Origin of the sequence: Paenibacillus filicis (assembly GCF_038070315.1) — a bacterium.
Classification (GTDB): Bacteria; Bacillota; Bacilli; order Paenibacillales; family NBRC-103111; genus Paenibacillus_G; species Paenibacillus_G filicis.
The window spans coordinates 115,344-173,014 of the sequence record NZ_JBBPCC010000004.1 but is presented as its reverse complement, the minus strand read 5'-3'; the positions used below and the strand labels follow the sequence as shown (position 1 = coordinate 173,014).

At 57.0% G+C, this 57,671-nt stretch carries 46 protein-coding genes and 1 riboswitch (2 of these 47 cut by a window edge); of the genes, 10 read left to right on the top strand and 36 right to left on the bottom strand.

Annotation, left to right across the window (positions count from 1 at the left end; genetic code table 11):
* From WMW72_RS08720 to WMW72_RS08640, 17 genes are all read right to left on the bottom strand, one after another.
* Positions 1-1,207 carry the 5' portion of an S-layer homology domain-containing protein gene (locus WMW72_RS08720; protein WP_341415044.1) on the bottom strand. 425 nt of this gene lie to the left of the window's left edge, so only the first 1,207 of its 1,632 coding nucleotides appear in the window; the start codon lies at positions 1,205-1,207; its stop codon lies beyond the left edge, outside the window.
* Positions 1,208-1,488: 281 nt separating this feature from the next.
* Entirely contained in the window at positions 1,489-1,902 is a 414-nt protein-coding gene (locus WMW72_RS08715; RefSeq protein WP_341415043.1) for a hypothetical protein, read from the bottom strand.
* 452 nt (positions 1,903-2,354) lie between these two features.
* The gene (locus WMW72_RS08710) at positions 2,355-3,443 is read right to left on the bottom strand and encodes a class I SAM-dependent methyltransferase (RefSeq protein WP_341415042.1); all 1,089 of its coding nucleotides are present in this window, start codon (positions 3,441-3,443) and stop codon (positions 2,355-2,357) included.
* Between the two features lie 60 nt (positions 3,444-3,503).
* Entirely contained in the window at positions 3,504-4,514 is a 1,011-nt protein-coding gene (locus WMW72_RS08705; protein WP_341415041.1) for an ABC transporter substrate-binding protein, read from the bottom strand.
* Complete coding sequence (locus WMW72_RS08700) at positions 4,511-5,317, bottom strand: ABC transporter ATP-binding protein (RefSeq protein WP_341415040.1); 807 nt, start codon at positions 5,315-5,317, stop codon at positions 4,511-4,513. Before WMW72_RS08700 ends, WMW72_RS08705 begins: the two co-directional genes overlap by 4 nt.
* Positions 5,318-5,334: 17 nt before the next feature.
* Complete coding sequence (locus WMW72_RS08695; RefSeq protein ID WP_341415039.1) at positions 5,335-6,417, bottom strand: FecCD family ABC transporter permease; 1,083 nt, start codon at positions 6,415-6,417, stop codon at positions 5,335-5,337.
* Positions 6,418-6,581: 164 nt separating this feature from the next.
* Positions 6,582-6,782, bottom strand: a riboswitch (cobalamin riboswitch).
* Between the two features lie 161 nt (positions 6,783-6,943).
* Positions 6,944-8,419, bottom strand: a complete 1,476-nt coding sequence (locus tag WMW72_RS08690; RefSeq protein WP_341415038.1) for a Sapep family Mn(2+)-dependent dipeptidase — start codon at positions 8,417-8,419, stop codon at positions 6,944-6,946.
* Positions 8,420-8,488: 69 nt separating this feature from the next.
* On the bottom strand, positions 8,489-9,334 hold the full coding sequence (locus WMW72_RS08685; protein WP_341415037.1) for a carbohydrate ABC transporter permease: 846 nt from the start codon (positions 9,332-9,334) through the stop codon (positions 8,489-8,491).
* A complete protein-coding gene (locus WMW72_RS08680) occupies positions 9,331-10,215 on the bottom strand; it encodes a carbohydrate ABC transporter permease (protein WP_341415036.1) in 885 nt (294 codons plus the stop codon). The genes WMW72_RS08685 and WMW72_RS08680 overlap by 4 nt, the downstream gene beginning before the upstream one ends.
* 93 nt (positions 10,216-10,308) lie before the next feature.
* Positions 10,309-11,589: an ABC transporter substrate-binding protein gene (locus tag WMW72_RS08675; protein ID WP_341415035.1), complete on the bottom strand. Its 1,281-nt coding sequence runs from the start codon at positions 11,587-11,589 to the stop codon at positions 10,309-10,311.
* Between the two features lie 31 nt (positions 11,590-11,620).
* Positions 11,621-12,952 (bottom strand): ABC transporter substrate-binding protein, encoded by a 1,332-nt coding sequence (locus WMW72_RS08670; protein WP_341415034.1) that lies wholly within the window; start codon positions 12,950-12,952, stop codon positions 11,621-11,623.
* Positions 12,953-13,091: 139 nt separating this feature from the next.
* Complete coding sequence (locus WMW72_RS08665) at positions 13,092-14,276, bottom strand: acyl-CoA dehydrogenase family protein (protein WP_341415033.1); 1,185 nt, start codon at positions 14,274-14,276, stop codon at positions 13,092-13,094.
* 120 nt (positions 14,277-14,396) lie between these two features.
* Positions 14,397-15,605, bottom strand: coding sequence for a response regulator transcription factor (locus tag WMW72_RS08660; protein ID WP_341415032.1), 1,209 nt, complete (start codon positions 15,603-15,605; stop codon positions 14,397-14,399).
* On the bottom strand, positions 15,602-17,359 hold the full coding sequence (locus tag WMW72_RS08655) for a cache domain-containing sensor histidine kinase (RefSeq protein WP_341415031.1): 1,758 nt from the start codon (positions 17,357-17,359) through the stop codon (positions 15,602-15,604). The genes WMW72_RS08660 and WMW72_RS08655 overlap by 4 nt, the downstream gene beginning before the upstream one ends.
* Positions 17,360-17,610: 251 nt before the next feature.
* The gene (locus tag WMW72_RS08650; protein ID WP_341415030.1) at positions 17,611-18,423 is read right to left on the bottom strand and encodes a WD40/YVTN/BNR-like repeat-containing protein; all 813 of its coding nucleotides are present in this window, start codon (positions 18,421-18,423) and stop codon (positions 17,611-17,613) included.
* A gap of 356 nt (positions 18,424-18,779) precedes the next feature.
* Positions 18,780-22,013 (bottom strand): bifunctional cytochrome P450/NADPH--P450 reductase, encoded by a 3,234-nt coding sequence (locus WMW72_RS08645; protein WP_341415029.1) that lies wholly within the window; start codon positions 22,011-22,013, stop codon positions 18,780-18,782.
* A 330-nt stretch (positions 22,014-22,343) separates the two neighbouring features.
* Complete coding sequence (locus WMW72_RS08640) at positions 22,344-23,240, bottom strand: LysR family transcriptional regulator (protein WP_341415028.1); 897 nt, start codon at positions 23,238-23,240, stop codon at positions 22,344-22,346.
* Between the two features lie 107 nt (positions 23,241-23,347).
* Between WMW72_RS08640 and aroA the strand changes: the two genes are divergently transcribed.
* The 3 genes from aroA (at position 23,348) to WMW72_RS08625 (ending at position 25,991) form a co-directional block, all read left to right on the top strand.
* Positions 23,348-24,724, top strand: coding sequence for a 3-phosphoshikimate 1-carboxyvinyltransferase (gene aroA / locus WMW72_RS08635; RefSeq protein WP_341415027.1), 1,377 nt, complete (start codon positions 23,348-23,350; stop codon positions 24,722-24,724).
* Positions 24,725-24,728: 4 nt separating this feature from the next.
* On the top strand, positions 24,729-25,784 hold the full coding sequence (gene aroC, locus WMW72_RS08630) for a chorismate synthase (protein ID WP_341415026.1): 1,056 nt from the start codon (positions 24,729-24,731) through the stop codon (positions 25,782-25,784).
* A gap of 75 nt (positions 25,785-25,859) precedes the next feature.
* Complete coding sequence (locus tag WMW72_RS08625; protein ID WP_341415025.1) at positions 25,860-25,991, top strand: hypothetical protein; 132 nt, start codon at positions 25,860-25,862, stop codon at positions 25,989-25,991.
* 41 nt (positions 25,992-26,032) lie between these two features.
* Here the strand turns inward: WMW72_RS08625 and WMW72_RS08620 are convergent, their stop codons facing one another.
* From WMW72_RS08620 to WMW72_RS08570, 11 genes are all read right to left on the bottom strand, one after another.
* Entirely contained in the window at positions 26,033-26,611 is a 579-nt protein-coding gene (locus WMW72_RS08620; RefSeq protein WP_341415024.1) for a histidine phosphatase family protein, read from the bottom strand.
* A 21-nt stretch (positions 26,612-26,632) separates the two neighbouring features.
* Positions 26,633-27,091, bottom strand: a complete 459-nt coding sequence (locus WMW72_RS08615; RefSeq protein ID WP_341415023.1) for a GNAT family N-acetyltransferase — start codon at positions 27,089-27,091, stop codon at positions 26,633-26,635.
* A 199-nt stretch (positions 27,092-27,290) separates the two neighbouring features.
* Positions 27,291-28,001 (bottom strand): TerC family protein, encoded by a 711-nt coding sequence (locus tag WMW72_RS08610; protein WP_341415022.1) that lies wholly within the window; start codon positions 27,999-28,001, stop codon positions 27,291-27,293.
* 51 nt (positions 28,002-28,052) lie between these two features.
* Positions 28,053-28,943 carry a ribokinase gene (gene rbsK / locus WMW72_RS08605; protein WP_341415021.1) on the bottom strand — a complete coding sequence of 297 codons (891 nt, stop codon included), beginning with the start codon at positions 28,941-28,943 and terminating at the stop codon, positions 28,053-28,055.
* A gap of 1 nt (position 28,944) precedes the next feature.
* Positions 28,945-31,002, bottom strand: coding sequence for an ADP-ribosylglycohydrolase family protein (locus WMW72_RS08600; protein WP_341415020.1), 2,058 nt, complete (start codon positions 31,000-31,002; stop codon positions 28,945-28,947).
* Positions 31,003-31,066: 64 nt separating this feature from the next.
* Positions 31,067-32,230: an ADP-ribosylglycohydrolase family protein gene (locus WMW72_RS08595; RefSeq protein WP_341415019.1), complete on the bottom strand. Its 1,164-nt coding sequence runs from the start codon at positions 32,228-32,230 to the stop codon at positions 31,067-31,069.
* Between the two features lie 78 nt (positions 32,231-32,308).
* Positions 32,309-33,775, bottom strand: a complete 1,467-nt coding sequence (locus WMW72_RS08590; protein WP_341415018.1) for an extracellular solute-binding protein — start codon at positions 33,773-33,775, stop codon at positions 32,309-32,311.
* Positions 33,776-33,803: 28 nt separating this feature from the next.
* Positions 33,804-34,688 (bottom strand): carbohydrate ABC transporter permease, encoded by an 885-nt coding sequence (locus tag WMW72_RS08585; RefSeq protein ID WP_341415017.1) that lies wholly within the window; start codon positions 34,686-34,688, stop codon positions 33,804-33,806.
* Positions 34,689-34,703: 15 nt separating this feature from the next.
* Positions 34,704-35,606, bottom strand: coding sequence for an ABC transporter permease (locus tag WMW72_RS08580; RefSeq protein ID WP_341415015.1), 903 nt, complete (start codon positions 35,604-35,606; stop codon positions 34,704-34,706).
* A gap of 196 nt (positions 35,607-35,802) precedes the next feature.
* Positions 35,803-36,648: an AraC family transcriptional regulator gene (locus tag WMW72_RS08575; RefSeq protein ID WP_341415014.1), complete on the bottom strand. Its 846-nt coding sequence runs from the start codon at positions 36,646-36,648 to the stop codon at positions 35,803-35,805.
* A gap of 233 nt (positions 36,649-36,881) precedes the next feature.
* Positions 36,882-37,784: an S-layer homology domain-containing protein gene (locus tag WMW72_RS08570; protein ID WP_341415013.1), complete on the bottom strand. Its 903-nt coding sequence runs from the start codon at positions 37,782-37,784 to the stop codon at positions 36,882-36,884.
* 172 nt (positions 37,785-37,956) lie between these two features.
* Here WMW72_RS08570 and WMW72_RS08565 point away from each other — a divergent pair, with 172 nt between their 5' ends.
* Positions 37,957-38,352 (top strand): VOC family protein, encoded by a 396-nt coding sequence (locus WMW72_RS08565; protein WP_341415012.1) that lies wholly within the window; start codon positions 37,957-37,959, stop codon positions 38,350-38,352.
* Positions 38,353-38,400: 48 nt separating this feature from the next.
* Here the strand turns inward: WMW72_RS08565 and WMW72_RS08560 are convergent, their stop codons facing one another.
* The 7 genes from WMW72_RS08560 to WMW72_RS08530 form a co-directional block, all read right to left on the bottom strand.
* Positions 38,401-38,595 carry a hypothetical protein gene (locus tag WMW72_RS08560; RefSeq protein ID WP_341415011.1) on the bottom strand — a complete coding sequence of 65 codons (195 nt, stop codon included), beginning with the start codon at positions 38,593-38,595 and terminating at the stop codon, positions 38,401-38,403.
* Positions 38,596-38,790: 195 nt separating this feature from the next.
* Positions 38,791-39,876 carry an LLM class flavin-dependent oxidoreductase gene (locus WMW72_RS08555; protein WP_341415010.1) on the bottom strand — a complete coding sequence of 362 codons (1,086 nt, stop codon included), beginning with the start codon at positions 39,874-39,876 and terminating at the stop codon, positions 38,791-38,793.
* Between the two features lie 60 nt (positions 39,877-39,936).
* Entirely contained in the window at positions 39,937-42,006 is a 2,070-nt protein-coding gene (locus tag WMW72_RS08550) for an ABC transporter ATP-binding protein (protein ID WP_341415009.1), read from the bottom strand.
* 18 nt (positions 42,007-42,024) lie between these two features.
* Positions 42,025-42,909, bottom strand: a complete 885-nt coding sequence (locus WMW72_RS08545) for an ABC transporter permease (RefSeq protein ID WP_341415008.1) — start codon at positions 42,907-42,909, stop codon at positions 42,025-42,027.
* Between the two features lie 19 nt (positions 42,910-42,928).
* On the bottom strand, positions 42,929-43,855 hold the full coding sequence (locus WMW72_RS08540) for an ABC transporter permease (RefSeq protein WP_341415007.1): 927 nt from the start codon (positions 43,853-43,855) through the stop codon (positions 42,929-42,931).
* 21 nt (positions 43,856-43,876) lie between these two features.
* Entirely contained in the window at positions 43,877-45,520 is a 1,644-nt protein-coding gene (locus tag WMW72_RS08535) for an ABC transporter substrate-binding protein (protein ID WP_341415006.1), read from the bottom strand.
* A gap of 221 nt (positions 45,521-45,741) precedes the next feature.
* Entirely contained in the window at positions 45,742-46,272 is a 531-nt protein-coding gene (locus tag WMW72_RS08530; protein WP_341415005.1) for a TetR/AcrR family transcriptional regulator, read from the bottom strand.
* 242 nt (positions 46,273-46,514) lie between these two features.
* Between WMW72_RS08530 and WMW72_RS08525 the strand changes: the two genes are divergently transcribed.
* Positions 46,515-46,922 carry a VOC family protein gene (locus tag WMW72_RS08525; protein WP_341415004.1) on the top strand — a complete coding sequence of 136 codons (408 nt, stop codon included), beginning with the start codon at positions 46,515-46,517 and terminating at the stop codon, positions 46,920-46,922.
* A 184-nt stretch (positions 46,923-47,106) separates the two neighbouring features.
* Here WMW72_RS08525 and WMW72_RS08520 read toward each other — a convergent pair whose 3' ends face one another.
* Entirely contained in the window at positions 47,107-47,799 is a 693-nt protein-coding gene (locus WMW72_RS08520) for a TetR/AcrR family transcriptional regulator (RefSeq protein ID WP_341415003.1), read from the bottom strand.
* A gap of 271 nt (positions 47,800-48,070) precedes the next feature.
* Between WMW72_RS08520 and WMW72_RS08515 the strand changes: the two genes are divergently transcribed.
* The 5 genes from WMW72_RS08515 to WMW72_RS08495 form a co-directional block, all read left to right on the top strand.
* Positions 48,071-49,240: an MFS transporter gene (locus tag WMW72_RS08515; protein ID WP_341415002.1), complete on the top strand. Its 1,170-nt coding sequence runs from the start codon at positions 48,071-48,073 to the stop codon at positions 49,238-49,240.
* A gap of 135 nt (positions 49,241-49,375) precedes the next feature.
* Positions 49,376-49,588: a hypothetical protein gene (locus tag WMW72_RS08510; protein WP_341415001.1), complete on the top strand. Its 213-nt coding sequence runs from the start codon at positions 49,376-49,378 to the stop codon at positions 49,586-49,588.
* Between the two features lie 439 nt (positions 49,589-50,027).
* Complete coding sequence (locus WMW72_RS08505; protein WP_341415000.1) at positions 50,028-51,347, top strand: DUF5689 domain-containing protein; 1,320 nt, start codon at positions 50,028-50,030, stop codon at positions 51,345-51,347.
* A gap of 280 nt (positions 51,348-51,627) precedes the next feature.
* Positions 51,628-56,388, top strand: coding sequence for an S-layer homology domain-containing protein (locus WMW72_RS08500; protein ID WP_341414999.1), 4,761 nt, complete (start codon positions 51,628-51,630; stop codon positions 56,386-56,388).
* A gap of 22 nt (positions 56,389-56,410) precedes the next feature.
* Positions 56,411-57,671 carry the 5' portion of a thermonuclease family protein gene (locus WMW72_RS08495; protein ID WP_341414998.1) on the top strand. The gene runs 1,445 nt beyond the window's last position, so 1,261 of the gene's 2,706 nt are visible here — the first part of the coding sequence; the start codon lies at positions 56,411-56,413; its stop codon lies beyond the right edge, outside the window.

Here is a 57,671-nt window from a genome sequence, read left to right as displayed (position 1 = left end):
GAATATAACCACGATTATCATCGGAGACTCCGACATCGACCACACTTGGATTGGAAGTCGTCATGGCCTGGATGATACCTGGCACGGCAACCTCTTCTCCCCCTGAAGTGACCTTCACTTTTATTTCTTTGGCAAATTTGCTCATCACCGGATTCTCGGCATTGGCCCGCGTTTCCAGGCCATTGTTGCCTGTAGCGGCTTCGGTCAGTCCGCTATCTCGAACATTGGCAATCTCATAGGTTTGGAGCGTGTCATAGTTAGTGCCGCCGGAGCTCACACCCCCCGATACGGTCAGCGTTCGGGTTGCCAGCTTGATCGCAGCCGCATCCAAACCGCCCAATGTAACGGTATAGTCTCCTGGCGTCAGTTCGGTCGAGACCGTTAAGGTGGCGGATTTTTTATCAATGGACCACGAGGTGACAGCAGATACGACGGTATCGCCTTTTTTCAAGGCCAGCGTCGCTTTGGCGGTGTCCACGGCGGTATCCAACTCAACCTGCACCTTCAGCTTGTCGCCGGATGCCGTCACAGAACTGATCGAAGCCGGAACGACCGGAGGCTTCGTTTGCTCTTCGTGGAGATCACGCGCCGCATAAGAACTGTTCACCAAATCCGCACGATCAGCCGCAATATCGCCGGTCTTGCCGATCGGATGGATACTGAGCGCAGCGGCTTGCTTCACGGCATCTGCAAACCAAGGAGTACCCGTGGCATCAACCTTTTTGCCAAGCCCCTTCAGTAGAATCGTATCCAATTGACCTGCCGTCACTTGAGCCCCAGGGGCGAAGGTTGTATCCGTCACGCCCTCGATCAGTCCTGCTTTTCTGGCCGCCTCGATATAAGGAATCGCCCAGCTGTTGGCTGAATCATCTGCACGGACGTCCGAGAAGCTGGACACCTTAACAGACGAATCGACCTTGATGCCGAAAATAAGCGTGGCAACCTTGGCGAACTGGGCGCGCGTCATTGGGTCATGAAGGCCGAAGGTATCGCTGGATACGCCATCGAAGATGCCATCTGCCAGCATTGCATTAAGTCTGGCTTTGAAGCTGGCGTCAATATTCTTCAGATCTTGGAAGCTGTCTGTCGTCTTGATCGCTTCAGCGGCCAAAGCCGTTCCGGCGGGCTGAAGCAAAGCCGCTGTCGTCGTGAACGAGAAAGCCATAGCGCCTGCAGCTACTAGAGCTGCTAGTTTCTTAGTATTCATAGTACCTCCTGAGTACGAACATGATGAGGAATTGTTGAAAAAATCCGGTAGCCTTAACTATACCTTGCAGCATGAAGACTGTCATTGTCAAATTGTTGGTCATGCGGTAATCCTATAGACGGGCGGCTATTCATTAAGGTTGCATGGGCGGCCATCCTAATTCTTCCTCCGTCCGGGTTGATAGGGTTCATCAGGAATGTTATATTGTTCATCTTAGCAAAAAAAGAGAGCGCCGGTCGCTCGGCAGCTCTCTTCTTCCATGCAGATCGTGTGATTAAAACTTACCACTGAATAGCAATTGTATTGGGGTTCTCATTTTCACTTAGATATACGTATTGAATAATACTATTTTTAATAAGAGTTCCTTGGCTATTGTAGGCGCCCACCCAAACCTTATAAGTCGTTCCGGCACTTCCGTCGAAAGAAAATGATCTGCTGCCATTTGTGTTTTGATTCACTTTTACATTATCAGTGACTGAATCTCTGATTGTAATTCTATAATCCGTAGCACCAGACACTGCAGGCCAGTTGATATTTAATCTTACAGTAGCCGCTAGAGCAGATACATCGAAAGCTTCGGCGCTAGTGCTGCTACTAGCGGCAGCAGGTACACCAGGCTCTTGAGCAAACGCGGAACCGGAACCGATAGACAACAACAGTGTTGCAGCGAGAGTAGGGATGAGTAGTTTTTTCATGAATTATTTCTCCTTTTTTGGATAAATTTTACTTCTCCTAGATAATACCATTATATTGAAATTAAATCCATATATTTGCAATAAAACATATTTATATAATAGATTCAAAGTTTTTATAATTTTACTAATATATGTTTATTGTTATTAACTAAATCAGCAGACTAGAGTAGCGACAGACCCAAGATAATCAAGGCATAGAACTCCCTAGATATGTCTGACCGAAGAGACAATGGACCGAACCCGATGGCAAACTAGGCTTAGCGGATTTTTCGATTTACAAAATAAGAAAAACTCCTTATCGGAGTTCTTCAGAGAGCCGGACCGTATTTGACTGCTGTTCAAAAAAGCGCTCGGGAGATAAGGGACATCGACTATGCCTCCCTATCTTCCGAGCGCTTTCAATGGACATACTTATTGTCTTACTTTGCAAAAGAACAGCGCTAACTGCCCGCTCAGCGCTTCCTCGCCATCACCGTGAAGGACACGGCGGCCGCGTGACCGTGCATACCGCTCTCTGCTCCCGCGTGCAAGCCTCCTGCCCGCCACGCGTCCGGCTTATAAAGCTTCGTGGACGTGCCGAGACGTCCCTCGGCCTCCAGCGTCTCCAGTGACTCATCCCGCTGCATGTCTGACACGGGATGGTCAAGCCCAGTCGGAAGCACCGTGCCCCATGGCTGGCTGGCGCCTTCATTCTCCACAAGGCCGACAACGTCGAAGCCCTCCGACTCCAGCAGCAGGACCAGTTCCTTGGGCGTCATAAGCGCCAGCTCCCGCTCTACGCGGTACCGGGGCTGCTCCAGGCCATCCACGAACGTTTCGAAGGTAGTGGTGACCCGGAACGTTTGACGCCGCCATGAAGTTTCCCCTTCTACGTGCCTGTAGACGATCTTGTCCTTCGGCAGCAGCTTGCGCTGCACCGTCTTCCAGCTCGCCTCAGCAGGAGGCAGCAGCAGCTCAACGGCAAGCAGCCCGTCCGGTGCCAGATGCTCCCGGATTCTCCGAAGCACCGTCCGATGCTCGCTCATCCGGGTTATATGCTGGAACACGCCCTGAAGACACAGGGCGTGTGTGAACGCCCTCTCCGCCAGCTCCAGCTCCAGCATCGGCTGCTCTGCCAGCTCCAGGCTGTCCGCGCGGCCCTTGAGCACGCGCTGGCGCTTCGCCTCCGCGAGCTTCAGCATCTCCCGGCTGCGATCCACACCGCATACCCGCATGCCGTGCTGCGCCAGCTCCACGGCGATCCGGCCAGTGCCCGTCCCGAGCTCCAGCACGCGGGGCGGCTCAGCAAGCCCCCCGCTGGTCGCCAGAACCCAGTCGCGGGCGAAGGCGATGCCGGCCTTACCGGCGAACTGATCGTACAGCTCCACCTCTATCCCCGCATACAGGGCATTGGCTTGCGGCTCATGCCGCACGCCCTGAAGACCGCACCGCGAACAGACCGTTCCGGCCAAGGCACCAATCGGCACGCCCGCAGGCACACCGTTGCGGCTATCCCCAAACCATTCGTCATATTTATAGTGGCAAAATGAACAATCCGTCATAGTCAATGCGACGACACCTCCGGGCCTCTTTCTCTCGACAGCTCCGAGAAGAGCAGGTCTTTATTTAAATTTCTCGGGATAGAAGCCCTTCGCCATCTTGTCCAGGGCCGTCATGTTCCGGACTCCCTCGAACACATCGGACAGCGGCATGATCACGAACCGGTTATTCTTGATCGCAGTCACATTCGCCAGAGCCGGATTGCTCTGCAGGGACTTGATCTTCTCTTGGGCCGTCGGCTTGTCGTAATCGAAGATCAGGATCACCTCCGGATCACGCGCCACAACCTCCTCCCAGCTCACCGTCGCCCAGCCCTTTTCGACATCGCCGAAAATATTCTTACCGCCTGCCAGCTGGACCAGATTCGTCGTTAACGATTTACCTGCTGTGTACGCCTTGTCATCTCCGCTGTCATAGGCAAATACCCGCAGCGGCTTCTCAGGCTGACCGATCTTCGCTTGAATCTCTTTCACTTTCGCTTTCATCGAATCGATCATCGCGTCGGATTTGGCCTTCACGTTGAAAATAGTTCCGATATTCGAGATATCCGCATACACGTCATCCAGCGAGCCGAACGGCACATAAGTTCCTTGGGCCACATAGGCCGTGATGCCTTTTTCCTTCAAGGCTTCTACAGTACCGACACCTTTCTCGGCAAAGGCGCTTTTGCGGCCGTAGACAAAGTCCGGATCAGCACCCAGCAGCACTTCCAGGGAAGGATACTTGGCAGCGAGCACCGGGATGGCGGCATACTTTTCCTTCAGCTCAGGGAGAATCTCGTCGTCCATGTAGGCGGTGCCGACCATCGACTTCTCCAGACCTAGCGCCAGCATAATTTCCGTCGTATGCTGGTTCAAGCTGACAGCCCGCTTGGGAGCTTCCTTGAAGGTCAGCGTACGGTCCATGTTTTGGATCGTGACAGGCGTATAAGCTGCCGCTTGCTCGGACGATGCTTTCTGCGGGCTGTCTCCGCCAGCCGCCGGGCTCTTCGAAGGGGTTTGACCGCAAGCGGTCAGGACTACCAACAGCGTGCTCATGAGCACAGATATCATCAGTGTTGAAAAACGTTTCATACGAGTAAGGCTCCTTTTGTCTTAAATTGAGATTGCAATGATTCAGGGAAATACGTAATGCTGAGCCTGCGGGTCACCGGATGCACGGCCAGCTCCGCACTCACGCCGAACACTTCTTCCAGCAGTTCGGGCGTTATCACTTCATCGGGCGTGCCCGAAGCGTGTACCTGACCGGCGTTCATCACGATGATCCGGTCGCAGAAATAACAAGCCATATTCAGGTCATGCAGTGCCGATAACGCGGTAATCCGCAGTGTGCGGACCAAGTCCATAATCTGCAGCTGGTACCGGATGTCCAGATGGTTCGTCGGCTCGTCCATGATGAGAAATTGCGACTGCTGAGCCAGCGCCCGGGAGATCAGCACGCGCTGCTTCTCCCCGCCGGACAGATTGGAGAAGCTCCGCCGCGCATAGTCCCCCATCCCTACACGGTCCAGTGCTTCGCGAACCAGGGCGTCGTCCCCCTTCGTATCTGCGGCAAACATCCCTTTGTGGGGATGGCGGCCCATCAGTACAATATCCCAGACTGTAAAATCAAAGACGGATGACGTCTCCTGACTGACCACCGCCATCCTCTGCGCAGCTTCCTTGTAGGACAGCTCGGACAGAGCCTGCCCGTCCAAGGAAATCCAACCCGCTTGGGGCTTCAGCACGCGGTAGATGTTTTTCAGCAGCGTCGACTTGCCGCTTCCGTTCGGACCGATGATGCCGACAAATTCGCCCGGATTCACCTGCAGGTCCACGTCTTGCACGATAGGGACTCCCTTGATGCCGTACGAGAGCCCCTGAACCTCCACCTTCATCGGTCGGTTCCCTCCCTCTAGAACGAGTATGAGCTGCGGCGCAGCAGCCAGATAAAGAACGGACCGCCGCACAGCGCCGTGACGATGCCGACGGGCAGCTCCTCTGGAGCCAGGACCAGCCGGGCGAACACATCCGCCCAGATCATGAAGGATGCCCCCAGCAGCATGCTGACCGGCAGAACGCGGCGATGGTCGGAGCCTACCAGCAGCCTCACCAGATGGGGGATCATCAATCCGATGAATCCGATCGCTCCGCTGACCGCGACGATCACCCCCGTCAGCAGGGAGGCCACGATCACCAGCACCTTGCGGAAGCGGTCCATGTGGACTCCCAGGGTGACAGCCGTCTCTTCTCCCATCAACAGCGCATTCAGTGAACGGTATTGCAGCATCAGGTACGCGGTACCGGCCACGACCAAGAAGGACGGAAGCGACAAGTAGCTCCATTTGGCCCCGGTCAGACTGCCCATCATCCAGAACATCGCCGACCGGATGCCTTCTTCCTTCGGCGCCATTGTCACGATAAAGCTGGTCAGCGCCGACAACATCATAGACACTGCGATACCCGCGAGCAGCAAGCGCGTATTGGACAACGAGCCGCCGACGCGTGCCAGCATGTAGACCAGCACGATGGCGAGCAGCGACCCAAGAAACGCCGACACGGATAGAGCATACGAGCCGAACACTTGAAACGCGCCGAATAAAATCACAAGCGTAGCGGCAGCGGACGCGCCCGAGGACACACCCAGAATGTACGGATCGGACAGCGGATTGCGGGTCAGCGCCTGGATGACAGTCCCCACTACAGCAAGTCCGCCCCCTACGACAGCGCCCAGCAGCACGCGCGGGAAGCGGATGTCCCAGATAATATTGCCCTGTGCCTTGGACCATTGCGGCTCCAGCCACTGGTCCACGCCAGGGATATGCGAGAACGCAATTTTCCACACGGTGGACGGTTCGATACGGACCGGCCCCAGCATCACCGCGAGCGTAACCGACACGAGCAGCAGCACAGCCAGCCCCAGCACGATGAGGGGGAACCGTCCCTCGGCTGCGATCCGGGTTGCTGCGGCAGATCTCTCTTGCGATAAACGACTCATCTGACCCCCTCTTTCCTCCAGATCTCACACACAGCAAAAAGGAGCATCCCTACCCGCGATCAGCGGTTAGACATGCTCCTCTAATAGACAGGACGGCTCGAAATAATCGAGGTCCACCAATAAGCCTCAGCATTCTAACACCTCCCCATTCTCCGCAGGTCAAAGCAGTGTTGTCCAAACAGGCAGGTCTCCTGACTCAGGGTTTCTCTCTCGGCGTCTTCCCGGAGCAAGCTCCAGTGACATCGTACCGAGAAATAGCCGGACCTTCCGGCTCCCTTTACAGTGGCGGGACCGTGACGGATTTGCACCGTACTTCCCTTTTAAGCTTTGGCCGAAGCCAAAGCACCTGTTTCCACTTATGCAATTATCATCCTTTAGTCTATAGCAGCGATAAGAATAGTGTCAATTGAAATGTTTACGAAGAAGCGTACTAGCAGACATATTCATCCGGTAAACATACAGAAAGCCCGCTGCCGCAGCAACCGGGCTACTCCGTCTTAGCCTTTACAGCCTGCCTATTTCCCGCTCATGACTCGGCCCATTCATTCAAAGCCAGCAGCGCCATCACATAAACCTTGAGCGCCGCCAGCAGATTCGGGATTGACTGGGCTTCATCCGGCCCATGAATCTGTCCATGGCCCTCCGGCAAGCCGAGCACAGATACATCCGCCGGCATCCCTGGACCGAAGCCAACGGCATGCGGGAGCTTGCGGGCGTAGGTGCCGCCGCCCATGACGAACGGCTCCTTCTGCGTCCCCATCACCCGGTTGAACGTATCGTTCAGCAGCCTGACCTCCGGGGCATCCTTATCGACCCGGTTGCCCTTATTCACCTGCACCGCGTCAAGCGTGAAGCCATGACCGGCAGCCGACTGCTCGAGCGCCTTGAGAAGGACGGAAGCATCCGCCGTAATCGGACACCGGATATTGAGATTCAGACGGGCCTCGCCCCGCACCAGGCTGCCGATCGCGCCGACGCAGGTCAGCTCGCCGGACACCTCATCCGCGCAGGCGATGCCCAGCGCTGCTCCGTCATAAGTGGCGCACACCGCCGCGATGAACCGGAAGGCTGACGCCTCTCCGGCATCCAGCAAACCCGCAGCGAGCACGGCGTCCAACAGCACGTGAATCGCATTGATCGAGCCGGACGGAAAGGCCGCATGCCCCGGAATTCCCCGGGCCGTCAGCCTGACTGCACCCAAATCCCCCGGCAGCTCGCCCGGCGCATCCACGCGCGTTACCGTGACCGTCTCCGGCAGAGCCTGCAGCCTGCGCCCCAGCCCTTCGTCATAGCGCAGCGTCAGCTCGGCCTCGCCGGGTACGATGTTGGAGGCGCTGCCCGCCCGGAAGCCAAGCACCGCTCCACCTCCCAGACTGGGCGATATCAGGTCTGCCTGGATCAGGCCTTTCTCCCCATAGCAGACCGGGAAGCCGCTGTCTGCTACGATATTGAAGTCCGGCACATCCCCGTGCTGGACGACATACACCGCATCGCCCATCCCGATCTCCTCGGCACTGCCGATGATCTGCTTGACCATGTAGCGAAGCGGAAGCCCTAGCTCCCGGATGCAGCGCAGCGCGTACAAAACGGCGACGACGGGGCCCTTGTTATCCTGCACGCCCCGGCCGATCAGGAAATCACCGACACGTGTCGACTGGAACGGAGGATAGACCCAGCCGTCCCCGGCAGGCACGACATCGGTATGCCCCCAGATGCCGACGCTTCGCTGGCCCGCTCCCCCTCCCTCGATCACCCCGCAGCGGTAGTCGGTATTGGACGTGCGGAAGCCGTATCGCTCCCCAAGCGCCAGCACCGCCTCCAGCGCCTCTGCGCAGGCCTTGCCGTACACCTTCGGCTCGGCGCTCTCCGTGGCCACGCTGGGAATGGATACGAGCAGCGCGATGTCGGCCAGCAGCTCGTCCTGATGGAGACGGATCCAGTCGTCAATCCGCTTCTCCAGCTCCAGGTCCTGCGCCGCTTCCTGCCCCGTTTCCTTACTCATCGCTTAGTTCCTCCTTAGATCAGCTATTGATGTGCATGCCTAACAACAGCTGGCCCCATCATCCGCCCATCAACCCTTGATCGCACCGTCGGTCAGCCCCGCGATAATATGCTTTTGCCCGAAGGCGTACACGATGATGATCGGCAGCATCGCCAGCAGATACGAAGTAAAGGCCATCGTATAATTGAACGAATACTCGGTCTTGAAATTGTATTGGAACAGCGGCAGCGTCCAGAACTCCTTGGCCTTGTTCAGCAGCAGCAAGGGCAGCATGAAGTCGTTCCAGAACCACAGCGCATCCATAATGATCAGCGTCGCCAGCATCGGGGCGATCAGCCGCAGGATAATCGACGAATAGATCTGAAACGTGCTGCAGCCGTCGATGCGAGCCGCTTCCTCGATCTCTGCCGGCATATTCTGGATGTAATTGACGAGCAGGAATACGCCCCTCGTCAGACTGAGCGCGCCGTACAGCAGAATCAAACCGAACGGGTTCAGCAGATTGAGCCCCGTCATAATTTTCGTCAGCGGCAGCATGATGACCTGGAACGGTACGAACAAGCCCAGCAGCATGTAGAGATAGATAAAGTTATAGTAGCGTTTATGCCGATTCCGGGCGATCGCATAGGCCACCGCCGGATTGATCAGCACGACCAGCAGCACCGAGAAAAACGTAATGTACGTCGTGTTCCACACATAGCGCCAATAATCCCCCTTGGCCAGCAGCTCTGCGTAGTTATGGAAGCTTAGGCTTTCCGGCAGAGCAAAGAAGCTTCGGCCCGCCTCAGGCAGTGTCTTGAAGGAATTGACCACCACGAGATAGAGCGGTCCGAGAATGAGGAGAATGCCCACTAGCAGAATCACATTTCGAATGATTCTCCAGCCGAGCCCTTCCGCTTGGATCGTCAGCTTCATGCATTCACACCGCCTTTACGGGATACCCAGATCTGGACAAAGGACAGGAGGGCAATGATCACGAACAGCACGACGGATTCGGCATTGGCCATCGCGAACTTCATGTTCTGAAAAGCGTCATTGTAGATCATGATGCCGATCAGATTGCTCGCCTTGATCGGTCCACCGCCCGTCAGCGTGTAGGCATAATCGAAGGAAGTGACGCCGGCCTTGATCGCCAGCACCATATTGACCGTGATCGTAGGCACGAGAAACGGCAGCGTGATGAACCGGAACCTGCCCCATGTGGTCGCCCCATCCATCCGGGCGGACTCGTACAGCTCCTCGGGCACCGATTGCAGCCCGGCGATGAAAATCAACGTCGGCAGCGCCACCGCCTGCCAGATATTGACCAGCACGATGGCGATCAGTGCATATTTCGGGCTCGCGAGCGGACTTTGCATCAGTGCAGCGATATTCAGCGCTTCGCCGATCTTCGGCGTGAGGCGGTAAAACATCTGGTCCCAGATCAGGGACAGCGTGACCGCGCTGATCATAGCCGGCAGGAAGTAGACCGACTTGACGAGCGTCTTGAAGAACCTCAGGGAATTCAAACTGAGCGCGAGAATGAGCGACAGCAGCATCACCCCGATGACGAGCATCACCGCATACTTGCCCGTAATCTGCAGAGACTGCCAGAAATTCGGATTCTGGAACAGACTCGTGTAATTATCGAACCCGATATACTGATAGCCCTTGCTGATCCCGTTCCAGTCGGTGAAGCTGTAATTGATACCGACGATGACAGCATATACGAAAAAGACCGAATATAGCGCCACCGCAGGCAGCGTAAACAAAAAATACGTAGCACGGTCCCAGGAGAAGACCCGATTCCGGTTCATGCCGCACCTCTTTCCTTCGGATCGAAATTGGAAAAAGGGGGATCATTTCGAAGGGAACCCTTCTGAAATGACCCTCCCTGTTGCTGTACGCTCTTATTTGGCAGCGTTTAGTTTAATCGTGGCCTCGATATTCTTCACATATTGCTCCGGGCTTTGCTTATCCAGCAGGAAAGCCTGTGTTGTGCTGTACAGCTCCGTCACGATATTGTTCGGCAGCGTGGATGCCATCCAGTCATGCACCTGGCCCTTGTCGATGAAGTCCAGCAGCGGCTTCAGGTTCGCATCCTCGTACTTGGTTCCCTGAATAATGGACGGCTCGCCGGACAGGTCGGACCACTTCTGAGCGACTTCCGGACGTGCCAGGTAGCTGATGAATGTGATCGCCGCTTCCTTCTCCTCCGGCTTGGCCTTGGCCGAGACGGACAACGCTGCGTTCACGCCGCTGAGCGTCGTGGTCGTCTGCAACGTATCGTTAGGCAGCGGGAACGCGCCGAATTTCAGATTCGGATTGGCGAGCTTGATATTGCCTCGGCCGTAAGAGCCCGAGATAATCATCGCCGCCTTGCCGTTCGCGAAGGCCTCCTGCATCATCGCGGTGCTGGCGCCGAAAGCATCCTTGTTTGCATAGCTGACGAGCTCATTGAGCTTGTTGCCGAAGGCCAGGAAAGCCGGGTTATTCGCGACCTGCCCCTGCCCCTTGGACACCTTGACCATCTCCTCGACGCCGCCTGGCACATAAGCGATGTTAGTCGCCTGGAAGATATGGCCCACGTCCTTGATCGGCAGATACAGAGGGGTGACGCCGCCTGCGGCGAAGGTCTTGCAGGCTGCGATGAAGTCCGCGTAGGTCGTCGGGATCTGCACATTAAACTTCTGGAACAGCTCCAGGTTGTAGTAGACAGCCATGTAATTGCGGGCATATGGCAGCGAGTAATATTCGCCGTCATTCGCCGGTGTCATCGCCAGGTACGATTTATTGACTTTTTCCAGGAATGGCTTTCCGCTCAGCTTCTCGATATAGCCGTTCTTCACCTTTTCCTTGAATTGGAGCTGGGTCGGCCAGTCGGTGAACAGCGGAGGAATATCGCCCGAGGCGATTCTCGCCGTCAGCACTTTAACGGAATCCGGAACGGTGTTCATCTCGATTTTGATCTTCGGGTATTCCTTGGAGAAGTCCTCGATCACGGACTTGTAGGCTTTCTGGATCGCTTCCTCTCCCTGCTGCTGGAAAAACTCGATTTTGACGACCTCATTTTTCTCCGTCTTGCCGTTAGAAGTTCCTGTAGCGGCCGGTTCGGCCTTGCTGCAGCCTGCGGCAGTTGCCACCGAGGCAACGAGCAGACCTGTGAGTGTGAGCTTTACGTGTTTATTCATGCTTCTTCTATCTCCATTTCCATTATGAAAGTTAAGGGGTCTGAGCTTGAGCGGACAGCTTAGCCATAGCCTCGCTGCGGAATTTGGCTGCGCCCTCCTCCGGCGTAATCCGCCGGTACAACATTTCCCGCTGCAGCAGATTGAACAGCTTGACCAGCTCAGAGCCGACCGCCGATTCCGGCGGATCGATGGGGCTGCCCCGCCGCTCCACCAGATCCAGATAATCCAGCACCTTGCGTTGCGTCGGCGAGAGGGAATCTCTGATCCCTGCGATCACCCGCGGGTTATACGGCAGTCCGAAGTAGCCGTTCAGCGTCTTCGCCGCCTCCAGGTTGTTCGTGAAAAAGTCGATGAACAGCGCCGCCTCATCCGGATGCTTGGAGCTTCTCGCAATCCCGTGGAAGAAGGAAGGCTTGATGTACATGCCTCGGTCACCCGAGCCCGGGTACATCGCCAGCCCGATCGGATACCCAAGCTGCTTCTCCATAATATCGATCTGATTGCTCCAATACGTCTGGGCGCCGAAGGCCGTCAAACCGCGCGGGAACACTCCATCGTCCAGTCCCCGCGTACCCTGCTCCAGCGCCGCGGGACTGATCAGCCCATCGTCCTGCAGGCGGAGCTGCCGTTTGAAGAAAGAGACGAACAGCTCGTCATCGTCGTAGCCCAGACCGGTCTGCGAGGCGTTATACAGCGACTTCCCCTGCTGTCTTAGCCATACCTGGAAGTGCTTAAAGGTCCACACCATATCCCCGTAGACACCCGTCTTCACCCGGATCGTCCGAAGATCGCTCTCGTACTGCTCCCAGGTGTAGTCCGGCCCGGGCGGCTCCACGCCCGCCTCATGCAGCAGCTTGGGGTTATAGAACATGACCAGCGCGTTATTGCCGATGTTGATGCCATAGGTCAAGCCATGAGCCGTGGAGGCTTGATTGTGAATCGGATTGCTTAGGGCAAGATCGATCGCCCCCGACTCGATATACGGATTCAAGGGCAGCAGAAGGTCCTTCTCGATGTATTTCAGAATATCGGCGTAATCCATCCGGATCATATCCGGCAAGCTATTCGTGGCCGCCATCACCGCCAGATTGCCCGCGTAAGCATCTCCCCAGAAATATTCCGCCTTCACGCGGATATTCGGATACGCCTGCTCGAACAAACGGATGACAGCCTCGTTCTTCTCTACGGTCAATTGGGAGTTGGCCCAGTAAGTCAGTCTAAGCGTGACGGGCTCGGGGCTTCCGGGCATGTCTGTAGAAGACATGCGGTTTCGGTCTAATACCGAACCCGTGCCCACGGCGCTCATGCAAATCGTCAGAATGACTGCCAGCACAAGCAATATGCCGATTCCGAGTCTCCTCAAGCGGACCATAGCGCTGCTCCCTTTTACGCGTAAACTGGCTTACTGCCGTTCTTCCTGCTGCTTCCGTGATTGCGGTTATCCCTGTGCTTCCGTTTCTTTGGCAGCTCCGCTTTCCCTATGTCCAGCCCTGCGTCCGGCCTTACTCCGCTTCCACGATCGCACGGTTCGCCAGATTCGTAAGCACAATGTCATCCATCGGCGGATTGTGCAGGCCTGCCCGGACATCACGGTACATGCGCTCCAGCGGCAGACTGCGGGACAGGCTAAGTCCGCCAACGATGCGCATCGCCTGGTCGACAATGCGGAGCGCCGCATTCGTGGCGATGTATTTGGCCAGCCCCAGCTCGGACTTGAGCGCTGCCCGGTTATCCGGCTCCCGGTCCCATCGGTCGGCCGTCTGGTACAGATAGCTGCGGGCCGAGATCAGATCGGCCTCAATCAGCCCTAGCTGGCGCTTGATGTTAGGCAGCTCGGCGATCGGGACGGTGAGCGAGTTGGGCTGATGCCTGCGGGCAAATTCCAGCGCGAAGTCCCTCGCACCATGGGCAATTCCGATGTAACAAGCCGGAATATGCAGCATGGTAGCTTCCGTCGGCACAGGCGCTGAAGGTACCGCAGGCTGCTCCAGTCCGCGGATCGTATCCTCGTCAGGCACGAACACATCCTGCAGATGCACATCATGGCTGCCGGTCGCCCGCATGCCCAGCGTGTTCCACGTCTCCTCGACGGTGACGCCCGGACCGCTGCGGACGAGGAAGGAGCCGACCTTGTCACTGCCGTCAATCCCGGCCGTCACGACGAATTGCTTGAGAATCGGGCTCAGCGTGCTGAACGTCTTGCGCCCGTTGATCCGCCAGCCGCCCTCAGTCCGGCTCGCCGTCGTCGTCGGCCTGCCTCCGCGCGTCGGGCTGCCGGTAGCCGGTTCGCTGGCCAGCTCATTGATGAGAGCGCCGTCCCGCACCACATCCTCGCACAGTTTGGCGTACAGCCGCTCCGGCCATGCCCCGGACAGACGATGCTGCATAATCAAGTGAATATGCCAGCCGACTGCCAGCGCCGTTGAGCCGTCGCCCCTAGCCAGATGATCCTGAGCCAGTACCAGTTCGTAAGCCGATGCCTCTTCTCCCCCGTGGGCGCGCGGAACGGTCAGCTTCAAGTACCCCGACTGCTTCAGATCTTCAAAGTTGTCAAACGGAAACGACCCCTCCAGATCATGCTTGGAGGCTCTCTCCGCGAATACCGAGGCTAGGCGCTCCGACCTTGCCGCGATCTCCGCCTCTCGTGCATTGCGGATGAATGGGTCCCGATGAGCGGGTCGAGTCATCTTCCCTCCTACCGCCTTTCCTATATTCCTGATGAATTTACTTTGTTTTATAATAGTTTACGTCCAATCGCCCCTCCGCAGTAGATAAAAAACCGATCTTTTTCTTGTAAAAATCCGCTTTTATTCCGCTTCCCCGCTCAGCCGCTTGCGGTATTCTGCCGGGGAACAGCCATTTATTTTCTTAAACACATGGGCAAAATATTGCGGGTCCTGCTCGAACCCGCACCGCTCCGCGACCTCATACATTTTCAGTTGCGGCATCGCCTCGATAAGCTCCTTGGCTCTCTCCATACGCCGGACCGTCAAGTACCGGGTATACTTCTCCCCGGTCTCCTGGCTGAATAACTTGCCCAAATATTCCGAGTTCAGAAATAGATGGTACTGGGCCAGCCACTGCAGGGACAGCTGCCGGTTCTCCAGATGCTCGGCGGTTAGCTGCTTGATCCTGACGACGACCCGTGATCTCTTGCCCGAGTGCAGTTCTTTCCGGCTGTCCATCAGCACGGCCAGCTCACGCTCGATATACTGCCTGATCTCCATCAGCGTCTTCATCTGCCAGATGCGCACACCATCGCTCTCGCGCTTGTAGCCGAAGGACTGCACCGCCTCCCGGAGCACGGCATCCAACAGCTCCATGCAGCGGCCTGTCGCGAGCTTCGGCTCGGAACGCTGCTCGAATAAGGCCTGGAAGAACGCCTCCAGCCCCTGCTCCAGCTCCTTGTCGTCGCCATGGCGGACCGCAGCGACGATTCGCTGCAGCCGCTCCTCTTCTTCCGCTGCTGCCGGGGGTTCTCCCTCCGTAGAGGCTGCTGCCCGGCTATGACTCGATGAGCCTCCGTCCTCATAAGCATAGAAGCCCGACGCTCCCGCACCGGCCGTTTCCTGACGCCTCTCCGTCTCCGCCAGCTGCAGCCGCAGCCCCTCGAACTCCCGCTCCCGGTTCCGCCTGGCGTCGAGCTCCTCCTTGACCTCCTGCAGCACCTGCATAATTTCCTTCTCGTCGCTCGGCTTCAGCAGATAATGCCGGACGCCGAACTTCATCGCCTGTGCAGCCAGCTCAAACTCCCCGTAGCCCGATAAAACGATGAAGATAATGTCGGCGTGTTCCTCCTGCGTTTTCCTGATCAACTCCAGCCCGCTTAGCCGGGGCATCTTGATATCCGTAATGACGATATCGGGACGGTGCTTCCTGATATCGAGGTAAGCGGCTTGTCCATCCGCTGCCGTTCCGGCCAGCGTCAGTCCCAGTTCCTCCCATTGAATCATCCCCGCGATACCTTCCCGGATCATCCGTTCGTCGTCGGCGACCCATACTTGATAATGACTCATCCTGCTGCCCCGCTTTCTGTCATGACCGGCAAGGAGATCCGGATGATCGTCCCTTGATCCAGTCCCTGATGGATGCTAATGCCATAATCTTGCCCGTACAGCAAATGTATGCGTTCATGGATGCTTCGCAAACCGAAGCCTCCGCTTGTACCCTCCGTCTTGCCGGCCGTACCGCCAGCCCCTAGCTCCGGCTGCCCGGCCGCTTCACTCAGATAATCCGCATCCATACCCGGCCCGCGGTCTGTAATCCACAGATCGAGCCGGTCACCGAACCGCTCCCCGCTAATCGAAATCTCGCATCGTCCTGTCGTCTCGTCGATCCCGTACTTCATGCAATTCTCGACGATCGGCTGCAGAATCATGCTCGGCAGATACAGACTATGCAGTTCCCTGGAAATCTCGATGTCATAGCGGAGCCGCTCCTCGAACCGAAACTTCTGAATAAACAAGTAGTTGTTCAGATGGGCGAGCTCCTCCCGGACGGTCACCATCTCTTTGCGGCTGATCGTACTGCGCAGCATATCGCCGAGCGCCTTGACCATCCCGGAGATCGCAGTCTGCCCGTTGCGCCGGGCCAGCCAATTGATCGAATCCAGCGTGTTATACAGAAAATGAGGATTCAGCTTCGCCTTCAGCGTCTCGTACTGCGACTCTTTCAGATGAAGCTGCTTCATGTAGTTTTCTTTGATCAGCACATCGAGCCGTTCGGCCATTCTGGAGAAGTTTAGGCGGAGCAGCCCGATCTCATCGGGATTTCTCACCGTTTCGACACGAATGGAGGAAAAATCCCCTTTCTCGACTCGCATCATCCGCCGGGCCAAATCTTCCAGGGAACGGGTGATATTCCCCGAGAACAGGACCCCGAACCAGATCAGAACGGCAAAGATACAGCCATACAGCACCAGCAGCAGCCGTCTCATGAACACGGCTGTATCGAACAGCGAGTCGTAAGGAACGAGATGAATAAATGTCCAGCCCGTATAATCCAGCGTCGAGTAGGTCGCCAGATACCTGCGGTTGTTCACGCTCATCATCCGATACGGCTCCTGCCCGGAGCGGAAGCCTTCGGGAAGCTCCACCGCCAGCGTCTCGCCTTTATCGGCATAAACCGGCTTGTCCCCGTCCTGGATCAGCAAGGTGGACTCATAGCGCGTGCGCTTCTTATCCTTACGGCTTACGATCTGATCGGCATCGACCCGGATGATCATCGTGCCCAGCGGCTGGAGGTCCATATTTTGGACCGCGCGAATTTGCCTCACGGACAGGAACGTCACCGGCTCCTTGCCCCCGATCCAGAGACTGGCCCCCGCCTTGCTAGCTGCCAGGCGCAGCAGCTCCTCATTATGTGCCGGGACCGGTGCATCCGCCAGCGAGCCGGCCAAATATTCGTGACCGTTCGTGTCAACGATCACGACCGATTTGATCGCGTAGTCATGGAACGGGTACATGAGCAGCTTTTGCTTCAAGGAGCTTACGGCATTCAAGTATTCCAGCGTCCCCTGATCCTTCTTGATTTGCTTCAGCGTCTGCTGGATATCCGGATCGCTCACGACCGTCAGCGTGAACTTGTCGATCTCGTTCAGCTTCTCCTCCATCCGCTCCGAGTACAGATAGAGCTTATCGCTGGCTTCCTCGTAGACGAGCCGTTCGTACAGCGTTTGGATGCGCCCGACATAGAGCAGCCCGATAAAGCTGATGGCAACAGCTCCAATAATGACGAAAAGCACCAGCTTGTGCCTCAGCTTGAGTTTCATTGCTCACCTTCCCGTATGGATGAAGAAAAAGACCCTATCGGCAACCCGCCGGACATGCCGCTCCTGCTGAAATAACCCCACAGAGTGGGGTCTCGCCTTCTTGCTTGATAAGGGTTCACAAATTCGTATATTCCGATATATTTTAACGAAATTCTAGCAACGTTCAGGTAGCCTGTCAATGCTGAACTTTATGGGATTGCCAGCCGCCCAGCAGCTGCCGTATCCGACAAAAACACAAACGGTCACCATGCCTACCGATAATGTCCTTCCGAGAGGATTCGTCCTTCCTCATCATTCCAAGTTAGTCCGTAGTCCTTGCTGGTTAGATATACCGTTCCTGCCACCTCACCGTCCAGGCTAAGCAGGATAGGAAGTCGTCCGTCTTTTCCGTTGAAAACGGGGGAAAGAGGGGTTTTCTGATACGCATCCCATGAATCCGAAAGCGAGATCACGAGCTTCTCCCATGACTTCCCCCCATCCTGCGTCCAATAAACGGTAGGCCCCTTGTCCGCATAATATCTGTACCCCAGAAAGCCAATATCCCCGCTGGAAAACCCCGCACCCGTCAATTGTTCCGTATATTGATCATTCGGGTTGCCAAGCTCCCGCCAGGTCTTCCCTCCATCCGAGGTCTGATACACATGATTCAGTGAACGTCCCGCCCCTGCGGAACCGCCCGAGACGATCCAGCCTTCGGCTTTATTTGTGAATCCGATGAACTTGGTATCATATCCCGCTGAGCCTGGAATCGGCGTGTCGGTCCACGTCTTCCCCATGTCCTCGCTGATTAATACATGAAGCTGCGAGGATTGCCCGTTGGCAAAGCCATACACGATAGCCGTTTTTTCCTCTGCTATATAAAAGCCCGTGTCCGCTCTGCCCATGCCCTGGACGGAACCCGTTGTATCCAAAGTTAACGGGGCTTGCGCCGTAACGTCCCCGTTTCGGTACGAGATGAGGACATGACCCTCTTGATCCAAAGAATATGAGTTGCCGGCATCGTATGCGATAACGGGTTCACCGCTAGAGCTATGGGAATACATAGTGCCGGGCTTCGCATTCATACTCTTAACGCTTCCGCAGGCACCCACCGCTCCAACCGAACTGATCGATAGCAGGGCTGTACATAATAGGGAGATAGCATGTTTTTTATACCTGTTTACCCTATGGGAAAATCTCGCTTTCATGAGCCTACATCCCTCCTGGATAGGTCTTGGATCGTGCCCCGATGATCAACAAGTGAATTGAAATTCATGTATATCTACCTATTATAAGGTAATTCCTTGAATATGAGGAGTTTTTTACGTTAATGGCGCTGGGGATGTGCAGGGGGATAAAAAAAGAAGACAGCCGACGCCTGGCTGTCCTCCTGTTGTATGCCCGCCTCGTCTGGACTCGGATGCTTATCGCACGCGGGGCCTCACCGGGCTTGCTCCCCGCTCCACACATCCTTCGCGTAGCGACCTTCTTCCTGAAGCTGCTGCAGCCAGCGCTTCGCCTCCTCGTCGTCCACGCCGTGGACCTGGCCGTAGGCTCGCTGCAGGGTCGCTTCCACATCAGGCTCCATCTTGCTTCCGTCGCCGCAGACATAGAGCCGGCCACCGCGGTCCAGCAGCCCGATCAAGGTATCCGCGTCCTGCTCCATCTGGTGCTGGACATAGGTTTTGGGCTCGCCCGCCTTGCGGGAGAAGGCCGTATGGAGCGTGACTACCCCCTCCTGAGCGAACGCCTCCAGCTCATCCCGGTAGATGTACTCGCCCTCTCCTCGGCAGCCGAAGTACAGATGTGCTTCGCCAAGCGCCTGACCCTCCCGCTTCAGAGCGAGCCGGGCTTGCAGGAAACCCCGGTACGGGGCCACTCCCGTCCCCGGTCCGACCATTACGATCGGGACCTGTGGGTCATCCGGGAGCTGGAAGCCCGACTCCGGCGTGCGCACGAAGATCAGCACGTCGTCCCCCGGCTGGCGGTCCGCCAGATAGCTGGAGGCCACACCCCGGTATTCGCCCAGGCCGCTCCAGGCCGGACCGCGGACTACCCCTACCGTGATGCTGGCCGTATCCGCCTGCACGCGCGGAGAGCTGGAGATTGAATAATACCGCGGCTTGAGCGGCGGCAGCAGCTCCAGGAACCGCTCGAACGGCATCTCACAAGCCTCGTATTTCTCCAGCAGATCCAGCATGGACAAGCGGCGGCTCAGCACCTGCTCCCGGTAAGCCGTATCCTCCAGCAGTGCCTCCAGCTCCCGCTTGTGCGGAGGGCATACCGTGAAGGCTGCCAGCTCCCGCAGCTGAGCGCGAGTGGCCGCTTCCTGCAGCTCCACGCTATAGGTGAGCAGGTCGTGCAGGCGCACCGGATGCTCCAACGGCAGATGCGCCGAGCTGCGGCCGGCTGCACTCAGGATCAATTGATCATGCCCGTTCAGCCGGTAGCGGCGGAGAATGCGGTCCACCTGCTCCTTGCGGTTACCAGGCAGCACGCCGAGATGATCGCCCTCCTGGTATGCGACGCCCTGCGGCAGCGCAACCTCCAGATGCCGGGTGCTCCGCCCGCTCTCCGGCGCTTGCAGCTCGCGGCTCGCCATCACGGCCGCGTGCACAGCCTCATAGGACTGAGCCAGCGGAGCGGCGGCGAGGCCGCTGACGAATTGGACGGTCAGCGTGCTGCGTGCCTGCTCAACCTTGTCGTTGAACCGCAGGCCGAAGGCCTCCATCACATCCGGCCACAGGTGCGCTCGCCACTGATCCAGCTCGCTCTCGAAGTCCCCGCTGGCATCGCCTTCCCCCCGGGAAGTCAGCCTGCGGGCGCCCTTGGCCGCCAGTTGCTCATCGATCAGCCTCGGCACATCCTGATAGGTGGAGGCCCAATTGCGGTCTCCGCAGCCGAATACCGCATAGCTGACACCTGCCAGCTCGCCCGCCTCTACCCGCTCCAGCCACTGCACGAACTGGCGCGCATTGCCAGGCGGCTTGCCGTTATAGGAGGCCGTGACGATGAACACGGCTCCTTCCGTAGGCAGCTTGCCGAGCCTGGCATCCAGCGGGGCCACCTCACTTCGCACCCCGTGGAAGCGTGCCGTGTCCGCTAGCTCGCGGGCGATGCCTTCGGCGGTGCCGAGATTGGAGCCATACAGCACGAGTAGCGGCGGATGGTCGCTGCCTACGAGTCTCGAGCCGGAGGGCGATGCGTCCCCGAGTGGCTGCTTGCCCTCGGCGGAGACGCCAGACGCCGGGCGGCTAGCCGTAGCTGTAGCCGCGGACGTGGACGTATCTCCCACAGCTACTGGCACTCTAGGACGGACGCGAATGCGGAAGCCGTCCGGCTTTAGCGTCAGCGTTTCCTTCACCTTGAGCTGGTAGCTCTCATGGTCGATCAGCTCCAGATGCTTCAGCACCATCCCCAGCACCAGTACCGCCTCGTGCAGTGCAAATTGCTGGCCGATACAAGCCCGTTGCCCATTGCCGAAAGGCTTGAACGCATGCATCGGCACCCTATGCGGGTCCTCGAACCGCTCAGGCCGGAACTCCTCGACATCGTCGCCCCAGGCATCCGGATCACGGTGCAGCTTGGGGATGATGATGTTCAGGCTGTCTCCCTTCTGAAGCGGATATTTGCCGCCCAGCGTCGTGTCCTCCTTGGCATAGACCGAGAAGGCAGGCGCCGTCGGCCACAGCCTCAGCGATTCGTTGAGAATCATGCGAATATATTTGAGCTCCACCACCTGCTTATAGGTCGGCAGCGGATCCGTCAGCACGCGGTCCACCTCTTCACAGGCCTTCCTCAGCTTGTCGGGATGCTTGAGCAGGTAGTAGATTGCGAAGGAAAGCAGGCCGCTGGTCGTCTCATGCCCGGCGATCAGGAACGTAATGATCTGATAGCGGATGTTCTCGTCGTCCAATCCCTCGCCTGTCTCCGGGTCCTTGCTGTTCAGCATCCGGGAGAGCAGATCCTCCCCGTCCTGGCTGCCCGCAGCCTTGCGCTCGGCAATGATATGGTCCACGAGTGTGAACATCGACTCGATATCGTGCCGGAACTGCCGCTTCGTCATAATCATCAGCTTATCCTGGATGTTCAGACGCTGGAGCTGGCTCATCGCCTCATCGAGCGAACGGGTCATGCTAACAATGAACGGGTGGGGCTGCTCGCGGTAGAAGCTGTTGAACCGGTAATTGAATCCGCACAGTCCGATCGTATCCAGCGTCAATCTCGTCATATCCTCAGGCACTTCCACCGCGTCCTCCGGGTTGAGCCGGGTCCACTTCTGCACCAGCTGCAGGGCGATATCGAGCATCATCTGGTGGTAGCCCTGCATCGCCCGCTGGCTGAAGCTCGGCAGCAGAATGTTATGTGCCTTCTGCCAGTTGGGCTCCTCTGTCCAGCTCGTGAACAAGCCGTCTCCGGCGAAGGCTCTTACCTTCTGCAACGGGGCCCAGACCCGTTTGTCGAAGCGAGACTCGTCGCAGGCCTCTTCCACCAGCTCATGGCCAGATATGTACAGCTCCGGACCTCTGGCAAAATCCATCTTGAAGATCGGTCCATATGTATAAGTCAGCTTGGTCAAGGATTGAACCGGTGCATCCTTGTCGATTTGCGGCAAATTGCCGAGCGGGCCGAACGTTTTCGGCTGGGGAATGAGTGCTGCTTCTTTACTTGGCATATATCCCTTCCTCCATCTGATTCAAATAGTCGCACGCTCCCTACGAGGCCGTAGAGGCGGGTATCCCGCGTAGTATACCCATCAGACACTGCTTCTACTTCTATATGTATCCTGTGGCAGCATATTCTGGGCACGATTAATTAACCTTCGGATAATTCATTCTAGGTTTTACCCGAATCTATGCGGTTTGAATCAGCAGCCGATCATGATGGATTCAGCCCCCCTCCAGCCTAAGGTCCAAAAAAACAGCAGCACGCTCCGCCATTGACGGCAGGTCATGATGCTGCTCCCCCGAATCCCCATTCCCTAGGTCCTCGGGTCCTCCTATTGCTAATCTGGACCGGCGTTACCGGCTGTCAGTCTATCCATAAAGCGCTCAGCCGCCAGCGGCAATGCCCTGTCCCGGCGCGTCGCGATGCCGATGCTTCGGTGCGGAAGCGCCTCATCCAGGAGGAGCTCCAGCAGCTCGCCACTTCGCAGCTCCTCCTCTACAAAGGATCGGGTCATGAATGCTGCCCCGTATCCCTGCCTGGCGAATGCTGTAAGCAGATCGATACTGCCCAGCTCCATATCCGGCTTCACCGCAATACCTCTCGCGGTAAACCACCGCTCGACGAATACCCGTGTGCTGCTCCCCTCCGAGAGCAGCAGCAAGGGCAGGCCAGCCACATCTGCTGCCGACAAGGTGCGACCCGTCCACGCCCGGTAAGCTTGGCCCACGACAAAGCAATCCTCCAGCCTCGCGAGACGCCGGAGCTCCAGCTGAGGATCTTCCACCGGCATATGCACGATGGCGCAGTCGATGAGTCCTTCCCGGAGGCGCTGCGTCAGCTGTGGCGTGCTGCCATGAGACAGGCGGATACGGATGCCTGGATACTCTTCGTGAAATCGGTTCATCTGCGGGAGCAGCAGATGCTTGATCAGTGATTCGCTCGCCCCGATCCGCACTTCGCCTTCCGTCAGCTGCTTCAGATTATGCAGATGCTGCTGCGCAGCATCCAGCAAGGCGAACGACTCGTCCACATAGCCGAGCAGCGCCCGTCCCTCCTCCGTCAGCTCCACTCCCTTGGACAGCCGGTGGAACAGCCGGATGCCCAGCGCCTCCTCCATCTGCTTGACCGCATAGCTGACCGAGGGCTGCGTAATATGCAGCACCTGCGCAGCCTTGGTGAAATTCCCGCTGCGGGCTGTATGCAGGAAAATCCGATACCACTCTAAGTTCAGCATTTGGCATAAATCCTCTCTATGTCATGGTTCAGAATTCATGATTTCTTTTATTTCATCATCCTCATTATAATCGGGTTATAACCAAGGTTCAACGAGGAGTGATAACCATGGAAGCCCAGCAATCCCCCTTGCAATCCCCTGATCTGGAAGCACGGTCCCCTTGGTCTACCCACGCGGGCGTACCCTTTGTCCAAGTAGGCCCAGTCCCCGCTGCCATCAACGGAACGATCCGACTGCCCGGCAGCAAAAGCCTGACCAACCGTGCGCTATTGATAGCTGCGATGGCCAAGGGAACCTCCCGCATCGAGGGTATTCTGCGCAGCGATGACTCTTACTGGTGCCTGGATGCACTGGCTAGGCTGGGAATCAAGGTGTCCCTTCACGGGGACACCGCCGAGATCGAAGGCTGCGGCGGCTCATGGCCGGTACCATCCGGAGAGCTGTACGTCGGCGCTGCCGGTACGGTCGCACGCTTCCTGCCCGCTATGCTCGCTGCAGGCAACGGTACCTGGACCGTCACTGGCAGCAAACGCATGAGCAAGCGGCCGCTTGCTCCCTTACTGGACGTGCTGTCCGGACTCGGGGCAACGATCACGTACAAGCACGCCGGGCAAGGGCTGCCCCTCGAGCTGGAGGCCCGTGGACTGCAGGGCGGCAGCGCCGTGCTTCCAGCCTCGGCCTCCAGCCAGTTTATGAGCGGCTTGCTCATGGCCGCATCTTATGCGAGGGAGCCGCTCAGCATCCGCATGGATGGCAGTACCGTGCAGCCGGGCTATGTGCAGCTTACGCTTGATATGATGGGCGACTTCGGCATTTTCCCCGTCATGGCTGATCAGGGCCGTACGCTTCACGTTCCGACAGGCGTCTACCAGGGCTGCACACTCCGCCTTGAACCGGACGTGTCCACCTGCTGCTATTTCTGGGCTCTCGCGGCCTTGACCGGCGGCTGCGTGCGGACCCCGCATATCAACGCCTTCCGATCGCGCCAGCCCGACATGGAGATGCTGGATATTCTGGAACGCATGGGCTGCACCGTGCTGCGCGGAGCGGATTATGTGGAGGTGCAGGGTGCGCAGCGTCTTAAGGGTGGATTTACCGTCAGCATGCACCGCTGGTCCGACCAGACGCTGACGCTAGCCGCTCTGGCCCCCTTCGCCGATGGGCCGATTACACTCACGGACGCCGCCCATATTCGCCATCATGAATGCGACCGGATCTCTGCCATCTGCTCAGAGCTGCGCAAGCTCGTCATTCAGGTAGACGAGCGCCCGGACGGACTGACCGTCTACCCGGGCCAGCCAAAGCCAGCGCTTGTGGACCCGCATGATGACCACCGGATGGCGATGTCGCTCTCCCTGCTGGCCGTGAAGGCGGAGGGCATCCGCATCGCCGATCCGGGCTGCGTATCCAAGACCTGCCCGGATTACTTCGAACGTCTGGCCCAGTTGGGCGTTCCCGTACAATTTACAAGCGAAGGAGAATAAGCCTATGAGCGGCAATACATTCGGAGAACGCTTCAGAATAACGACCTTCGGCGAATCGCACGGAGCTGCGGTCGGGGTCATCGTGGACGGGGTTATGCCAGGAGTCGATATCGATGAAGCTTATATTCAACGTCAGATGGACCGCAGGAAGCCCGGACAATCCTCTGTCACTTCACCGCGCAAGGAATACGACGTCGTTCATATCCTGTCGGGAATATTTGAAGGGAAAACGACCGGCACCCCGCTGATGATTATTCTGCATAATCATGATATGAGGCCGGAGGCGTATCAGGATATCCAGCAGGCCTTCCGTCCGGGTCACGCTGACTTCACCTACCTGCAGAAGTACGGAATCCGGGATTACCGGGGAAGCGGCCGGGCCTCGGGGAGAGAAACAGCCGGACGCGTAGCAGGAGGCGCTGTAGCCCGTAAGCTACTGGAGCGCAGGGGCGTGCAGGTGCTGGCTTACACGACAGCCATCGGGGGCATTGCATGCAGTTCTTTTGACGAGCAGGCGATCGAGCAAAATGCGGTTCGGGCCTGCGATCCCGCTGCAGCCGCAGCTATGATCAAGAAGGTGGAGCAGCTTGCACTCGCCGGCGACAGCTGCGGAGGCATCGTCGAATGCCGGGTCCGCGGTCTTCCTCCGGGTCTGGGCGAGCCGGTCTTCGACAAGCTCGACGCGGAGCTGGCCAAAGCGATGCTGTCCATCGGCGCGGTAAAGGGGATTGAGTTCGGCGCAGGCTTCGCTAGCGCCTCCATGCTCGGCAGCGAGCATAACGATCAGATGAATGCGGCCGGGTTCCTGAGCAACCAGGCAGGCGGTATTCTCGGGGGAATCAGTACCGGGCAGGAGGTCATCTTCCGTATCGCGGTGAAGCCAACTTCCTCCATCTCCCTCCCGCAGCAAACCATAGGTACGGACGGGCAAGAACGGCAGATTCGAACAGAAGGGAGACATGATCCCTGTATCTGTCCAAGAATTGTGCCTGTGGTTGAGGCAATGGCCTGTCTCGTGTTGGAGGATCAGTTCAAGCGGCAGGCTGCCATGCGGAGTTAGGTGATTTGCAGAAGTTGGATTCATCCATAACCGGGGGAAAGGCTGCAAGCGTTCCTATCGCTCGGAAGGTCGGAAATGTCCACGGGCTGCGAGCCCGATAAACCGGTCAATCCCCTCCCTCCATTCCGCCGCAGACATGATCCCGTCTTAGACGGGATCATGTCTGCGGATTTTGTCATCGTATCGGATTCCACGCTGTATGCTTAGACAGCCTGCGAGTCTTCAGTGAGCACTTCCGATTCCCTGCATCAGTTTCCCCACAGTCTGGTCACCGTGGCAGCCCCGTGTACTCCGACCTCCAGCTTGTAAATATCTGGCATCGTCGTGGCCGCCCAGAAGTCAAAATCATAATCCCGTATAAAATAATTCAGCATCAGCGTCATAATATCGCCATGCGTGCCGATGACGATATGCTTCCCGGCCGATTGTCTCAGGAGCCGCTCCAGCACGGCAACCGCCCGGGCCTGCGCCCGTCTGCTGGACTCTCCGCCCGGGAGCACGTAGTCCCAGTCTTCATACAGCTTTCTTTTCGCCGAATGAAAGCGCTCTCTATCAATCGTGTAATCCGTACCTGCCATCTGCCGTTCTCTGAGGTCCTCTTCCAGCTCGATAGGCTTCTGCAGGGCGTCGGCCAGATCCTGAATCGTCAGGATGGCCCGGGCATAAGGACTCGAGATCAGACGGTCGACCGGTTCCGTGCGCAGCACATCCCGGACGAGCTGTGCATCCGACCTCCCGCTCTCAGATAATCCTCTGGAGCGTTCCGCCCCAGAGAGATAAGGAGAATCTGCATGCCTGACAAAATAGAACACCGTTCGGGTACGCATGGCTCAAGGTCCCCTTTCAGATTAGACGGTATAGGCGTACACCCTGGTTTCATCGTCATTCAGGGAATAGCCTTCTCCGATATAACTCCATCCGGTACGCTCATAGTAGCCTGTCAGATCCGTGCATAAATACAGCTGCTGGTATCCGAACTCCCTGCTCTCTTGGACCGCATGCTGCTGGAGAAGCGCGCCTACCCGCTCCCCCCGGTAGTCTTGGTCCACATAGAGACAGGCGAACCAGGGCGCCAGGTCCTGCCTGCTGTTCAGATCGCTTCTCAGCAGCGCATACGAGCCGATGATCCGCTCCTCGTCCATCGCGATGTAGAAGCGGGGCAAATCACTCTTCGTCGTACAGGAATGCTCGATACAGTTCCGATAAAACCTGTAGCTGGTCTCCGAGCCCCACTTCTCCCAGAAATAAGAAATGGCCGCTTCGAGCAGCTCCGGCCTGGACCTCACCGGTACAATCTCGATATTCATCTATCTCCCTCCTTCCCTAGAGGATGATATCCGGTCGGCTATCTTCGTCAAACGAACCCCTAGTTGTGCCTACCTAGCTAGTATACATCATCTTATCCAAACTCTTCCATACGCATCTGCAAAGAAAAGAACACGAAGCCCGGTGCCATTGTTCAGCACCGTGCTTCGCATATTTATGAAAGAAACAGGGATGCCGTCATCAGCGATGAGAGACATCCGGGCTTGGCTCCTGCAGGCTTCCTGACGCCTTACGGCGTATCGCCGCATTTCTGGCCCATCCTACAGCCAGCACGGCAGCCATGATACAGACTGTGAACGCCCATTCTATAGGGCGGTTCCATGTGAAATACGAGGCTAATTGCGGTTCCTCCAGAATCATCCGGGACGCCGTATAAGCCAGCACGGCTGAGCCGACGTAGACAATCCACGGAAGACGGTCAACGAGAGCGATGAACAGCAGGCTCCCCTTGATCAGAATAGGAATGCTGATCAGCAAGCCCAGAATGACCAGGACCAGATGGCCCTGCGCCGCACCCGCGACAGCAATCACGTTATCCAGACTCATCACGGCATCGGCCACGATAATCGTCCGAATAGAGCTCCAGAGGCTTGTCCCTGCCTTGATTTCGCTGTGACTGTCCTCTTGAACCAGCAGCTTATACGCGATCCACAGCAGCAGGATGCCGCCGACCAGCAGCAACCAAGGCACTTGCAGCAGATACAGCACGAACACCGTCGCGATAACCCGTAGCGCGACAGCCCCGGCCGTCCCCCACAGCACCGCTTGCCGCTGCTGATGCTTGGGCAGATTCCGGCTGGCCATGCCGATCACGATCGCATTGTCCCCCGACAGGATCAGGTCGAGGAACACGATCACCGCGAATGCATAGATAAATTCAACTACACTCATAATGCCTCCAAATTTCTTGCATGCAACGCATAGGCGCTCTATTACGGCTGGCTACATGATCTCAGAGAGAGCCGGAATCGAGGGCTGCGCTCCCTGCCGGGTGACGGAGATGGAAGCGGCAAGCTGGGCGAGATGGACCGACTCATCCAGGCTTCTGCCAGCAACGATCATCGCAGCCAGCGTCCCGGAGAACGTGTCTCCGGCTGCCGTGGTGTCCACAGCTTGTACCTTGCGGCCTTCCCGGTACACATTCTCCGTTCCGTTATAATAAACAACGCCCTTTTCTCCAAGCGTAATGAGCGGATAGCGGATACCCTTGGCCCGCAGCACGTCCAGCGCAGCCAAAGCATCCTCATGCGTCCTGATCTCGATACCGGTATACAAGCGGCATTCGATTTCATTGGGCGTGAAATAATCCACTCCGCGCAGCATCTCATCATCGAGTGGACGAGCCGGTGCCGGATTGAGGAAGATCGGCACTTGGCTCTTAACCAGACGGATGGCCTCATACACGGCATCCAGCGGAGTCTCCAGCTGCAGCAGGACGGCCCCCGCTGACAGAAGCTCCTCCCGGAAGCCTCGAACGCAGTCCGGCGTAATCAGACCGTTGGCCCCTTCGGCCAGCACAATCTGATTATTTCCCCCGCATACGGTGATGGCGGCCACTCCCGTCGAGACATCCGGCTCGGCCTGGACATAGTCCGTACGTACGCCGCAGCCCTCCAGGCTGCGCAGCATGGCCTCACCGAAGACGTCGGCTCCGACCTTCGCGATCAGCCACGTATCGGCCCCCATCCTGGCGCACGCGACAGCCTGATTGGCCCCCTTGCCCCCAGGCGACAGCAGAAACTCGCCCCCCGCCAGCGTCTCGCCGACCTGCGGCAGGCGCCCGGTCCGCATCACCATATCCATATTGGCGCTGCCTATGACGATGACCTTCATGCTACAGCTCCGTGAACCGGATCTGGCTGGCATACGTTCTGGCCGCACCCTGTGTGCTTAAGCCGAACATCCCGTAGCCGAAGGTAGCATCCTGGTGCCGCAAGATCTCTTCTCCGTTGACGGACAGGATGATCTCCTCGCCGCGTACACTCACCTGGAACGCATAGTCCTGATTGAATTGCCAAGCATACGGGACGCTTGCCAGCTTGCTGTAGCCAAAATTATTGAGGTAAAGCGAGATCTGCCCGGAGCCGTCGAAGCCGGCATGATATCCGCGCTGAGCGCCTTGCGCCCGGACGGCTACCAGATGGGTGTCCCCGTGCTGCGGATTAAGCGTAAGCTCCACCTCGTAATCCTTGGCAAAGTACGGACCCGTGTACGCCTCGCACGGCTCGGCCGTCATCAGGTACAGTGATTTATTCACGATGCTCCATGCGCCGTGATTGTGGGCGAAAGGCGTTACGCAGCCGAAATTCACCTGCTGCTTGCCGAAATCAATCGTATAGTCCGCTTTGCCGTGAATCCGGAATTCGTCGATGAATATACGTCCGAGGCTCTTGTATTTCGCCAGCGAATACGACTCGAGCACAATTCCGACCTCGTCAACCAGATCGCCCTCGGTATCCGGAATTTGAAACTCAACCTCCAGCCACTCCTGGTTCACCAGCTTCACATAGCCTTGCAGCAGATCTTGCTTGCTCTTCGCCAATCTTACGTAAGGAGCTATCCCCATCGTCTCATTGCCGTTCCACTGGTCCAGATAGATCTTCATAGACACCGATTGACCCGAATAAGCTCTGGGCGCGAATGTCGGCGAGTACCGTTCGTCGCTGAAATCATCCCGGGTGTAGAAAGGCTTGTAAAAAATTTTGGACTGCTCGCCGCGCGTCATCCGGTCAAACAGCACTTCCAGCGAGCCTGTGCCCCGGTAAGCTTTTTCTGTCGAATGCTGCACCCGGACGAAGAACGGATCGGATACGCGGATATTATGCGTCGAGCCCGGAAGCTCGAAGTCGAAATACGTCTCACTCTCCGAGAAGCTGTCGGCCAATGCCGGAGGGCATGGCTCCTTCGCCAAGCGGTACCCGAGAATCGCCAGCTCCTTGGCATAGGTCGGGATATCCAGAATGTTCAGGTATCCGGAGATGCCGGACATGACAATCCCGTCATTGATCGGCTTGCGATACTTATCCGGAATGCCGTCCAGGCCGCAGGCGACGCCGAGCACGGTGCCAACGTTCCCCGCGTTGCAGTCCGTGTCCCAGCCGCACATGGTGGCGATCTCGACCGTCCGGCTGAAGTCACCCTGTCCATAGATCAGGGCCAGGATGCATACCCCCGCATTCGGGATCATATGGCAGACGCCAGGGTACCGGTCATAGCCCCATTCTCTCTCCAGCATATCTCGGCAGGCGCGGAAGTCATCGGGGTGATCCGCATGGAAGGCCAGCACCGCCCGGGCTACCCCGTGGTACAAGGAATCGCTCGGGATCTGCGCCAACCCCGCTTCGATGATCTCTTCAATATGGCTGGTTTCGAACGCCTTGGAGATGGCCGCGCAGAAAAATCTCGCCCCGTGTACGCCCTCGCCATCATGCGACACCCGTGCCGCACCCTCGCCGAAGTCCGCCGCCTTCTGCGGATTGCCGGGATTCACCAATCCCCACGTATCGATAAAGATCTGACCGCCGATCTGCTCCGCGATCGTCGAGCCATTTTGTTCGATAGAACCCGACTGGGGAGCCGGAATCCCTTTCTTCAGATTCGTGTACGCGGTATGCTCGGTGCTGATGCCGTAGCCGCCCCACCAGAACATGCCCATCCCTTCGCGGGCATAGTTCAGCCACGCCCGGGCCACATCATTGGGCACGATATCACGGTCCACTGCGTCGTCATAGAGCGCCCGCAAGAAGTAGTAAGGCCCATTGGCGTCGTCATCCGCCGCAAAGTTTTTGTACTCCTTCACATAGCTGGTAATGTCGCCATACGTATTCCGGATTCGTTCATACGTCCAGATGGTCGGTTCTACAGGTGCACCCAGCCGGATGCCAATATTCATGCCTAAGTAGCCGGAGTATACTTTTTCTAGATAATTAGCCGGAATCAATCGAATCCACCGTCCTTTAGTTCATAGTTTGCATGAGCTGCTGCTGTCTGCGGCTGCTCAGGTCCATATCCTGCTGAATGATGAATGTCGCCGCTTCGATAAATTGAGAGCAATGCTGCGCGATATTCTGCTTATTGATTTCCTCCAGCACCGCAATTTCGCCGGACGGTATCGCCGACGCGCCATGCATCGCTCCAAGAATCGCGCCGATCATCACGCCGATGGAATCCGTATCGCGGCCCGAGCTGACGCCATCCTTCACCGCTTCGAGCAGGTCGCCGTCGTGCAGCACGATATATGCCAGTGCCAATGGCAGCTCCTCGATGGAAAATAACCGGCTCGGCGTATAATGGTTCGTCGGGATGCCGAGCTTGTCGATGCTGCGGTTCACATCATCGCCCATCGGCGAGTAGGGAGCCACCGCCTCATGAAAGGCCTGCACGATGAAGCTGCGCTCTGCCCGGCGCTCCTTCAGCCTGGAGGCCAGCCCGCATAGCTCCTGGATCGCCTTCTTCGTGCCGTCCTTGGCATAGCTGATGGCCGTGTCGACGATATCCTGTACCGTTACGCCGGGCTCGAACGCCTTGGCTACGCAGCAGGCCATCACGCCCGCCGCCTCCAGTCCGTAGCTGCTCTGATGCCCGGAGGCAAACAGGATCGCCTCGTCATAGGCGCCCTTCGGATTGCAGGCGTTCACGATACCAATCGGGGACATATACATCGCCGCCCCGCAGTTGACCATGTTGCCGTACCCGCCCTCCCGGGGCTCGCAATTGGCCAGCACATGCCGGTTGAAGATATGCTTCTCCGGGTAGAACAACCGCTCCAGGATCAGCGCTTCCCGATCGAATTCCGGGATATAGCGCGGGCGGAAGGCAATTTCCTTCACGAATTCATTGGCCACATCATAAGCGTCGAGATGCCTCTTCTCCGTGACATATACCTGCATCAGCGCCAGCGTCATCAGCGTGTCATCGGTCACGATGCCTCCGCCTCTGCGCCTTCCATTCCGCTCCGCTTCCGCCCAATCCTTCTTCCACCAGTTCGTCTGTATCGTCTCAACCCGGCCATAGGCCTCCTGAATCTGGGCGTGCGTCATCTTCTCCACCACAGCACCCAGCGCATCGCCATATGCCGTTCCGAATATAGCCCCTCTCACCCGATCGGCATAAGAAATCATCTTCGCCGTCACCCTCCTGTCCGAGGGAATGCGCGCTCTGTGCCGCGCACTCCCTTTTTCTAAGTTCTTGATTTCGCTTTATTTCACAGTTTTGTTCGCATACTCGGTAACATCCTTGCCACCTGCCGCATTCCAGTCGGCGACGAATTTATCGAAATCCGCAATCGATTTCTTCCCGGTCACCACGTTGGCGGCATACTCTCTGTACACGGCATTGCTGGCATCCCACTTGCCGGCCAGATCGCCCGGCATGATGAACGTGTTATCCTTGGTTGACAGCGAGGCCATCATCTCCAGCGACTTGACCGCAGGCTCCGACATATAAGGCGTCGACGGATCGAATTCCTTGTCAGGCTTGAAGTTGTAGGTCGACTCGACAAAGCGCGCAAACCATTCGGCCGATTTCTCGGTCAGCTTGATCTTGCCATTCTCGATCTTGTATTCCTGGCCTTCCACGCCGAGCTTATCCAGCATCTGTCCCTTAGGGCTAGCCAGGAACTCCAGCACCGCAAACGCTGCATCCTTGTTCTTGGACGACTTGGAGATCGCGAAGCCCCGGCTCTCCTTGCTCACATCGACCGGAACGTACCCTTGTCCCTTGCCCTTGGCTGGAGGCAGCGGGGTCACGATGGCCGAAGCGCCGTTCTGAGACTTCATCTTGTTGTTGTAAAGGTCGATAACCTTGCCCTGTGTCCCGGAGATAATGGCAGCCTGGCCGTCATAGAACGCCTTCTCCTTCGTATCCCATTTCTTGGTGAGGAATTCGGGATCGAGCAAGCCTTCCTTGTACAGCTTCGCATAGAACTCCAGCTTATCCTTCTCGAACGACGTCGTCTTGGCATAGGCGTACTTGCCGTCGGCTCCCTTAATCCAGGTGGACGTTAAACCGAACGCCTGCCCGAACATCGCATCCAGCTCATCCAGCGTCCCCGGTACCGTATAGACGTACTTGGCGCCGTTCTTTTCCTTGAGCTCCTTGAAGAACGCATAGTAATTGTCGATGGTCGGGTTCGCCAGCACCGTCTTGCCGGATTCCGTCTTGTTCAGCCAATCCTGGCGCACGACCGGCACCGAGCTGCTGGTCGGAGACAACCAGACGAGATACGGATAGTTTTTCGTTCTTTCTTTGTTATACGGATTCATCGAGGCCTTCACATGCGTGGACTTCTCGATGTACGGCGTCAGGTCCTCAAGAATCTGCTGGGTAACCGCGAAGTTGTAGTCGCCGCCCTGGAAGTAGATCAGGTCGGGAATGTTGCCCGTTTGCAGCATGAGACCCAGCTTCTCGGAGTAGGTGCCGCTTTGCACCGGTGTGAGCTGAAGCTTGATATTCTTGCCCTCGGCCTTCAGCCCTTCCTCAATCGCCTTCAGCAGCTTGTCATCCGGCTGCATATCCTTATCGACGATCGTGACGGTCACCGGCGGCTGTTCCCCTCCGGCCGCCCCCTGGGCCGGGGGCTTCTCGGCCGGCTTCGTCCCTCCGGACGAGCAGGCGGTCGTGACAACTAGCAGACTTGCGGCAAGCAGACTGGTCATTTTTTTCATCTGGGTACCCTCCCTGATAAATGCTGAATTATTCTTTGACTCCGCCTTCCATGACTCCGTTTGTGTAATGCTTCAGAATAATGGGATATAGCAGGAGGATTGGAACCATGGCAATGACAATTGTAGCCGCTTTCAATGAGGAGAAGTCGAGCTGTGCGATTTGGCTGTTTTTCAACAGCTCGGCTGCGCCTACCAGCGCGGAAGTATCCCGCTCGACTACAAATTGTCTCAGCAGTACCTGCAGCACCGTGTTCTCCGGGCTGGACAAGAAAATGCTGGACTTGAAAAATTCATTCCACTTGGCAATCGCGTAGAACATTCCGATCGTCAGCAGCGGGATGCGGGCCAGCGGCATCACGATCCGCAGAAACATCGTGATATGTCCGGCTCCGTCGATCTTCGCCGCCTCGGTCAGCGATTCGGGGATGTCCTCCAGAAACCGCATCATGATGATCAGGTAATAGACGTTGATCATCCGGTAGAGCACCATCGCCCAAAGGCTATCGAGCAGATGCAGATCCTTGATGACCATATACTCCTGGACGATCCCCGGTTCGAAAATCATGATGACGATCAGGAATAGCATCAGCGGTGTCTTGCCGACCAGGTTCTTGCGCGTCAGCACATAAGCGGCGAGTGTGGTGAACAGAATGCTGAGCAGCGTACCGGTTATCGTGATGAACAGCGAATTCAACAGCGCCCGGCCGACGATCGGATTGCTAAGCACAACCTGATAGTTGATCAGCGAGAAGCCTCTGGGCCAAATTTCGTATCCATGCAGCAGATGCACCTTGTCCGGGTGAGATAGCGACCGGGCGAACAGGTTGACGATCGGGACGAACATGGTTAAGGCCATGAGCGTCAGCACGAGTACAAGTCCCGCTTTGGACAAGGTCAGTTTTTTTCCTGGCATACCTGTGCCTCCTCTCTACCATGCACCCTTGGATGTCAGTTTTTTGGATATGAAGTGGGTGGACAGCACCAGGATCACCCCGATCAGACTCTTGAACAGATTGGCCGCCGTAGCGAACGAATACTGCCCGTTAAGCAATCCAACGCGGTACACATACGTATCGATGATATCAATGCTGCTGTTAACGGAATCATTGGTGAAGTTCAGCACCTGATCGAGTCCCGCATTCATGATGAAGCCGACGTTCAGGATGAAGATCGTTACCATCGGCACATACAGATGCGGCAATACCACGCGGGTCACCATATGCCAGCGGTTCGCACCGTCCACGTAAGCGGCTTCATAGAGGCTCGGGCTGATGCCCATAATCGCCGCCAGGAAGATAATCGAGTCCCAGCCTGCGGCTCGCCATGCCTCGCTCGCTACGAGCACCCAGCGGATGCTTTCCTTGTCGGTCAGGAAGTCCTTGGCCGGCAGGCCGAGCGCCTTCATCCATTCGTTCACCGCACCCGTGGATGGGGACAGGAATTCGAACCAGATCCCGGCGATAACGACCCAGGAGAGAAAGTGGGGCAGATACGAGACGACTTGCACCGCCTTGCGGAATCTTCCGTTCCGGAACTCGTTGAGCATCAGGGCGAACAGCACCGGGATCGGGAAGATCAAAAACAGCTTCATGCCGCTGATGATCAGCGTATTGGCGATGACATTGCCGAATATCGGCGTGCTGAACAGTTCCCGGAAATACTTGAGGCCGACAAATACATGATCGCCCATAATCCGGAACTCATAGAAGGCCAGCTTCATGCCAATAATCGGCCAGATGTGAAAGATGATGAAGTAAGCCAGACAAGGCAGCAGCATCAGATACAGCACTTTGTCAGTCCATATTCGCTTCAGCACGGAATTCGCTTTCAATAGTTACTCACCCCTTGTTGGACAAATCACAGGTTGATGGGAGCTTTCCTTGGAGCCTCTCACACGATGCGCCGCTTTCTTTGTAAGCGATTTTATTTGGGGATGCATCCTGTGATCTTTACAAGACCATCTTAATATCTTCCGCTGCAAACGTCCTCTGAATTTCACGCTACTTCTTCTCAAAAACAGCTATTCGCTATGATGTGATGACGTAGCTGCTGTATGCTTTGGGCGTCATGCCTACAATCTGCTTGAAGGCTCTGTAGAACGAGGCATGTCCCTGGAAGCCGCAGGATAAATATATTTCGGTGATCGAAATATTCGGATCGCTCAATCTCTTTTTGGATTCCTGAATTCGGGTTTTCGTCAAGTATTCCTTGAACCCCTCGCCCATCGTTTCCTTGAACAAATGATAGGTCCGGGAAGAACTCAGAGACAGGCAAGCCGCGATATCCTTCAGCTGGAGGTTCTCATGAAAGCGCTCGTGGATCAGGCTGAGCGCTGGCTGCAGCTTGTTGTACGCCTGTAGAGAACGGCTCCATTCATCCGCCGACAGCTCCTTGGCGTAATGTCGAAACAACAGGGAACAAACCTGGATCAGCGCCCCCCGGACCATACTCTTGTACCCCTTCTCCTGCCTCTGCATTTCATCCCAGATGCCGTGCAGCAGCGTTCCAACGTGGGAGGCTGTCGGCAAGCGGCCGTCGATTTTGTTCACAAAATGCTTGGGCTTCATGATGAAGGGAGCCAGCAACTCATTCTCCGCACCCCCGATCAGGGAAGCATCGAATTTGACGAAGTAAAACGTGCTCGGCGTTACCGGATCGGACTGGGCCCGGTGCTTCTCCATGTGGCTGACCACGAACACATCGCCCGCCTGGACCGCGTACCGCTTCTCTTCGAAATAAAACTGCCCCTTCCCCTCCAGGCAATAGCCGACCTCCAAGGCATTATGCCAATGGAACGGCTGCATTTCGCTCTTGGGCACCCAGCGCGTAATATGGACGGGGAAATCCTTGTGCAAATGATAATCTCGCTTCATTGATGCTCTACCAACCTTTTCTCTGGAATCTCCTCACCTCTTGGCTGCACCGTGAATAAAGACGGCTTCGCCTGGATGCTTCAATGTACTAACAGTATCACCCTGAGACGTCTGTGCACAAAAGGAAAGATCTTGGATTTCTACAAGAAAAAAGGCCAGGACCCGCCTTGTACCAGGCGTTCCTGACCTTGTGATTTGATTTATCCTGTGATAGCTGTATCACGCTCAACGGTTCAGTGTGCAGCTTCGGCTACGGCTTTATATCCGGCAGGGAGGAATGTCGATACCTTCGCTTCCGAAATCACCTGCGCATACATCTTGTCCGGGTCTGGCTGATGCAGCTTGTAAGTAATGACAGCCTGCTGATCCTTTTCGAAGCGAATACCGGTGATTTCGATGCCATATCCGGCATTCGGCCGCTCCGCCCAAGTCAGGGTCACCTTGTTGACTTCGTCGTTGACCTTGTCCACGCTAACGGCGATTTTCTCCTCTACCGGAGGCTTTTGCGCGTGGGCCTCGAGCACTTGGGTCGCATTGTACACCCAGGATGCTGCCTCGCCACGAGTCAGCTCACTTTTCGGATGAAACTGGCCGTTCTGATCGAGCTGCGTGATTCTATACAGCAGCAGCCGCTGGATGCTGCCCTGCAGCTCTGGCGTCAGCTGGTCTTCATCTTGAATGTTGATAAACATTTTGATCAGTGCGAAGTCTCCCTTCTTCTCCAGAGCGCTAACCAGCAGGTTCCCGAATTGTTCGCGGGTGATGGCCGCATTCGGGTTCACGTCCTTGGGAATAGGCAGCCCGTGGACACTCGCGATAATAAAGGCATCAGCATACCACGAGTCATTATTGACTTGAGTAAAGTAATCGGAGGCTAATGGAGCCTTGATGAAACGAATCGTATCCAGGTTCAAATCCATAGCCTTGATAATCATCTGCACGCTTTGCGCATAGCTGATCTGGCCCTTAGGTGCAAAGTGCTGCTGATCGATGCCGCTCACAATCCCGCGGTCCTTCAGCGCCGTAATGGCATCGCGCTGTCCATCCTCCACATCCGTAAAAGCAAAAGCCGATCCAAAGGTTACGCTGCTCAGAAGAAGGGCCGTCAACGCCAAAGAAGCTGTTTTTTTCATCATCCTGATTCTCCTTGTCATGGTAGTTTGTAACTTAACCTCGCGAGTTATCCATACAGACGGGACACCTTCGAAAAAGGTTGCAACTCATTTTAGCTTCCATTGATATCCATGCTCAGGTCAGGTAACATAGGGCATATCACGGGGCTCTGCCCTATCCGAGGAGCTGGGATTTATGAAGCTTGAACGACTCGACCACCTGGTACTGACCGTACAAAGTCTCGAAGCATCCACCCGGTTTTATCAGCATGTGCTCGGCATGGAGATCATCACCTTCGGTCAGAACCGCAAGGCTGCCGCCTTCGGCCAGCAAAAAATCAACTTTCATGAAGCCGGCCATGAAATTGACCCCAAAGCCCTGCGGCCGACTCCGGGCTCGGGCGATCTGTGCTTCCTTAGCGCTGTGCCGCTGTCCGATGTCATCGCTCATCTGAACGCGACCGGAACCGCCATTGAGCTCGGTCCCGTTCCCCGATCCGGTGCGCTCGGCCCGATCATCTCCGTATATATCCGTGATCCTGACGGCAACCTGATCGAAATCTCGGTGCCTGACAATCTGGTTAAAGGGTGACGCTTAGCCCAGAGTGGGATAGAGTGCCATGGAGATGACCTGGGACCCTCAATCCTGCCCGGTATCCTCCGGCACTTCCTCCCATTCAATGCTAATCAGCCGATCCGCCCAGCTGCGAATATTGATTTCGATAGCCTGCTCGATCTCTTCGTCCGTCAATTCCCCGAGCTTGGTTTCCGCCAGCGTCAATACATCCGCCTTCACGACCTGACCGCCTACGGAAAGTTGAACTTTAATCCGCATCCGAACCCCTCCTCCTCTATATGATTCCGTCTTATTTTTCCAATATAAGCTTGATAGTGCCGGGGTTCAAGTAACAGGCCTGATCCGGCCTGTCTATTCTGCCCCTGCAGATAGCAAAAAAAGGCCAAGAGCAGAGGCCCATGGGCTCTGACTTGACCTTATTCATGTTGGCCGCTCGATGACCAAGCCGCTGATTTATCCCGCAGAAACCTGACTTGTGTCACTTGCAACAGTCTCGCCCTTCCGTTCCCAGATCCGGTTCGGAATTTCGCGGCGCAGCACCGGCGCTACTTCCCGAGAGAACCACTCCGCTTGCTCGCGCTGCTCGCTAACCGTCAAGCCGTCCACGCTGACGCTCAGTACCTGATTACCGTATACGGAATGATAGCTCAAAATTTTCTCAATGACACTCTCCGGGCTGCCGACGAGAATCGGACCATTCTCGATATTATCCTCCAGATCCCGGAAAGGCGACTGGTCGTGAGGAGCCTTCAGCCGGCCGCTGAACGCATCGTAGTAAGGGCGAAACTTCTTAATCGCCTCTTCCTTCGTCCGGGCCAGATAGATGCTGCCCCCGGAACCGGCACCGATGACAGCCTGGCTCGGATCATGCCCGTAGAAGGCGAGCCGTTCCCGGTAATGCTCGATCAGTGCCTTGTACTTGGACTGGCGGTGAATCGTATTGGAAGAGAAGATCGGCTCCCCGTGCTTGGCGGCGAGCTCGGTCGACAACGTGCTGGAAGCACTGCCATGCCAAACCGGAATCTTCTTCTGATAAGGCCGCGGCTGGGTCGTCACCTTATCGAGCGGCGACCGATAACGTCCCTCCCACGTCACTTCCTCCTCGCTCCACAGCCGCTTGAGCAATTCGTACCGCTCAGCCATCGAGTCCCACTGCTCCTCGACCGTTATGCCGAACAAGGGGTAATGCCGGGCGTCGTTGCCCTTGCCGATGATCAGCTCCAGTCGTCCGCCCGACAGATGGTCCAGCGTCGCATAATCCTCGGCGACCCGGACAGGGTCCAGTACGCTCAAGACGGTGACCGTCGTCAGCAGCCGAATGCGAGAGGTCCTCGCCGCAATCGCTGTGAGCAGCACCGGCGGGGAGGAGGCCAGGAACGGCGCGGCATGCCGTTCGCCCACGCCATAAGCGTCAAACCCAAGCGTCTCGGCCAGCTCTGCCTGTTTCAGCACGTTCTGGTACTTTTGCTGAGTCGTAAAGCTTTCCCCGGTTAGTGCATTGGGCGTATTCAGAACCAAGCTCGACAATACAAACTTCATCTTGTCATCCTCCTCTAGTATGGATACATACGGCGAACACCCGTATCTTGGAAGCTTGCTTCAAAGCGGATAATGACAGGCGACCGAATGGCCGGTCCCGATGTCCGTGAGCCTGGGCGCTTCTTCCCGGCACCGGGCCGTAGCCGCAGGGCAACGGGTATGGAAGCGGCAGCCGGATGGAGGCGATGCCGGCGAGGGAATCTCCCCCTGAATGCTGCCGAACTCCCGTTTCCTGGACGGATCGGGTACCGGGATGGAGGCCAGCAGGCCTGCCGTATACGGATGGGCCGGATGCCGGAATAATTCCTCAGCCGGTGCAACCTCCACCAGATTGCCCAAGTACATGACCCCGATCCGCGAAGACACATGGCGGACAATATTGAGTCCATGCGCAATGAACACGTAGGTTAAGCCGAGCTGCTGCTGCAGCTCCTGCATCAGGTTCACAATCTGCGCCTGCACCGATACATCCAGCGCAGATACCGCCTCATCCGCCAGCACGAACCTTGGCCGCAGCGCGATTGCCCGGGCTATGCCGATGCGCTGACGCTGTCCGCCGGAAAATTCATGCGGATAACGATCGTACCATCTCGGATTCAAGCCGACGGCCTGCAGCAGCTCCTCCACCCGCCTCCTCTTCTCCGGCTGGCTTAGACGCTCATGGACGTCGAACGGCTCCCCAATCGTCTCGCCGATCGTCCAGCGCGGGTTGACGGACCCGTACGGGTCCTGGAAGATCATCTGCATATCACGGCGGGCCTCCCGGTGCCGTCTATCGTCCATCGCCGTCAGTTCCTCGCCCTGGAAGAACACCTGCCCGGCCGTGGCCCGCTCCAGTTGGATCAGTACGCGGCCCAGTGTCGACTTGCCGCTGCCGGACTCCCCGACCAGCCCGAAGGTTTCTCCCTCACGGATAGAGAACGATACATCATCCACCGCATGAATAGTCGCCTTCGTGCGTCCGAACGAGCCCTTCACCGCATAATGCTTCGTCAGTCCACGGACATCTATCAATACCTCCGCCCGGCCCTTATCCTCTGAGCCGGTGACAGTTGACTCGTTGTGCTCTGCCGCAGCAAGCACCTCCGATACGCTGACTGCCGCCGGGCTCTCCGATGCGTAGCCCGGCGGCACCGCAGGGAGGGCTGCTTCCTGCAGCAGCACATCGGTATGCCAGCAAGCAGCCGTGTGGCCATCCGCTCCGCTCAGTCGCGGCACCTCGCTCCGGCATAAGTCCGTCGCCAGCGGGCAGCGCGGATGGAAGCGGCAGCCGGACGGAAACTCACTGACGCTCGGCGGAGCGCCCTCTATTGTATACAGCGGGGCATTGCGGTCGCTGTCCATCGTCGTGATGGAGCGCAGCAAGCCTGCGGTATACGGATGCCGGGGCTGCGCGAACAGCCGGTCCGCGGTTCCCACCTCCACGATTCGCCCCGCATACATCACGATCATCCGGTCCGCCATCTCCGCAGCGATGCCTAGATCATGCGTGATCAGCAGGATGGACATGCCGTATTCCGTCTGCAAGTCGCTCAGCAGCCGCAGGATTTGTGCCTGAATCGTCACATCGAGCGCAGTGGTCGGCTCATCGGCGATCAACAGCTCGGGACCGCAGGCCAGGGCCATCGCGATCATCGCCCGCTGCAGCATGCCGCCGGACAGCTCGTTCGGATATTGCGTCAGACGAAGCTCTGGCTCGGGAAATCCGACCCGGCGCAACAGATCGACCGCATGAGCGCGCGCTTCCTGCTTGGTCTTCTTGTCATGCTTCAGAATCGTCTCCGTTAATTGCGCCCCAATCGTATAGACTGGATCGAATGCCGCCATCGGCTCCTGGAAAATCATCGCTATTTTTTTACCTCTGATCGCTCTGAGCACGCTTTGGGGCAGGGTCGTCAGTTCCTGGCCGTCCAGCTTGACGCTTCCGGAAGCTATACGTCCCTGAGCGAAGTCCGTCAGGCGCATCAGCGCCTTAGAGGTGACGCTCTTACCGCTGCCGGATTCTCCGACAAGGCAGACCGTCTCCCCACGTTCCATATGAAAGGTTATATCGGTAACCGGCGTGAGGGACTGGCCCGAAGCCTCGAACTCCACCGTCATTCCTTCGACCCTCAGTAAGGGCTCAGCCATAGGGTGCCTCCTTCTGTTCTATCCCTTGCCGTTCCTGGGATCCAGGACGTCGCGGATGTAGTCTCCGATGATATTGATCGCCAGGACAAATAGAGCGATGGCCAATCCCGGGAAGGTGCAAATCCACCAGGCTACCGTCAAGTAGCCTCTGCCCTGCGCCAGGACGGTTCCCCAATCGGGAATTTCCTTGACCACGCCAAGTCCAAGAAAGCTGAGTCCGGACCCGGCCAGAATCGAGGTACCGATCCCGATGGTTGCCATGACCAGAAACGGCGCGAAGGAATTAGGGAGCACATGCTTAAAGAAAATCCGGAGGCCGGTGCTGCCGATCGAGCGTGAAGCCAGCACGAAATGCCTATGCTTCACGCTCAAGATCTGGCTGCGCATGACCCGGGCGTAGCGCGGCACGGCGGACGCCGCAATCGCCAGCACCACATTGGTCAGACTCGGACCGGTTGCCGCTGCTATGGCGAGCGCAAGCAGAATCCCCGGAATCGTCATCAGCACCTCAATGAAACGCATCACCAGAGCATCGACCCAGCCACCGATGTAGCCGGACAGCGTCCCTAGCGCGGCTCCGGCTACACCGCCGACTAGGACGGAGGCCAGCCCAAGCAGCAGCGAGTCACGCGCTCCATACACGATTAGCGTGTAAACGTCACGGCCGAAGTAATCGGTCCCCAGCCAATGAAGTCTCCCCGGCGGCTGCATGAGGCTCGTAGGGTCAATCTTGGTCGGTGAATAGGAGGTCACCCACTGGGGAGCAACGGCGCATAGAGCTATAAATGCAAGGATCAGACCCGCCGCGCCCAGAAACAGTTGAGCCGCTCCAAGCTGCCCTATCCGCACCCTTTGTCTACGATCCGCCTTCCACAACGGCTTGAACCCGGTCACAGCTTTCATGTTTCAACTCCTCCCTTCTCTATTGCGACCGTCTGATCCGCGGATCGACGAAGGTATACGACAGATCGACCAGCAGATTCACCCCTACATAGATCATGGCGGAGAAAAATACAACGCCCTGCACAACCGGCATATCCTTGGCCATGATCGCATCCGCGAGGATACGGCCGATGCCTTGTCTGGAGAAGACCGTCTCGATCACCACGGTTCCGCTCAGCAGTTCCCCGATGGTAAGACCGACCATCGTCAGCGCCGGAATCAGGGAATTCCGCAGCGCATGACCGTACATGACCGCACGCTCGGCCAGTCCCTTAGCGCGCAGCGTTAGAATGAACGGCTCGCCTAGCACCTCCAGCATCGTATTGCGAACTAGCCGGACGATGAATCCGGCCCCGACCAGACCGAGCGCCAGGCCGGGAAGAACGAGCGTCTCCCAGCCCTCCGATCCCATGGCCGGGAACCAGCCCAGCTGAATCGAGAAGACCAGCAGCAGCAGAATACCGGTCCAGAAGGAAGGCATGGAAATCCCGAACAGTCCGACAAATCTGGCGATAAAGTCGATCACGCCATTGCGGTGAATGGCGGACAGCACGCCAAGGCCTATGCCGATGACGATGGAAAAGAAGGTGCTGACCAGCGTCAAGGTTAAGGTCGCAGGCACATGCTCCAGAATTTTGGGCAGCACCGGGTCCTTGTTGATCCTCGAATGTCCGAAATCCCCCTGCAGCAGGTTCAGGAAATAATCGAAAAATTGTTGGTAGAAGGGTCGGTCCAGCCCCAGCTCATGCCGCAGCGCGGCAATGGCCTCCGGTGTTGTCGAATTGCCATCGAGCATCTGCAGCACCGGGTCTCCCGGTAATACATACATGATGATAAACACCAGCACCGATGATCCGATGACCACCAGCAAGGAGGTTAGCAGGCGGGTCGAGATAGTCCCTGTCACAGCGTCTTGCCTCCCCCCAGGTTATTTGCGGATGCTCACGTCATAGAACAGCGGATAGCCCAGAAGGTCAAATTTCAACCCTTCTACCTTACTCGCTTGCGCTACCGTGTAGGGGAATACATAGATCGGAATAATAATCGCGTTATCATGCAAATATTGCTGAATCTGCTCGTAAATAGCCTTGCGCTTCTGCGGATCTGACTCCGCCGAGCCTTCGTCGAGCAGCTTGTCGATTTGCGGATCGTTAAGACTGGACCAGTTGGTGCCCCCCTTGTCATAAGACCGGTCAGATCGAAACAGATTGGTGAGAATGTCCGGATCCGCCTTCACCTGGGAGTTGCCGAAGAGATCGTAGTCTCCCTGCTTGAGCGGTGTAGCCGTATCCTTCGTGATGTTGAGCACGACGCTTACGCCCAGCTCCTTGAGCTGCTGCTGTACGATGACGGCGATATCATTGCGTTTCTCGCGGTTCGGGGACGGCTCCAAATAGCGCAGGGTCAGCTTCTTGCCGTCTTTCTCGCGGATGCCGTCGGCCCCCTTCTTCCAGCCCAGCTCATCCAGCAGCTGGTTCGCTTTGGCTACATCCGGCTTGACCTTATTCTCCAACGATGCGTTATACCCGAGCACTCCCGGTGTCAGTGAAGCCCAGGCGCGCGGGTATGCGCCCAGGTACAGCGTCTTGACGATAAGATCGGGATCGACCGCCAGCTGTATCGCCTGCCGCGCCTTCAGATCCTTCCAAGTCTCACTGCGCGTATTGAGATACAGCGAGAACGCCGTACCATTTGTGATCGCCTGATGGACTTTGAACTTGGGGTCACTTTTGAGTGAAGCTATATTTTGCGGGGGAACGGTTTCGCCTGCCAACACTTGGCCGCTTTGCACGCTGCCGATCCGGGTAGCTTCCTCCGGCACTATCTTGAAGGTCAGCTTGTCCAGATAGGACGCGCCCTTGTTCTCGGCAATCGGAGGCGGGGAATTATAATCCGGGCTCTTCTCTAACACAATCTCGCTGTTCTCCGTCCATTTCACGAATTTGAACGGCCCGGTGCCCACGGGATGCTTCCCGTACTGGTCGCCGAACTCCTGCAGGGCCTTCGGTGATGAAATACCGAAGAAGGCGGAGCTCAGCCCGCTGAGGAAAGGCTCGAACTTTTTGGACAAATTCACCCGGATGGTGAACTCGTCGACGACCTCTGAAGATGCGACGGGCCCCAGCAGCGAGCGCGCCTGACCCGATACCTTCCCGAGATGGTCGAAGTTCGCCTTCACGGCCGCCGCGTTGAACGAAGTGCCATCCTGGAATTTAACATCCTGACGAAGCTTGAAGGTATATGCTTTACCGTCGTCGGACTTGGTCCAACTGGTTGCCAGCCACGGCTGGTAGGTGCCGTCTGTCTGCTGAAACACCAGGGAGTCGAAAATATTCCGGAACACGCGGTGCGAGACGGCGAACCCGCTGGCCGCCGGATCGAGTGTATCAGGCGATGTCGCGAGCGCATACGTCAGCTCTCCGCCCGGCACGGGCTTGGCGCCGGCGGCTGCCTGCTTGGCCGTGCTTGCCGGAAGCTCCGCCTTGCCGCCGGAGCATGCGGACAGTACAACGGTGAGCACAACGGACAGCGTGACGACTTTCAGCCAAGATGAAGCGATTGACTTGTTCAAGGCTCTCTCCCCTTCTCTCAGTTCATAGCATTCATTAATACAACTTATCCTATTAAAATAATAAGAATAATATACATTAAAAGTAGCACTACTTGATCATCGTTGTCTAATAGAGTTCTTTAATTTCTGAATCGATGAATTCAATCAAGGAGATGCCAAAAAAGAGCAGCCGCAAGGCTCTGCTCTTTAAGTTGTTTGCCCAATATGACAGACGGCCTAGGTCAGCCGTGATTTTTCACCATCAAGTCCGGCATATCCAGCGCCATGGACACATTGCACAGCATGCCTCTGGCCAGGAAATCCGAGGTTCTCTGCTCCGGATTTTCGAGCCCAGCCTGCCGAAAAGCATCCAGTACGAGCTGCTGCACCTGCCTGATCCCCTGATTCATCGCTTCGCGGATCGGCTGCTCGCGGATCGTCTGGGCTTGCATCTGCAGCAGGACCTCATTGCGGTGCGCTTCCATGATCTCAATGTAAGCCTGAGTGAGGCCATGCTCCAGCAGGTCCGCCGAGTTCGAATCCCTCGCCTGCGCGAACGCCTGAAGCATGCGCTGCCAGGAAACCTCCAGCGCTTCGAGCAGCAGCAATTCCTTGGAGGTAAAAAAGCGGTATACGTAAGGCTGGGAAATAGCCGCCCGCTCTGCAACCTGCGCTGTTGTCGCCCGGTAATACCCGATTTCGGCGAATACTTCAATAGCGGCGGATATAATATCGGTGCGGCGGCTGGCCGATGCCTGATTCGATCTAGCCATGAAGTAGCTCCTTTCCACTTATTATTGATTGACCAATTACTATTTGAATCATCATAACCGATCCCGCCGCTTTATGCAACCATGCTTTACTGAAATGGAGCTGCAGCTACGGGTACTTCTGGAACATCAGCCTTCAAAACCGCAATCTGCAAGAAATCACTGCCTCGGATGTATGCTAACATACAGATAAGACCAAGCTTTGATATGAACCTGAATCCAACCACCGAAGGGATGATTGACACATGGCTAAGCACACGACTTATATCATGTCCGAAGACGCAAGAACCCAGGCCGAGTTTTACATCCATGCATTCGGCGGAGAGCTGCAGTCCGTCATGACACACGGGGAGCAAATGCCCGATGCCAAGGAAGAATTGAAGGATAAAGTGCTCAACTTGAGCTTCGTCGCCGCCGGAGTAAACTTCCTGATGTGTGATAACTTCTTCGGACCGGTCAGTTACGGGAATAGCCTGCATCTGGTGATGGAATTCGATACGGAGGCGGAAGCCCATGAAGCCTTCACCAAGCTGTCCGAGGGCGGCCAAGTGAACCATCCGCTGGAGAGAGCCTTCTGGGGACCGCTGTTCGGACAGATCCAGGACAAGTTCGGCGTCCTGTGGATGATCACTACCGCGACGGAAACGAACTAAACCCATGCCGGGGCTAAGCAGGATTGCTTCGTTCCGGCCCTTTATTGAGGTGCTTTCGTTCCAAGTCATTGTAAGCCTAATCCAAACCATATAATCCCCTGTAGAGCTTCATACATCGCAGTGAATCAGTCCCCTGAAGTATGCTCCCGCAGCGTGCAGGGGATTTTGCTATGCCGCGCGGCGTCTATTGCTGCAGGGAGCGGTTGAATTTCTCCACGACATGCTCAATCGCAGGCTGGATTCTGGCATCGTCGACGAGAGAGAGCTTGTCGGCTTTGAACAATTGAATCTTCTTGAGCTGATAATAGTCGTTCAGCACCTGCTGAAGCGTCACCTGGTGAACCAGCAGGTACTTGATATTGATCAACTCCCGCAGCAGCAGCTTATCCTGAAGAAAAATAAACTTCTCATTAATGGGATTGAAGATGCCCCTCTGCTGACCCTCCCGGTAAAACTGAAGCGACCGCTGCTCGCACTTGTTCAGAGTACCCTGCAGCTCCTCGTACAGATGCGGGTAAGCCGACTGCAGATCCTTCAGGAACTCCTCGGAGATTTTGCCTGCCAGCGAGATCGCCTGCTCGAACAATTGTTGAAACCACACGCCGAACGACTCCTCATCGCCCTCTCCGGTACGATCCTTCAGCTTCTCGATATAGTTCACGAAGATCTCCACAACGCCCGCTATCACTTCCTCCTTGGAGGAAAAATGCTTGTACAGCGTAGCCCGGCTCACATCCATGTGCTTGGCGATGTCCTCCATCTTCATCTGCTGAAAGCCGTCCTTCATCACGGGATCCAGCATTCTTCTCAGCAGCTTGCCTCTGGCTTGCTCCTGCTTGCTTTCGGCACATAGGTGGCTCTGCTCCTTTTCCTGCATGTCTCTTGCTCCTTTCTCCGCATACTCCTGATGCCTATTATACAGGAAATTGAAATTAACATAAACAATAAAAACAAAATAGACACTTTTTATGTTTTTTGTTTACTTTGTTTTTAATTCATGTTATCGTTTGTTCGTAACGAAGCTAAGGAGCGTGAGCGCACATGCCGACGATGCGGCCGACCTAGCTGCTACCCGTCTGAGGGTTCAGCTTTCGTCCATCCATCGATTCATCCCTACCATTCATACCACGGAAAGAAGGTAACTAGCAGTGAATCTGCGATCCCGCATAGCCTTATTAAGCTTGTCCGTGACAGCTACCTTTGGCACCATGATGGCTGCCCCGGCCTTGAAGCTTCTGGCTGTAGCCTATCCAACCGTCAGCCCTCTGCTCATCCAGTGGGTCGTCACGCTGTCGTCCTTATTTATATTGCCCACCTTATTCTTATCAGGGCCGCTCGGGAAGAGATTCCCGCGCAAAAACATCCTGATTACCGGTCTTCTTCTCTATCTGATCGGCGGCATAGGTCCGGCCTTCTCGGATTCTTTCACAGTGATTCTCGTCTTCCGGGCTATTCTGGGACTCAGTATCGGTCTGATCTCGCCGACCTTCAACACCTTGATCGCAGAGAGCTTCCAGGGTGAAGAGCGAACGCGGATGAACGGCTTCGTGACCTCGACCACCGGGATCGGCGGCGCTGTCTTCCTGTCGCTGGGTGGCCTCATCGCCTCCTTCGGCTGGCGCTATGTGTTTATGACGTACATCTTCGCCATCGTGCTTCTGCTGCTGGTTGTGTTGTTTCTGCCGAAGTTCCCGCCGGCTCCTCGCGTTGAGAGAGCGGCTGGCGCTCCGGCCTCGAAGCTGCCCTTCTTCTTCTATCCGGTTATTGTGGCGGCGGGCCTGCATACGATGCTTTTCTTCCTGATCCCGACGAACCTGTCGGTGTTTCTGACCGATAACGGGATCGGCTCGGTCGCTTCGAGCGGCTACTTCTCGGCGCTGGCGCTGATCGGGGTATTTGTCGGCGGCTTGGCCGTTCCGTACCTGGTGCGCCGCTTCCAGAGTCTGCTCGTCCCGCTGCTGCTGGCCCTCATGGCGGCAGGCTTCGTCTTCTTAAGCAGCACTCACTCGTTATTGACGACAGGGATTGCGGTGCTGTTGGTCGGCTTCGCCGAAGGCTCGCTATTCCCCTTATCCTTCAGTAAGACAGCCAGCACCGCTGGTGCATCCAGCCTGGCCTTCGGAATCTCACTGCTGCTGGCCTGTGTCTACACCTTCCAGTTCATTAGTCCGTTGTTTATGCAAGCCGTTGTAGCTGTCTTTCACTTGTCCTCGACCCGGGAGTTTTTCATGGCGATGGCTGTGGGGCTGGCGGTCGCGACCGTGGCCTATACACTTGTGACACAAGTACGGAAGGCGAAGCCTGCCACGTCCCGATAAACCAAGTATGATTCGGACTATTTGTAAAATTTAGAATATATTAACATTAAATATGTCATGATGAAGGGGACTCCGGACAATAATCAGACAGCGCGACACTGCGATGGAGGATGAGGAGAGGAGGAAACCTGAGCCATGATGTCGATCCATTGTCACAAGTGCAATCGGGTTATGGTGGATGAGCTCGAGGACGGGATACTGCGAATCCGTACCCGCATTTTGCTGGCCCGTCTGAACGGTGCGGGGGTGCATGCCGTTTGCCCGCAGTGCAAGAAGGACGCGCTGCTGCCGTTCATTTTGATGCCGCAGCCTATGCACGAGGCTTCCCGCACTCAGAGCATGCGCTAGCCGGGCCACACTGTTCGGCAGCGACCGGGCTTATTGTCGCAACTTCACGAATTATTCACGCAGGCCAAACATTGCGATGATCATAGCCTGGTAAAGTAAAGATAGATTAAATATCGAAAAACGATGGTGCGACAAAGTCTTCGGGACGGCCAGATACATGGGCTCGTCTCGGGGACTTTTTTGTCGTTTCCAGCTCATACCGGGCTTCCTGCGGACGGTGGTTTTTCGATACATATCGGGAGGTGGGAGAGAAGCGATAGTGCTGACAAAGCAACGGAAGAAACGCGTATCTGCCTTGCGGGAAACTTGACGATTGGACTTGCCCGGGAGCCTGCATTCGGGCGCCTGTACCACCAGTCAGTCAGAAGAGTAGACAGCATCCGCAGCCATGAAGCCACAGCGTTGCATCCATTCTATGATTCGAGGAGGACATTCGATTATGAACATGAAAAAACTGCTGAGCAAATGGGTACTCGCTTCCGCCGCTTTCGCGCTTACGACTACGGTCAGCCAGCTTCCGCTGGGCACGATCGGCATCCAAAAGGCACACGCCGCTGTCATCACGATCGCTTCCGCCAAATCGCAGGTCGGCTCGACCGTTACCGTCGAAGGTATCGTTACCGCGAATAATACCGCCATCGGCGGCGGCAAGCTGTCTACGTTTATCCAGGATTCCTCAGCCGGTATCAACGTATTCGCTCAAGACGCCACTCCTTTCCTCCCGCAGCTCGTGGAAGGCGAGAAAATTCAAGTGACCGGCCAAATCACGACTTACCAAGGGCTGACGGAGATCGTCCCCACTACGATTACCCGCGTAAGCACCGGCAACCCGCTGCCTGGCGCACCGATCATTCCTTTCTCCACCTTGAACAATCCAGCTCAAGCCGAGCCATTGGAAGGCAAGCTCGTTCAAGTGGCTCAAGTCTACATCGGCACGCTGCCGACCGTACAAGCCGGCGGCGGTTACAACATTACGATCTATGACAGCAGCTATAACTCCTCCATCCTTCGCGTGATGAACGATACGGGCATCTATTCCAGCTTGCAAGCCAACAAGTGGTATGCCGTCACTGCGATTCTCGGCGAGTACAACAGCTACCAGCTCGTGCCGCGCAAGCCTAGCGACGTCTCCCTGCTCGCTACTCAGCCTGCCGCTCCAGTGCCTGCCACGAAGCCGATTGCTACGGCAAAAGCTCTGACGGGACAAGTCGTAACGGTTGAAGGCACCGTCATTGCCGATAACTCCGCGATCGGCGGCGGTAAAATCTCGACGTTTATTCAAGACGCGACAGGCGGGATCAACGTGTTCGCCGCGAATCCTACAGGGTACATCAACCTTGTCGAAGGCGACAAAGTACGCGTAACCGGTACAATCACGATCTACAACGGACTAACGGAGATCATCCCGACTTCGGCTGCTACCGTCACCAAGACAGGTACGGCTCCGGTACCTGCCGCTGTGACCAAGACCGTCACGGAATTGACGCAAGCCACTACGGCTGAGCCGCTCGAAGGTACGCTGGTGAAGACGATCAAGGTGAAAATCAACACCCTGCCGACATCCCCGGCTGGCGGCGGCTACAACATCACGGCCGTCGATGCGAACAACAACTCGATTCTGCTGCGCGTCATGCAGGCTGCCAATGTTTATCCGACGCTGCAGACCGGCGTATGGTACGATGTGACGGGCGTGCTCAGCCAGTACAACAGCTACCAGTTGTTTCCTCGCAAAGCCGCTGACGTTGTCGTTTCTCCATAATTAGAGCGTGATAAGACAGGGGATGAAATCATCCCCTGTCTTTCCTTTTTTGTACATAAAATCTTACCATTCGCCAAACATTGCGCTAACAAATGTTCACAGTACCGATGTTATAATGATACGTATTGGAGCAACAAAGTCCTCGAGACGACCAAGCTTTTTTGGGCGTTTCGGGGATTTTTTTTGTTGCAAGGAGGTGCCGCAGCAAGTCAAAGTAGGTCGAAATTCAGTCTGTCAACACTGTCGCCGATGGAAAATGATGCGGAAGGAGTTATGACGCTTGAACACCATTCGAATACGAAGAAAGCTTGGGAAACCTCAAGGATTCATGCTGGGTGCGGCGCTAATCGCGCTGTTGTCCTTCGGCTCGACCACATTCGCCGCGCCAGCGGCCTCTGAGCCGCTCCCGCGCAAAGCGGCGGAGGCCGGGGACCGGTTCAGCCTGATCTTGAAGAAGGACGGCTCGCTATGGGCTTGGGGACAAAACTCCAACAAGCTCGGGATGGGCAGCAATGCAAACACGATTTACGAGAAGCCGGTGAAGGTGACTGGAATCTCTGAAGTAGCGGCCATCAGCACGGGGGCCTACCATACGCTCGCAGTGAAAAGCGACGGAACGGTATGGGCTTGGGGAGAGAACGGAGGCGGGGCGCTGGGAATCGGCTCGGAACCGAGAGAAGTCAATGTTCCACACCAGGTGAAGGGCCCTGGCGGGGAAGGCTTCCTGACCGATGTAGTCGATGTAGCTGTCGGCGACACCTACTCCCTGGCCTTGAAACAGGACGGCACGGTGTGGCAATGGGGGACCTTGCATACCTTCCAATCAGCGACTCCCGTCCCCGTTACCGGCGAGCAAGGTCTAGGAGTCTTGTCCGGCATAGCCAAGATCGATGCCGGCCAGGATTTTGCGCTGGCGCTCAAGAACGACGGTTCCGTCCTCCAATGGGGCAACAGTTTTTATATCCTGTCAGCGCCAAGCATGGTGCCGCAGAAGGTTCAAGGCCTGGATCAGGTGAAGGCGATCGGACATGGCAACTATCACGCGCTTGCCGTCCGTGCCGAAGGTACCGTATGGGCATGGGGAGCGAACTTCAGCGGGATGCTCGGGGACGGCTCCAAGTCGGATTCGCTTACCCCGGTGCAGGTTAAGCTCCCGGGCGGCGAACCGCTACAGCAAGTCCAAGCGGTGACCGGAGCTAACTTAACCAGTTATGCCATCAAGGAAGACGGGACGGTGTGGTCTTGGGGAGACTCGAACAACGGCATGCTTGGGATTGGCGAACTAACAGAGGACACATACTTCGGCAGCCCGTATGCCTTGCAGGTTAAGGGTGAAGACGGCATCGGATCGCTGAGCCAGGTCGCTTCCCTCTCCGGCAGCGAAGCGTGGAGCAACCTCATCCTTGCCTCCAAGACGGACGGCACGTTCTCGGGCTGGGGCAAGAACGGCGAGAAACAGCTGGTCAATACGGCTATCGATACGTACACCGTACCGGTCAAGCTGGATATCCGCGACGATGCGACAGATACGACGCCTCCCTCTCCCGTATCGTTCATCCCGGCCCAAGGGGCCGTGAACGTCACGGTCGATGCCGCAGTCAAGGTAACCTTTGACGAAGCGATCGCGGACGGTCCGGCGTTGTCCAGCATCGTCATCACCGACTCGAGCGGCGCGCCGGTCAGCGGAGTGACGACAGCGGTCCAGGACCGCGAGCTGCAGATAGAGCACGCGGCCTTTACCCCGCAGCAAGCGTACACCGTCAAGATTCCGGCCCAGGCTGTGAAGGATACAGCCGGCAATGCGAACGCCGCGGAGATCAAATGGACGTTTACGACGGCAGGCGCTCCAGTGAAATCGGCTCAGCCGCTGGCGGACAAGCTGAGCTTCCGCAGCGATTCCTTGACGGGACAGCCGGGAGCCGTGGCGGGAGCTGCGGTCGTGAAGGCTTATAAGCTGCCGGCCAAGCAGGAGCTGCTCGGAACCGCAGCCGCAGATCCCAGCGGCGCCTTCCAATTGGCGATTCCGGACCCATCGGCTGCGGTGCAGACGGTATATGTGACGGCCACGGAAGACGGGAAAGCGGAGAGCGATCCGACCGCTGTGATTCGGAAGCCAGTCTCTCCCGCTGATGTCTTCCTGCATCTGCCGGGAGGCGGCACGGTAAGTGAGAATCAAACATTGGAAGTTGAGGTGCAGGTGGCGAATTACGCCGATCTGTACGGAGCCCAGCTGCAGATCAAGTTCGATCCGGCTAAGCTGAAGCTGGCGGACAGCTTGCCCATTCAAGTCGGCGACCTGTGGAACGGCCATTCGGCAGCGTTGTTCCTCAATCAGGACCCTGCTCGTCTGCAGCAAGGCATCCTGACGTTCGCCGGCACGCTGCGCGGCGAAGCGACCGGTCTTCAAGGTAGCCAGCCAACCTCGATCGTCAAAATTCGCTTCGTAGCCATTGGAGCACCAGGCAAGACGGCTATCGAATTGCCGGTGGATGGAGTCAAGCTGGCTGCCCTCCCACGAGGGACAAGCGCCCTCCCCATTCCTGCACATACAGCAGGGTCCGGGGACATCTCGATTATACCGGGGCCCTCGGCCGGAAAAGCAACCGTCTCCTTAGCGGCTTCGGCTCATGAAGTGCAGGCTGGACAGCCATTCACCGTACGGGTGAACGCAGACGAATACAAGGGCGTCTACGGCGCACAATTCCAATTGACTTACGATCCCGCCCGGTTAACCGTGCAGGATGAAGATCCCGCCAAACCCGGCGTTCAAGTAAGGGCAGGCTCGCTGTTCGGCACTGCTGTCACTCAGCAGGTGTACAATCTCGTGGACACTTCCCAGGGCCTTATTACATTTGCCTCGATGCTGCGAGTGGGCACATCCGGCGTGTCGGGGTCAGAACCGGCATCGATCGCCGAAATCACATTCATTCCTATAGCCGATCTTACCGGGGATACGCGAATTGCGCTGAAGGCAGGGCAAGTCAAGCTGGCCGGATATCCGTCAGGCGGCCCTGCGAACTGGCAGCTGCCGGTCGAGCTTGCGGACCACACAGTCACCGTGAAGGTCAATCCGGCACGCCCTGATACGCAAGCGCCGGTCTGGCCTCCGGATGCTAGTCTTACGGCAAGCGGCGTTACGTCAAGCGCCGTGACATTGAAGTGGACGCCGGCCACGGACGATATCGCAGTCAGTAGCTATAAAATATGGAAGGAAACCTGGAGCAATGCCAGTGTGACCGACAGCGTGTACGGGGGTGGAGCCGGACTAAGCGTAGCGGAAGCCGTCTATGTGAAGCAGGAAGCCGCGCTCGTGCCAGGAACCCAAACCGAATGGACGCTGAGCGAACTGGAAAGCGGGACAGCTTATCGGTTCACCGTGGAGGCAGGCGATCTTGCCGGCCACTGGAGCACAGGAGGACCGGCGGTCACGGTAACTACACCTCCTGGTTCCGGCAGTCCTGACAAGGAAGCTCCGCGCTGGCCGCAGGGAGCGAGGCTTGAAGCCACTTCCATCGGAGTGAATGAAGTGAATCTGAAATGGCCGACTGCAACCGATAATACGGCAGTCACGGCCTACCGTCTGTACCGCGGGACGACGCTGATCGCGACAGTAACCGACACGGTCTACAAGGTGAGCGGCCTTTCTTCCGACACATCGTATATCTTTGCCGTCATAGCCGGCGATGCCGCAGGCAACTGGAGTGACAAGCTAGAGCGAAGCTTCACGACCGACCGTTACTCATCCGGTTCAGGATCAGGGTCATGCTGCGGCGCATCTACGCCTCCGACCACGTTCCCAAGCACGGAAAATGGCATAGTTCTGCCTAAAACCTATCTTCGTACAACGAAAGAAACGCTCGCCGGCGGCGCTCTGTCTACCTTGGTCACCGTAGATGAAGAAGCGCTCGGCAAGGCGCTCAGCCAACTCAAGAATGCGGCGGCGTCCGCGCAGCGGATCACGATCTCCGTCGAACCGGCGGAACCGACCGTCCGGCTGCAGCTGCCAGCAAGCATCCTCCTGAAATCCGCCGCCGATACGCCGAAAGCTGTCATCCTTCTGGAAGCCGGAGCGGTCCGCTATGAGCTGCCGGTCGGCCAGATCAGTTACGAGGCCATCGCCAAGAAGCTCGGGGCTGACAGCAAGCAGGTGAAGCTGACGCTGACAGCATCCGCCCTGACCGGCACGGCTCTGGAGCAGCTGAAAGGCCGCCTGAAGGGCATGTCGCTGCTGTCCGACGCCGTGGAATTTACAGTAACGGCCGAAGGCGGAGGCCAATCGCAAGTCATCGACCGATTCAACGGGACGATGGTCAAACGAATGTTTGTGATAAGCGAGCAAGATGCGAATCAGCTTACCGGCGTCCGCTTTGAACAGAACGGACCGGTGTTTGTTCCGACCGTCATACAGACAATCGGAGGCAAGCGGGTGGCGGTTCTGATGAGCCCGACAAACAGCGCTTACGGCGTGGTCAAATACCGGAAGACCTTCCTGGACACAGAGGGCCACTGGGCGCAAGCGGATATTGAACTGCTCGCTTCGAAGCTGGTCGTACAGGGGACGGCGGAAGACCGCTTCACGCCGGATACGAACGTCACGCGCGCCGAGTTCGCTTCGCTGCTCGTTCGTTCGCTCGGACTCCCGGTCCATCAAGCAGACGTACCGTTCAAGGACGTACGCACCGGCGACTGGTTCTACGATACGGTCGGGACAGCTGTGAACGCAGGATTGATCGAGGGCTTTGAAGACGGCACCTTCCAGCCTGGCGCTACGATCACCCGTGAGCAGATGGCAGTCATGATCGCCCGTGCGCTGAAGACTGCCGGCAGCGCTCCGAAAGCCGGCCACGCCGGTGCACTGGACGCCTTCCGTGACCAGAATGCCGTGAGCGCTTGGGCGAAGGAAGCACTTAGCCTGTCCGTAGATCTTGGCCTTATGAACGGCATGACCGACTCCACAATCGAACCAGCCAACCATGCGACCCGGGCGCAAGCGGCCGTGATACTGAAACGACTGCTGCGTTATGCAGGGTATATCCATTAACGCCGACGGAGGAACGAAAACGATGAGAAGAAATCTTGGAAACGTTTGGACAACCGTATCGCGCGCTATGTTGGCCACTGTGCTCGGCGCAGGTTTATTGGCTTCCAGCTTTGCCGGGAAGGGGTATGCGGAATTTTCCGCATCCTCCCTCTCCTCGGCTTCCGAGCCGGCCTTATCCGCCGCAGCGGCTACGGTCATTTCCATTGCACAAGCCCGTCAGCTTCCCCCCGGGGTCGAATTTACCGTCCGGGGTGAGGTCACGGCCGTTTATCCCAAGTCGAATGCCTATATTCACGACGGCACGGCAGGACTGCGTATTTACGGCTATGACGCTGTCAAGCTGCGCTTGGGATCGGAAGTCGAAATAACCGGCAAGATTAAGAACTACAATAATGAGCTGGAGCTTGTATATCCATTTACCGCAATCGAGCTCCCGGGGGATCAATTCCCCACGCCAGCTCCGCTGGAGGTTTCGTTAAATCAGCTGGGCGAAGCGAATGCCGGCCAATTCGTCAAGGTCAAGAATGTCTGGATTACCGACGATTACAACAGCGGCGATGGCGGCGTTCAAGTGACGGACGGAGCAAGCTCCGCGGTGATCTTCGCTTTGGATCAGCCGAATCTGCGAACTTATTTGCAGGGTCTGCCGAAGAACCCGTCCCAGAAATTCGACATCGTCGGCGCAAGCTCGGTGTTCCGGGACACCAAGCAAATTTTCCCGCGCGGAGAAGCGGATATCGTGCCGGCGCAGTCCGGCGGAAACACGACGACCGCTCCGTTAGCATCCAAGTTGGCGTTCGACAACCAGACGCCGGCTGCTGCCCTGCTGACCGGCAGCAGCGGCTCCGTCCCCGCTGCGAGCAGCGTGAAGCTGTATGCCAGCGCAGCCAAAGGAGCCGTGCTCGCAAGCGGAACAGCTGGTGCGAACGGCGCTTTCTCCATCACCTTCGACAATAGCGTGCAGCAGCTTCAGACCGTCTATGTATCCGCAACGGCCGGCGGCCAAGGGGAGAGCAGTCTGACCCCGGTAAGCAGGCAAGGCAGCAGCGGCACCTTCGACGTGACGGTGACCCATATTTCCGACGGGGACACCTTTAACTTCAGCCCGCCCGTTACCGTGGACGGACAGTCGGTTCAAATCGTGCGTTTGCTGAATATCGATGCCCCGGAAACGGCTCAGGCGCCCTTCGGAGATCAAGCCACGCAAGTGCTCCAGACGATGATCACGTCGGGAACGGCGGTGAAGCTGGAGGTTGACCAAGTCAAAGTGGACATCTACGGCC

Bases quoted from the DNA above. Each gene is read 5' to 3' on its own strand.
- WMW72_RS08715 (WP_341415043.1), bottom strand. From the start codon at position 1,902: ATGAAAAAACTACTCATCCCTACTCTCGCTGCAACACTGTTGTTGTCT.
- WMW72_RS08710 (WP_341415042.1), bottom strand. From the start codon at position 3,443: ATGACGGATTGTTCATTTTGCCACTATAAATATGACGAATGGTTTGGG.
- WMW72_RS08705 (WP_341415041.1), bottom strand. From the start codon at position 4,514: ATGAAACGTTTTTCAACACTGATGATATCTGTGCTCATGAGCACGCTG.
- WMW72_RS08700 (WP_341415040.1), bottom strand. From the start codon at position 5,317: ATGAAGGTGGAGGTTCAGGGGCTCTCGTACGGCATCAAGGGAGTCCCT.
- WMW72_RS08695 (WP_341415039.1), bottom strand. From the start codon at position 6,417: ATGAGTCGTTTATCGCAAGAGAGATCTGCCGCAGCAACCCGGATCGCA.
- WMW72_RS08690 (WP_341415038.1), bottom strand. From the start codon at position 8,419: ATGAGTAAGGAAACGGGGCAGGAAGCGGCGCAGGACCTGGAGCTGGAG.
- WMW72_RS08685 (WP_341415037.1), bottom strand. From the start codon at position 9,334: ATGAAGCTGACGATCCAAGCGGAAGGGCTCGGCTGGAGAATCATTCGA.
- WMW72_RS08680 (WP_341415036.1), bottom strand. From the start codon at position 10,215: ATGAACCGGAATCGGGTCTTCTCCTGGGACCGTGCTACGTATTTTTTG.
- WMW72_RS08675 (WP_341415035.1), bottom strand. From the start codon at position 11,589: ATGAATAAACACGTAAAGCTCACACTCACAGGTCTGCTCGTTGCCTCG.
- WMW72_RS08665 (WP_341415033.1), bottom strand. From the start codon at position 14,276: ATGACTCGACCCGCTCATCGGGACCCATTCATCCGCAATGCACGAGAG.
- WMW72_RS08660 (WP_341415032.1), bottom strand. From the start codon at position 15,605: ATGAGTCATTATCAAGTATGGGTCGCCGACGACGAACGGATGATCCGG.
- WMW72_RS08655 (WP_341415031.1), bottom strand. From the start codon at position 17,359: ATGAAACTCAAGCTGAGGCACAAGCTGGTGCTTTTCGTCATTATTGGA.
- WMW72_RS08650 (WP_341415030.1), bottom strand. From the start codon at position 18,423: ATGAATGCGAAGCCCGGCACTATGTATTCCCATAGCTCTAGCGGTGAA.
- WMW72_RS08645 (WP_341415029.1), bottom strand. From the start codon at position 22,013: ATGCCAAGTAAAGAAGCAGCACTCATTCCCCAGCCGAAAACGTTCGGC.
- WMW72_RS08640 (WP_341415028.1), bottom strand. From the start codon at position 23,240: ATGCTGAACTTAGAGTGGTATCGGATTTTCCTGCATACAGCCCGCAGC.
- aroA (WP_341415027.1), top strand. From the start codon at position 23,348: ATGGAAGCCCAGCAATCCCCCTTGCAATCCCCTGATCTGGAAGCACGG.
- aroC (WP_341415026.1), top strand. From the start codon at position 24,729: ATGAGCGGCAATACATTCGGAGAACGCTTCAGAATAACGACCTTCGGC.
- WMW72_RS08625 (WP_341415025.1), top strand. From the start codon at position 25,860: ATGTCCACGGGCTGCGAGCCCGATAAACCGGTCAATCCCCTCCCTCCA.
- WMW72_RS08620 (WP_341415024.1), bottom strand. From the start codon at position 26,611: ATGCGTACCCGAACGGTGTTCTATTTTGTCAGGCATGCAGATTCTCCT.
- WMW72_RS08615 (WP_341415023.1), bottom strand. From the start codon at position 27,091: ATGAATATCGAGATTGTACCGGTGAGGTCCAGGCCGGAGCTGCTCGAA.
- WMW72_RS08610 (WP_341415022.1), bottom strand. From the start codon at position 28,001: ATGAGTGTAGTTGAATTTATCTATGCATTCGCGGTGATCGTGTTCCTC.
- rbsK (WP_341415021.1), bottom strand. From the start codon at position 28,943: ATGAAGGTCATCGTCATAGGCAGCGCCAATATGGATATGGTGATGCGG.
- WMW72_RS08600 (WP_341415020.1), bottom strand. From the start codon at position 31,002: ATGAATATTGGCATCCGGCTGGGTGCACCTGTAGAACCGACCATCTGG.
- WMW72_RS08595 (WP_341415019.1), bottom strand. From the start codon at position 32,230: ATGATTTCTTATGCCGATCGGGTGAGAGGGGCTATATTCGGAACGGCA.
- WMW72_RS08590 (WP_341415018.1), bottom strand. From the start codon at position 33,775: ATGAAAAAAATGACCAGTCTGCTTGCCGCAAGTCTGCTAGTTGTCACG.
- WMW72_RS08585 (WP_341415017.1), bottom strand. From the start codon at position 34,688: ATGCCAGGAAAAAAACTGACCTTGTCCAAAGCGGGACTTGTACTCGTG.
- WMW72_RS08575 (WP_341415014.1), bottom strand. From the start codon at position 36,648: ATGAAGCGAGATTATCATTTGCACAAGGATTTCCCCGTCCATATTACG.
- WMW72_RS08570 (WP_341415013.1), bottom strand. From the start codon at position 37,784: ATGATGAAAAAAACAGCTTCTTTGGCGTTGACGGCCCTTCTTCTGAGC.
- WMW72_RS08565 (WP_341415012.1), top strand. From the start codon at position 37,957: ATGAAGCTTGAACGACTCGACCACCTGGTACTGACCGTACAAAGTCTC.
- WMW72_RS08560 (WP_341415011.1), bottom strand. From the start codon at position 38,595: ATGCGGATTAAAGTTCAACTTTCCGTAGGCGGTCAGGTCGTGAAGGCG.
- WMW72_RS08555 (WP_341415010.1), bottom strand. From the start codon at position 39,876: ATGAAGTTTGTATTGTCGAGCTTGGTTCTGAATACGCCCAATGCACTA.
- WMW72_RS08550 (WP_341415009.1), bottom strand. From the start codon at position 42,006: ATGGCTGAGCCCTTACTGAGGGTCGAAGGAATGACGGTGGAGTTCGAG.
- WMW72_RS08545 (WP_341415008.1), bottom strand. From the start codon at position 42,909: ATGAAAGCTGTGACCGGGTTCAAGCCGTTGTGGAAGGCGGATCGTAGA.
- WMW72_RS08530 (WP_341415005.1), bottom strand. From the start codon at position 46,272: ATGGCTAGATCGAATCAGGCATCGGCCAGCCGCCGCACCGATATTATA.
- WMW72_RS08525 (WP_341415004.1), top strand. From the start codon at position 46,515: ATGGCTAAGCACACGACTTATATCATGTCCGAAGACGCAAGAACCCAG.
- WMW72_RS08520 (WP_341415003.1), bottom strand. From the start codon at position 47,799: ATGCAGGAAAAGGAGCAGAGCCACCTATGTGCCGAAAGCAAGCAGGAG.
- WMW72_RS08510 (WP_341415001.1), top strand. From the start codon at position 49,376: ATGATGTCGATCCATTGTCACAAGTGCAATCGGGTTATGGTGGATGAG.
- WMW72_RS08505 (WP_341415000.1), top strand. From the start codon at position 50,028: ATGAACATGAAAAAACTGCTGAGCAAATGGGTACTCGCTTCCGCCGCT.